Annotated in this window: 48 protein-coding genes (2 of these 48 only partly in view); 20 read left to right on the top strand and 28 right to left on the bottom strand. The window is 47.6% G+C overall.

Going from position 1 to position 57,671, the window contains the following annotated elements; all coding sequences use genetic code 11:
• From ACJJIP_RS03515 to ACJJIP_RS03505, 3 genes are all read right to left on the bottom strand, one after another.
• On the bottom strand, positions 1-317 hold the 5' portion of the coding sequence (locus ACJJIP_RS03515) for a hypothetical protein (protein WP_425411205.1). Its footprint begins 106 nt before the window's first position; the window shows 317 of its 423 coding nt (coding positions 1-317); the start codon lies at positions 315-317; its stop codon lies beyond the left edge, outside the window.
• 149 nt (positions 318-466) lie between these two features.
• Positions 467-1,249 carry a YdcF family protein gene (locus ACJJIP_RS03510; protein ID WP_245556671.1) on the bottom strand — a complete coding sequence of 261 codons (783 nt, stop codon included), beginning with the start codon at positions 1,247-1,249 and terminating at the stop codon, positions 467-469.
• Positions 1,246-1,695 (bottom strand): zinc ribbon-containing protein, encoded by a 450-nt coding sequence (locus ACJJIP_RS03505; protein ID WP_020412510.1) that lies wholly within the window; start codon positions 1,693-1,695, stop codon positions 1,246-1,248. The genes ACJJIP_RS03510 and ACJJIP_RS03505 overlap by 4 nt, the downstream gene beginning before the upstream one ends.
• Before the next feature lie 163 nt (positions 1,696-1,858).
• Here ACJJIP_RS03505 and leuS point away from each other — a divergent pair, with 163 nt between their 5' ends.
• From leuS to holA, 3 genes are all read left to right on the top strand, one after another.
• Positions 1,859-4,456, top strand: coding sequence for a leucine--tRNA ligase (leuS, locus tag ACJJIP_RS03500; protein WP_020412509.1), 2,598 nt, complete (start codon positions 1,859-1,861; stop codon positions 4,454-4,456).
• A gap of 86 nt (positions 4,457-4,542) precedes the next feature.
• Positions 4,543-5,067 carry an LPS-assembly lipoprotein LptE gene (locus ACJJIP_RS03495; RefSeq protein ID WP_282952582.1) on the top strand — a complete coding sequence of 175 codons (525 nt, stop codon included), beginning with the start codon at positions 4,543-4,545 and terminating at the stop codon, positions 5,065-5,067.
• Positions 5,068-5,081: 14 nt separating this feature from the next.
• Positions 5,082-6,089: a DNA polymerase III subunit delta gene (gene holA, locus ACJJIP_RS03490; RefSeq protein WP_444946233.1), complete on the top strand. Its 1,008-nt coding sequence runs from the start codon at positions 5,082-5,084 to the stop codon at positions 6,087-6,089.
• Between the two features lie 93 nt (positions 6,090-6,182).
• Here holA and ACJJIP_RS03485 read toward each other — a convergent pair whose 3' ends face one another.
• The 6 genes from ACJJIP_RS03485 to ACJJIP_RS03460 all read right to left on the bottom strand — a co-directional run bounded on the left by ACJJIP_RS03485 (position 6,183) and on the right by ACJJIP_RS03460 (position 10,667).
• The gene (locus ACJJIP_RS03485) at positions 6,183-7,361 is read right to left on the bottom strand and encodes a hypothetical protein (protein WP_444946232.1); all 1,179 of its coding nucleotides are present in this window, start codon (positions 7,359-7,361) and stop codon (positions 6,183-6,185) included.
• Positions 7,362-7,416: 55 nt separating this feature from the next.
• Entirely contained in the window at positions 7,417-7,896 is a 480-nt protein-coding gene (locus tag ACJJIP_RS03480; RefSeq protein ID WP_020412505.1) for a hypothetical protein, read from the bottom strand.
• 341 nt (positions 7,897-8,237) lie between these two features.
• A complete protein-coding gene (locus ACJJIP_RS03475) occupies positions 8,238-9,086 on the bottom strand; it encodes a CsgG/HfaB family protein (RefSeq protein ID WP_020412504.1) in 849 nt (282 codons plus the stop codon).
• Positions 9,087-9,137: 51 nt separating this feature from the next.
• The gene (locus tag ACJJIP_RS03470) at positions 9,138-9,548 is read right to left on the bottom strand and encodes a curli assembly protein CsgF (RefSeq protein ID WP_020412503.1); all 411 of its coding nucleotides are present in this window, start codon (positions 9,546-9,548) and stop codon (positions 9,138-9,140) included.
• Positions 9,548-9,982 carry a CsgE family curli-type amyloid fiber assembly protein gene (locus tag ACJJIP_RS03465; protein WP_282952577.1) on the bottom strand — a complete coding sequence of 145 codons (435 nt, stop codon included), beginning with the start codon at positions 9,980-9,982 and terminating at the stop codon, positions 9,548-9,550. Before ACJJIP_RS03465 ends, ACJJIP_RS03470 begins: the two co-directional genes overlap by 1 nt.
• A gap of 1 nt (position 9,983) precedes the next feature.
• Positions 9,984-10,667, bottom strand: coding sequence for a helix-turn-helix transcriptional regulator (locus ACJJIP_RS03460; RefSeq protein ID WP_020412501.1), 684 nt, complete (start codon positions 10,665-10,667; stop codon positions 9,984-9,986).
• Positions 10,668-11,360: 693 nt separating this feature from the next.
• Here ACJJIP_RS03460 and ACJJIP_RS03455 point away from each other — a divergent pair.
• Complete coding sequence (locus ACJJIP_RS03455; RefSeq protein WP_444946231.1) at positions 11,361-13,019, top strand: acyl-CoA dehydrogenase family protein; 1,659 nt, start codon at positions 11,361-11,363, stop codon at positions 13,017-13,019.
• 74 nt (positions 13,020-13,093) lie between these two features.
• On the opposite strand, the gene ACJJIP_RS03450 is transcribed toward ACJJIP_RS03455, so the two are convergent.
• The gene (locus tag ACJJIP_RS03450; protein ID WP_444946230.1) at positions 13,094-15,679 is read right to left on the bottom strand and encodes a TonB-dependent receptor; all 2,586 of its coding nucleotides are present in this window, start codon (positions 15,677-15,679) and stop codon (positions 13,094-13,096) included.
• A 253-nt stretch (positions 15,680-15,932) separates the two neighbouring features.
• On the opposite strand from ACJJIP_RS03450, the gene ACJJIP_RS03445 reads away from it, so the two are divergent.
• From ACJJIP_RS03445 to ACJJIP_RS03420, 6 genes are all read left to right on the top strand, one after another.
• On the top strand, positions 15,933-17,276 hold the full coding sequence (locus tag ACJJIP_RS03445; RefSeq protein WP_444946229.1) for a DUF5690 family protein: 1,344 nt from the start codon (positions 15,933-15,935) through the stop codon (positions 17,274-17,276).
• Positions 17,277-17,295: 19 nt separating this feature from the next.
• Complete coding sequence (locus ACJJIP_RS03440) at positions 17,296-18,480, top strand: TIGR03364 family FAD-dependent oxidoreductase (protein WP_444946228.1); 1,185 nt, start codon at positions 17,296-17,298, stop codon at positions 18,478-18,480.
• Complete coding sequence (locus ACJJIP_RS03435) at positions 18,470-19,024, top strand: HD domain-containing protein (protein WP_020412496.1); 555 nt, start codon at positions 18,470-18,472, stop codon at positions 19,022-19,024. The genes ACJJIP_RS03440 and ACJJIP_RS03435 overlap by 11 nt, the downstream gene beginning before the upstream one ends.
• Before the next feature lie 49 nt (positions 19,025-19,073).
• Positions 19,074-19,883, top strand: coding sequence for a phosphonoacetaldehyde hydrolase (phnX, locus tag ACJJIP_RS03430; RefSeq protein WP_020412495.1), 810 nt, complete (start codon positions 19,074-19,076; stop codon positions 19,881-19,883).
• Between the two features lie 80 nt (positions 19,884-19,963).
• Complete coding sequence (locus ACJJIP_RS03425; RefSeq protein WP_353375990.1) at positions 19,964-20,665, top strand: UTRA domain-containing protein; 702 nt, start codon at positions 19,964-19,966, stop codon at positions 20,663-20,665.
• Between the two features lie 200 nt (positions 20,666-20,865).
• Complete coding sequence (locus ACJJIP_RS03420) at positions 20,866-22,626, top strand: hemopexin repeat-containing protein (RefSeq protein WP_444946227.1); 1,761 nt, start codon at positions 20,866-20,868, stop codon at positions 22,624-22,626.
• A 4-nt stretch (positions 22,627-22,630) separates the two neighbouring features.
• On the opposite strand, the gene ACJJIP_RS03415 is transcribed toward ACJJIP_RS03420, so the two are convergent.
• From ACJJIP_RS03415 to ACJJIP_RS03395, 5 genes are all read right to left on the bottom strand, one after another.
• Complete coding sequence (locus ACJJIP_RS03415) at positions 22,631-23,371, bottom strand: SDR family NAD(P)-dependent oxidoreductase (RefSeq protein ID WP_444946226.1); 741 nt, start codon at positions 23,369-23,371, stop codon at positions 22,631-22,633.
• A gap of 32 nt (positions 23,372-23,403) precedes the next feature.
• A complete protein-coding gene (locus ACJJIP_RS03410) occupies positions 23,404-25,461 on the bottom strand; it encodes an aminotransferase class I/II-fold pyridoxal phosphate-dependent enzyme (protein WP_444946225.1) in 2,058 nt (685 codons plus the stop codon).
• Between the two features lie 234 nt (positions 25,462-25,695).
• Entirely contained in the window at positions 25,696-26,100 is a 405-nt protein-coding gene (locus ACJJIP_RS03405; RefSeq protein WP_020412490.1) for an NUDIX hydrolase, read from the bottom strand.
• A gap of 28 nt (positions 26,101-26,128) precedes the next feature.
• Positions 26,129-27,232 carry a phospholipase A gene (locus tag ACJJIP_RS03400; RefSeq protein WP_353375985.1) on the bottom strand — a complete coding sequence of 368 codons (1,104 nt, stop codon included), beginning with the start codon at positions 27,230-27,232 and terminating at the stop codon, positions 26,129-26,131.
• Positions 27,233-27,541: 309 nt separating this feature from the next.
• Entirely contained in the window at positions 27,542-28,267 is a 726-nt protein-coding gene (locus ACJJIP_RS03395; protein WP_020412488.1) for a hypothetical protein, read from the bottom strand.
• Between the two features lie 619 nt (positions 28,268-28,886).
• On the opposite strand from ACJJIP_RS03395, the gene ACJJIP_RS03390 reads away from it, so the two are divergent.
• Positions 28,887-29,825 carry a hypothetical protein gene (locus ACJJIP_RS03390; protein ID WP_444946224.1) on the top strand — a complete coding sequence of 313 codons (939 nt, stop codon included), beginning with the start codon at positions 28,887-28,889 and terminating at the stop codon, positions 29,823-29,825.
• 104 nt (positions 29,826-29,929) lie between these two features.
• Here the strand turns inward: ACJJIP_RS03390 and ACJJIP_RS03385 are convergent, their stop codons facing one another.
• Genes ACJJIP_RS03385 through ACJJIP_RS03370 form a run of 4 tightly spaced genes read right to left on the bottom strand, consistent with a single transcriptional unit; the run spans position 29,930 to position 35,943 of the window.
• A complete protein-coding gene (locus ACJJIP_RS03385; RefSeq protein ID WP_282952562.1) occupies positions 29,930-31,243 on the bottom strand; it encodes a lysine N(6)-hydroxylase/L-ornithine N(5)-oxygenase family protein in 1,314 nt (437 codons plus the stop codon).
• A gap of 2 nt (positions 31,244-31,245) precedes the next feature.
• The gene (locus tag ACJJIP_RS03380) at positions 31,246-33,066 is read right to left on the bottom strand and encodes an IucA/IucC family protein (protein ID WP_444946223.1); all 1,821 of its coding nucleotides are present in this window, start codon (positions 33,064-33,066) and stop codon (positions 31,246-31,248) included.
• Positions 33,063-34,043 (bottom strand): GNAT family N-acetyltransferase, encoded by a 981-nt coding sequence (locus ACJJIP_RS03375; protein WP_444946222.1) that lies wholly within the window; start codon positions 34,041-34,043, stop codon positions 33,063-33,065. Before ACJJIP_RS03375 ends, ACJJIP_RS03380 begins: the two co-directional genes overlap by 4 nt.
• A 34-nt stretch (positions 34,044-34,077) precedes the next feature.
• Positions 34,078-35,943, bottom strand: a complete 1,866-nt coding sequence (locus ACJJIP_RS03370) for an IucA/IucC family protein (RefSeq protein ID WP_020412483.1) — start codon at positions 35,941-35,943, stop codon at positions 34,078-34,080.
• Positions 35,944-36,116: 173 nt separating this feature from the next.
• Here ACJJIP_RS03370 and ACJJIP_RS03365 point away from each other — a divergent pair, with 173 nt between their 5' ends.
• Positions 36,117-37,316 carry an MFS transporter gene (locus tag ACJJIP_RS03365; RefSeq protein ID WP_282952557.1) on the top strand — a complete coding sequence of 400 codons (1,200 nt, stop codon included), beginning with the start codon at positions 36,117-36,119 and terminating at the stop codon, positions 37,314-37,316.
• Positions 37,317-37,425: 109 nt separating this feature from the next.
• On the opposite strand, the gene ACJJIP_RS03360 is transcribed toward ACJJIP_RS03365, so the two are convergent.
• Positions 37,426-37,935, bottom strand: coding sequence for a GNAT family N-acetyltransferase (locus ACJJIP_RS03360; RefSeq protein WP_020412481.1), 510 nt, complete (start codon positions 37,933-37,935; stop codon positions 37,426-37,428).
• Positions 37,936-38,119: 184 nt separating this feature from the next.
• Positions 38,120-38,335: a hypothetical protein gene (locus ACJJIP_RS03355; protein ID WP_353375979.1), complete on the bottom strand. Its 216-nt coding sequence runs from the start codon at positions 38,333-38,335 to the stop codon at positions 38,120-38,122.
• 158 nt (positions 38,336-38,493) lie between these two features.
• Between ACJJIP_RS03355 and can the strand changes: the two genes are divergently transcribed.
• From can to ACJJIP_RS03335, 4 genes are all read left to right on the top strand, one after another.
• Complete coding sequence (gene can, locus ACJJIP_RS03350; protein WP_020412479.1) at positions 38,494-39,150, top strand: carbonate dehydratase; 657 nt, start codon at positions 38,494-38,496, stop codon at positions 39,148-39,150.
• 99 nt (positions 39,151-39,249) lie between these two features.
• Positions 39,250-40,872, top strand: coding sequence for an FAD-dependent oxidoreductase (locus tag ACJJIP_RS03345; RefSeq protein ID WP_444946221.1), 1,623 nt, complete (start codon positions 39,250-39,252; stop codon positions 40,870-40,872).
• Positions 40,873-40,971: 99 nt separating this feature from the next.
• The gene (locus tag ACJJIP_RS03340) at positions 40,972-41,484 is read left to right on the top strand and encodes a flavin reductase family protein (RefSeq protein WP_020412477.1); all 513 of its coding nucleotides are present in this window, start codon (positions 40,972-40,974) and stop codon (positions 41,482-41,484) included.
• A 192-nt stretch (positions 41,485-41,676) separates the two neighbouring features.
• Entirely contained in the window at positions 41,677-42,408 is a 732-nt protein-coding gene (locus ACJJIP_RS03335; protein ID WP_020412476.1) for a glycerophosphodiester phosphodiesterase, read from the top strand.
• A gap of 139 nt (positions 42,409-42,547) precedes the next feature.
• On the opposite strand, the gene ACJJIP_RS03330 is transcribed toward ACJJIP_RS03335, so the two are convergent.
• Positions 42,548-45,169 (bottom strand): TonB-dependent receptor plug domain-containing protein, encoded by a 2,622-nt coding sequence (locus ACJJIP_RS03330; RefSeq protein WP_444946220.1) that lies wholly within the window; start codon positions 45,167-45,169, stop codon positions 42,548-42,550.
• A 382-nt stretch (positions 45,170-45,551) separates the two neighbouring features.
• A complete protein-coding gene (locus tag ACJJIP_RS03325) occupies positions 45,552-47,114 on the bottom strand; it encodes a M28 family peptidase (protein ID WP_444901044.1) in 1,563 nt (520 codons plus the stop codon).
• 915 nt (positions 47,115-48,029) lie between these two features.
• Here ACJJIP_RS03325 and ACJJIP_RS03320 point away from each other — a divergent pair.
• On the top strand, positions 48,030-48,653 hold the full coding sequence (locus tag ACJJIP_RS03320; RefSeq protein WP_444946219.1) for a DUF2799 domain-containing protein: 624 nt from the start codon (positions 48,030-48,032) through the stop codon (positions 48,651-48,653).
• A 32-nt stretch (positions 48,654-48,685) separates the two neighbouring features.
• On the opposite strand, the gene ACJJIP_RS03315 is transcribed toward ACJJIP_RS03320, so the two are convergent.
• Together ACJJIP_RS03315 and arfB are read right to left on the bottom strand one after the other, a co-directional pair.
• A complete protein-coding gene (locus ACJJIP_RS03315) occupies positions 48,686-49,294 on the bottom strand; it encodes an HD domain-containing protein (protein WP_444946218.1) in 609 nt (202 codons plus the stop codon).
• A 115-nt stretch (positions 49,295-49,409) separates the two neighbouring features.
• A complete protein-coding gene (gene arfB / locus ACJJIP_RS03310; RefSeq protein ID WP_020412471.1) occupies positions 49,410-49,823 on the bottom strand; it encodes an alternative ribosome rescue aminoacyl-tRNA hydrolase ArfB in 414 nt (137 codons plus the stop codon).
• Positions 49,824-50,271: 448 nt separating this feature from the next.
• Between arfB and ACJJIP_RS03305 the strand changes: the two genes are divergently transcribed.
• From ACJJIP_RS03305 to ACJJIP_RS03295, 3 genes are all read left to right on the top strand, one after another.
• The gene (locus ACJJIP_RS03305) at positions 50,272-52,611 is read left to right on the top strand and encodes an autotransporter outer membrane beta-barrel domain-containing protein (RefSeq protein ID WP_282952550.1); all 2,340 of its coding nucleotides are present in this window, start codon (positions 50,272-50,274) and stop codon (positions 52,609-52,611) included.
• Positions 52,612-52,763: 152 nt separating this feature from the next.
• Entirely contained in the window at positions 52,764-53,291 is a 528-nt protein-coding gene (locus ACJJIP_RS03300) for a GNAT family N-acetyltransferase (protein WP_444946217.1), read from the top strand.
• Positions 53,292-53,469: 178 nt separating this feature from the next.
• The gene (locus tag ACJJIP_RS03295; RefSeq protein ID WP_020412468.1) at positions 53,470-53,760 is read left to right on the top strand and encodes a DUF1540 domain-containing protein; all 291 of its coding nucleotides are present in this window, start codon (positions 53,470-53,472) and stop codon (positions 53,758-53,760) included.
• 102 nt (positions 53,761-53,862) lie between these two features.
• Here ACJJIP_RS03295 and ACJJIP_RS03290 read toward each other — a convergent pair whose 3' ends face one another.
• The 3 genes from ACJJIP_RS03290 to lipB all read right to left on the bottom strand — a co-directional run.
• On the bottom strand, positions 53,863-55,578 hold the full coding sequence (locus ACJJIP_RS03290; RefSeq protein WP_353375977.1) for an AMP-binding protein: 1,716 nt from the start codon (positions 55,576-55,578) through the stop codon (positions 53,863-53,865).
• An 867-nt stretch (positions 55,579-56,445) separates the two neighbouring features.
• Positions 56,446-57,429 (bottom strand): lipoyl synthase, encoded by a 984-nt coding sequence (gene lipA / locus ACJJIP_RS03285; RefSeq protein WP_020412466.1) that lies wholly within the window; start codon positions 57,427-57,429, stop codon positions 56,446-56,448.
• A protein-coding gene (lipB, locus tag ACJJIP_RS03280) for a lipoyl(octanoyl) transferase LipB (protein ID WP_353375976.1) crosses the window boundary here: on the bottom strand, positions 57,422-57,671 show its 3' end. It continues 455 nt past the right edge of the window; only the last 250 of its 705 coding nucleotides appear in the window; its start codon lies off the right edge, out of view; it ends in the stop codon at positions 57,422-57,424. Before lipB ends, lipA begins: the two co-directional genes overlap by 8 nt.

Genomic DNA, 57,671 nt, shown 5'->3' with positions numbered 1-57,671 from the left:
TGGGCGTGCCATCGATACCACTGGGATTCACCGGCTCTCTCGCGCAGCTCGATAAACTCCACCTCTGATGGGTTAAAGCGGTACTCGCGGACAATTTGCCCGGCGAAGGTTTCAAAATTCTTGCTGAGCTGAGCGCCACTCTCCGCGCCGGCACTAAGAAATAATAGAGTTCGCCCATCCTGTTCTACGCGCTTGAAGCCAACCCAAACCGCTCGATTCAAGCGGTTGTGTAATTGGATGGGAGTAAAAGAAACCGGGATGCCCTTCATCTTAAGGTTATCTCGTTTATTGTTATGTTTGTAATCCACAGTCGCCATTCCATGTTAAAAAATAATCAGTGGGTTAGTCCTGTGGCGCCAGTCATCCTAAATCCGGTGCAACTAGCATTCAAGAGTACTTTCTCTTGCTCGACGCCTGTTACCTCTTATCCTGTAGGCCTCTGAAATTCCTTTGATATAAAAGTTCCTCAACATTTCCTGGTTGGCGGCAATGGCCTAATGCTGTACCACGCCTGCCCCAGTAATTCCCGCCAGTAAGTCTGTGTTTGCAACAGGGCTGCCGCACTGGGAACCCAGCGTAGCAAACCCTCCTGTGCCCGCGGCAACAATTCTTCAGCGCTGCCAACAGGAAGCGGCTGTACTTCTAAGCCGGCTTTATTGAACACAGCTGCTGCACGGGGCATATGCCACCAGTGGGTGACCAGGACAATACGTTTCACACCCGCTGCACGCAATATCTCAGCGCTGTTTACTGCATTCTCTGCGGTAGTACGACTGCAATCATCACGCCAACTCACAGAGCGAGCCAATTTTCCCTCCAGTAGGGACTCCATCATTTGAGACTCAGCCGCTCGCTCATTTCGATAGACACGCCCTCCGGAAACCAAAATTGGCACCCCCCCTGGCGCCTGTTCAGCAGCCCACAGAACACGCTCCAGGCTAGCGGCCGACAGACGTTCACTGCCCGATTCCCCGTTTCTATAGCGCCCACCACCCAGGATTATGACTGCCTCAGGAGAAAAACCGGCAAGGTCCGGTGCAGCCCCCAGGCGCTTTCCCAGCCAATTCGAAAAAGCCGGAGTGGCACTCATCCAGAGCACAACAAATGAAACCAGTGCCAGCGGTAGGGAAACTTTCCCCAGCAGGGATCCTTCAGGCAGAAATCGTAGTAAAAACGCCAGTACTAACCCCAACATAGGTGCCAAAGGTGGCATTAGCAGGTTGGTCATAAACGTATGAAATTCAATCAATATTCAAGACCGCCCTCTATTTGTCGAAAGCAACCATAGCCACAGCGGTGGCACGGTGTGATCTGTGTATTCTCTGGTGGGAGAGCGCGGTAGCCACACCCCAAGCACTGCAGCTCCTCATCAGCACCCACATATTCGCCAGCCAGGGCCCAGGGTTTTCCCTCACGAATACAGCGCATCAGGTTGGGCCAGGCCGTTTCCGTCGGGTCTGCCGCATTCAGCAGCCAATCGCCACTGCGCTCTTCCAATGTACGCAACTCGCCGCCAAGGCCTTGGAGATAATCAGAAGCACGATGAAGGTCATCCTTTAACCAGGCACGCAGGAAGGCGACTTTATTCGCGGTTAGGTCTTCAACTGCCAGCTCACCCTCAACCAGATTCTCCAGATCCTCGCGAAACTCATCGGCTAGATCATCCTTCGGCGGCAACTTTGGTTCCTTCGTCACGGTATCCCTCCTATAATCTCGCGTTTACGCATCCTAATGGATGCCCTGGAGACAGCAATTGATCGCGATCAATCCTATGGATTGCAGATCATAAGCAGTCCCATCCAATATATGTAACGGTTTCCCCGCAAATTTTTGATCACAGAGTATAGGTCCCCAATCGATGGAAGAGCAGTACAACCCCTCCGCAGTCGAAGCTTCTGCCCAGGAATTCTGGGAGGCAGAGAAAAGCTTCGAGGTTAAGGAAGACACCGGCAGGGAAAAATTCTACTGCCTGTCCATGTTCCCCTACCCTAGCGGCAAGCTGCACATGGGCCATGTGCGAAATTACACCATCACTGACGTAATCACCCGCTACCAACGAATGCAGGGTAAGAACGTATTGCACCCTATGGGCTGGGATGCTTTTGGTCTGCCTGCAGAAAATGCAGCGATCCAGAATAAGACTGCACCGGCCAAATGGACCTATGCCAATATCGATTACATGAAGGGCCAGTTGAAAGCACTTGGCTTTGGCTTTGACTGGTCCCGTGAACTAGCTACTTGTCAGCCTTCCTATTACCGCTGGGAACAATGGTTCTTCACCCGCCTGTATGAAAAAGGCCTGGTCTACAAGAAAAACTCCGCAGTGAACTGGTGCCCCCATGACCAGACGGTACTTGCCAATGAGCAAGTGGAAGATGGGGCCTGCTGGCGTTGTGGCACTACCGTAGAACGCCGCGAGCTAGCCCAGTGGTTTATCAAGATTACCGACTATGCGGAAGAACTGCTCGAGGATCTCGACAAATTGCCCGATTGGCCCGAGCAGGTGCGCACTATGCAGCGCAACTGGATCGGCAAGAGCCGAGGTGTGGAGCTGAGCTTCGCCCTGCCTGCAACTGTAGCCGGCATGGATCACTTCGACGTCTATACCACCCGCCCGGACACCTTAATGGGAGTTACTTATGTATCTCTCGCTGCCGAGCATCCTATCGCCCTGGAGATGGCGGAAAGTAATCCGAAACTGAGAGAGTTTATTGCTGAGTGCAAAAGACAATCCCTGTCCGAAGCCGACATGGCCACAATGGACAAGAAAGGAATGGATACCGGGCTGAAAGCGATTCACCCCATCACTGGTGAAGAAGTCTCCGTCTGGGTCGCCAACTATGTATTGATGGATTACGGTTCTGGAGCCGTAATGGCAGTTCCGGCACACGACCAGCGCGACTGGGAATTTGCCCATAAGTACCAACTACCAATGGTACAGGTAATTGAAGCTTCCGATAGCCAGCCTATTGACCTGGATAAAGAAGCCTATACAGAAAAAGGCAAGCTGGTGAACTCCGGTAGCTTTGATGGACTGGATTTCGAGAGTGCTTTTACCGCAATCTCCGAAGCACTCGTCGCTACCGGCAAAGGCCGGGTCACCACTAACTATCGTCTGCGCGATTGGGGCGTCTCCCGCCAACGCTACTGGGGTGCACCTATTCCCATGTTCAATTTAGCTGACGGAGGGGAAATTCCGGTTCCTGCGGACAAACTGCCGATTCTATTACCGGAAGATGTGGAGCTAGATGGTGTTCAATCACCCATTAAAGCTGACCCAGAGTGGCGCAAGGACGAGTTCAACGGCACTGCCGTAGAACGAGAAACCGATACCTTCGACACCTTCATGGAATCCAGCTGGTACTACGCGCGGTATACCTGCCCAGATTTTGAAGAGGGCATGTTGGATCCGGACCGCGCCAACTACTGGCTGCCTGTCGACCAGTATGTAGGCGGCATTGAGCACGCTATCCTGCACCTCCTCTACGCACGCTTCTTCCACAAGCTAATGCGCGATGAGGGGCTGGTAAACAGCGATGAACCTTTCAAGCAGTTGCTGTGTCAAGGTATGGTTTTAGCTGAGTCTTTTTATAAAGAGAAACACGGTCATAAAACCTGGATTAATCCAGCCGATGTGGATGTCGAGCGGGATGACAAGGGGAAACCCATCAAAGCCATTGAGCGTGCGACCGGCGAAGAGATTATTGCTGGTGGAGTAGTGAAAATGTCTAAGTCTAAGAACAATGGCATAGACCCGCACGCAGCAGTCGAGCAGTATGGCGCTGATACCGTACGTCTATTCACTATGTTCGCCGCTCCCCCTGAGCAGACCCTGGAATGGCATGACGCTGGAGTGGAGGGCGCCAGCCGCTTCCTGCGCAAGCTCTGGAAAACTGTTCACAGTCATGTCGCAGCGGGTTCAAGCGATGTAGAGATCGATCAACAATCTCTGAGTGACCAACAGCAGCAACTGCGCCGCAAGGCCCATGAAACCATCCAGAAAGTGGGTGATGACTACGGGCGCCGCCAAACTTTTAATACGGCTGTTGCCGCAGTTATGGAGCTGCTCAATGAAGTGGGTAAGTTAGCAGAACGGGATAATGAGCAGGGCCTCGCTGTAGAGCGGGAAGCACTACAAGCTGCCGTCTTACTGCTCGCACCAATTACCCCGCACATATGTCACCAATTGTGGCAAGTGCTGGGTAATTCCAGTGCATTGATTGATACGGCTTGGCCACAAGCGGATGAAAAGGCTCTTGTACGTTCAACCATTACACTGGTAGTCCAGGTCAATGGCAAAGTCCGTGCAAAACTGGATGCTCCGGCTGATGCGGATAAAGAGGGCTTGGAAAAAATGGCTCTGGAAAATGAAAACGTACAGAAGTTTATTGGTGATGCCACAGTACGCAAGGTCATTGTCGTACCAGGCAAACTGGTAAATATTGTTGCGAAATAGACTCGCAGCCCGAATGCCGGGAGCTATAAGCTCCCGGCTCACTCAGGCCTCACATACAGTTCAGGCCCGATTAAGCCAGGTAGTTTATGAAAAAAATCGCAAGACGAGTTATCTCCTTAATTGCCATTCTTGCCATTGCCAGTTGTGGCTGGCATTTACGCGGCACACCAAAGAACTTCCCTCCAGGCAGCACTATTTATATTTCCAGCGAAAACCCACGCAGTGATATTGCTGATGAACTCAGTCGCCTGCTCCACAACGGTGGTATTCCCGTTGCTGCAACTCCCATGGAAGCAGATTACGTAATGGTTATTAACAGGGAAATCGAACGCAAACTCACAGTTGCCGTAGACTCGGAGGGGCGCGCATCAGAATACGAACTGATCACCAGCGCTATCTATAGTGTTCGTACCGGTAGCGGTGAAGTCTTGCTAAACAAAGCCCAGGCAGATGTTTACCGTTCTCTTGAATGGGATGTATCTGAGATTGTGAGTAAGGGCGAAGAGGAACGCTTACTGCGTGCTGAAATGCGTCGCGAACTTATCAGCCGGATGATTGACCGACTGCGTCGAATTGATGTCAATGCCCCGCTGGAGGATAAAAGCTACTAAGTAGCTGTACAGTAATGCGTATCAACCCCCAGCAACTACTACAGAGTCTCAAAAAGGGGCTGGCCCCGGTTTATATTATTTCCGGAGATGAACCCCTGCTGGTCCAGGAGTGTTGTGACCAGGTTCGTAAGGCGGCGAAGAAGGTTGGCTTTGATGAGCGTGAGCTTCTCCATGCCGAGCACAACTTTGATTGGGGGCTTCTACTCGCCTCTGCTGGCAATATGTCGCTTTTTGCCGAGAAAAAGTTGATCGAAGTACGCGCACCTGGTGGAAAACCGGGGGACAAGGGCAGTAAGGCCCTTCAGGAATTCGCAGCCCTCGCCAGCCAGGACTTGGTTCTGCTTTTAATTCTACCCAAACTGGAAAGATCACAGCTCAACAGCAAGTGGGTAAAAGCACTGGAACAAGAAGGCGTACTAGTCCAGATCTGGCCAGTGCCTGCCCAGGAAATGCCACGTTGGATCAATCAGCGGCTTAGCGCTGCAGGACTGACTGCCGAACCCGAAGCAGTAAAAATTCTGGCAGAACGCGTGGAGGGCAACCTACTTGCCGCTAGCCAGGAGATAGAAAAGCTCAAGCTATTAAATAAGAGCGACACCACAATTACCGTCAGCTTACTGGAACATAGTGTTACCAGCTCCGCTCGCTATAGTGTATTTGACCTAATAGATAGAGCCTTGGCCAGTGAAGCCGATAAAGCAATAACAACTTTACAGGGATTACGCAGTGAAGGCATTGAAGCACCGGTAGTGCTTTGGGCCCTGGCACGGGAAATTCGCTCATTGCTGGAAATTGGGGAAAAGCTCAATCAGGGCCAACCACTGGCTCGCCTGGTGCGTATTCAAAAACGTCAGCCACTAATTCAATCCGCTCTTTCCCGGCTGGCGCCTCGCCAGCTTGAAACTCTGCTTTTACGCGCTCGCGCTATCGATACCGCCATCAAGGGTGGCACTGGACACCAATCACCCTGGACGGGCCTACTGGAGCTCACTTTAAACCTGAGTGGCCAGCGCAGCGTCTAGCTCTCGGTTTACCCTCACCTAACTACCAATCTATTTAATAAACAACCCCTGCCCCTAAAGGGGAGGGGTTGTTTAGGCGAACTAAAATCAGGGTTAGTTCTGAGTAATCGTAGCCATGTTGCTATCACCAATCTGATGAACACTGGCCATATTGAACTCGCTAGATTGAGTAACAAAAGTGGCGTTATTGTTACCAGACTGTCCCAAGTGGGCGCCATGCTCAAAGCCAGATTGAGACAGAACAATCATGTTGTCCCCGCCCATATCCTGGTGAACTTCTGCCAAGTTAAGCTCGCCAACCTGGTCAATATCAACCATGTTAGCTACGCCTTCACTGTAGCCGAAGGTAGAGTTAGCGCTACCAGACTGATCAATAGTCACCTGGTTCAAATCACCGGTCTGAGAAAACTCACTCCAGTTCATGTCACCATTTTGAACCAGGGCAGCAGTATTGCTGTTGCCGTATTGATACATGTCACCAATATTATTAGTGTCGTTCTGAGCGATAGTGGTTACGTTGTCATCGCCATACTGAGCTGCAACACTGGAGTTACCGATTCCATCCTGGGCAATGGTCGTAACGTTGTTAATACCCGCTTGGGACATATCCAGGTAGTTGTAATCTCCAGTTTGCACCAGATTTGCGGTATTTTCAGCACCGCTCTGGTAAGCGAAGCCCACGTTACCCTCACCAACTTGACCGCCCAGGAAGCCATCCGCCGATGGATACCAGGTGCTGCCCCAAACACTGTTTGAGTCGCCAACCTGGGTGCTCATAAACAGGTTGCCATCACCTTCCTGCTGCAAGAAAGCAGTATTGTCATTACCATCCTGTAAAGCATCCATGGTGTTATCATGGGAATTAGAGTACTGGTCCAGGTGCATTACGTTTTCACTGCCCATCTGGGTAGCAAATGCTGTGTTTCTGGCACCATCCCATTGGTGAATAACACCCTGGTTACCCTCTCCCTGCTGGAAAGTGTAGGCTTGTGAACCATCCTGGTTATTCTGGCTGGTAGTCGCATAGTTGCGATTTCCAACTTGGGTCTGGTCAATAAAGTTACTATCAGCAAATGACTGCTCGGTAGAAGCGAGATTGTCATTACCTTCCTGCCATTGATAAGCGGCATTATTGGTAGACTCGACTACCTGATAAATGTCAGCGGCATTATCGTTGCCAGCCTGCAGTTGATCACCGTAGTTACCATCAGCCATGGCCTGTCCAGCACCTACAAGCATTGCAATCGCGGCAGCAAGTGAAAGCTTTTTCATTTATGTTTCTCCCTCGGACTAAATAAACAAATACAAACAAAAAGAAAGCAGCGAGCTAGTCATACTGGACTACCTCCACCGCATGGTTGTCACCGAACTGCGCGACAAATCCAAATAGCCCATCACCGTTTTGAATGATGTTGGCTGAATTTCCATAACCAACTTGATTTATAAGGGCAATATTATCTATACCGTTCTGTATAGCAGTTGCTTGGTTGTAAGCCCCAGACTGTGAAATAGCCGCATAGTTATAGTCACCACTTTGGTGAACTACTGATTCATTGGACGAACCATCCTGAACCAGGAATACCTGGTTGTACTGACCTGTCTGTACTACTTCAGCTACGTTGTAGTCTCCTAACTGCGTTACTTCAGCCAGCTGTCCATTAATTGAATCATCCCGCTGAAGAAGTAGATCAAGTGCACCTTGCCCAGATAACAGTTCATCGTGACTATCGAGATCTCCAGCCCAGGACAATGTAATGGGCATTAAAACTAGAATCAGATAGAAAACAGCCGCCCTAATAGCAGTCACTCAGATTTCCTCAGTCAAATTAAATAAACTATATAAAGCTCATCTACTAAGGAAACTATAGGAATAATAAGAACAGGAATAAATCAGAAGAAAGCGTATTTTTCTATACAAAAATAAGCAGAAACGTAAAACTTTTGTATGATTAAGGAAAGATAAAAGCTATGAAACAGATAAAAATCTGCGAGAGCAACCAGGAGTCCCGTAAATTACACCAACTTACAGAAAAGTTCAACTCGCAAAAAAGCTGGCCACCTAACCACTTTTAATTCAGATAGATATTGCCAGCTTTTTGAATAATTAAATTATTATTAATCAACAATAATTACATTGTTTTCATGAGATCAGAGAATTTTCACCGGACTTTCAGAGTATTCATCCAAGATCGATGCAGGAAACTCACTACTATCCTGCAAAGCCCATAAATTTCCAGTAACCCCATTAGCAATAAGGTGAATCACGGCAGACTCGATAGCCGAAAGTACACAAAGCTGAGCAGGATCATTGGTCGTCATCCCAGCCTCAACCTCTAATAAACGTTTATATTCTACAAATGTGTAAATATCTCCTTGCACCTGCCGGGACAAAATCTTTTTACTGGTAAGCACGCTACTTAGTACACGACCCGTTCTTACATCGACAGCGCGCAAGTTTACTGTCACTTCATCAACACGGTACTGTGAAGAAAGGCCAATTCCAAAATACCTTGCCCCTGCTCCACCAGTTTTGATATTGGTGTCATAAGCGACAATCCCTCCTTCCAACATAATATTTGCTGACATCAAGGAGGGTAAATCAAAAGGAGGAACTGTATCTTCCTCTTTCAGTGCAGCACGAATTATCTTTCTCTCTGTCAGCAGGTTTTGCAGTCCTTCCCGCTCTAAAGTAACAAACCATCCTGATTCATTTAAGACCTGCACCAACATAGAAGCAGCGCCCTGAGTCACTGCAGTTGAAAACGAGCTTGATGGGGCCGGCCTGTACTGCCCTGTCTGGTCACTAAAACCATAAACTGCTACAACAATTTTCCCCCTGGGAGAGGGCAAATTGATCAAGTCGGCATAGGTGCTCATTCGATCTGTTAAAGTGGCCTTCTCATATCCTGGACCAAATAGAGCCTCACGGGTTTTCTGAAAAAAACTACAACCACTTATGAAAATAATAAATACTACAAGAAATATTCTAGGCAACATCACCACCACCCCTGAAATCCTCAAAAATGCCATCCAATGGCAGTATGGCTGTTAATTTCCCGGATCTAATCCTACTACGACAATCTCAGAAATTTCGCCGGTGACAGCATCTGTAATAGTTATTGTTAAAGTTCCATCCACATCAATTATATTTACAATAAAGTCATCGGTTACCAGAGTACCATCATTTCCATTACCTACATCGGTCAAGAGTTGAGACAACAATCTGGATTCCAAAGTATCAGTGAATCTATCTAGAGAGGAAGATTCTGAATAAGGTGACTTACCTGCTTTTGGATCTTTCTTACTATTCTGGGCACTCGCATTATTCAGTAGATAGTTACCATTTAATGGGTTGCCACCGAACGAGGGGTTAACCGGTGTGTAAATCAACTCAGTAGCATACCCTGCAAAAGGAATCATTAATATAAGCGTAAAGAGAGTAACTAAAAATCTTTTCATTAAATTTCATCCCCTGCCAAATCCAAATTTTGAGAGAACAACTCTTGCAGCCTCTGCTGTCGAATATTGTTATTTATTTGAGTTGCTGCTTGAGCAACAATCTCTCCAAAACGCCTTCGCCCAGGGTAGATCACAGTTCTAAAAACCTGTTTATTTTCATAGGTAACCCACACCACGCTACCCCACCTTGCTGAAGGTCGCTCATGAACGGTTAGGTTATAATCGAATTCCGTGAGGTTACTGGTGATATAAATAGAAAGAGAACGGGCAAATTCGTGACCAATACCGCTCACAGTACTGTCGATAACCAGCCCGGTAAGAAGGGAGTCCTCACCCTCTATTGACTCGAGCTCTTGCGACTGGACAAGTGGGGAGATTGAGATAAGCAGAATTAGGAGAGAAACTCTCTTAAAGCAGTAAAAATAGATACTCATTTTATAAGTTCTGGCTAGCCCAACTACTTGCTTCTAAGCGATTTTTACAGCCAATCTTTCTGTATATCTTATAAAGATGACTCTTAACCGTGTGCTCACTAACACATAAAACTTCTGCAATATTTGCATTGGTATGACACTCACATATCAACTGCAATATTTGCGTCTCACGCTGAGTGAGATTCGACGCTTTTTCCCGCCACTTTTTTGGCTTCCGGTGCTGACGTAAAAAATTATGCAGTACATCCCTGGGAAACCAGTATTCACCAGAAAAAATCCTGCCCAATCTTTCCATGATCACTTTGGGCTCACATTCCGAAGGCATCAAGCCAAGAACCTTCTCCCAGTGAAGAACAAAATCCAAATCAGTTGTATCCGCTACATTAATCAGAACAATACTGGGTGGATTGGAAATTGTATGAATGTCACGCAGAATCAGGTCCAGATCGGATGATGAGAGATCTGCGCAGTCCAGGAGAAGATATTCAGTGATAATTTCTTCAAGCGAAGAAATTGACAAACGCTGGAATATAGAACACTTAGTCCTAAACTCATCCTCTATACGCCCTGCAAAGATAGAGGATTGAAGATTAATAGAAGCCGTTAAAAAAGCTACTTCCGGCCCTTCGGATTCATGACCCGGAGTCACAACTTCAAGGCGTGCATAATCCTTATGCAAATTCATCTGGGTTCCCCCAACATGCGGTCCTTTTAAGATCTTACTTAATATCTGATTTGCTCTTATTTTCTATTTATTCTATGGCCGTCTTTCGCTGTGAGCTAAATCTATTCGATCAACTCCCTGCCTGCAACAAGAAGTGATCTAGATATCAAAATTTCAATCTTAAGTGTGCCAACATAAATTTAGAATGTCATTTTTACATACAAAGGTATTACATTTACAGCTGTAAACCACCTCATAGAACATCCTTTGGTATAGACTCAGGAGCCCACAAAAAATTCAACGAATATCGAGAAATTTGTACTGGTCCACAAAATTAATAGATTAATTTTGATAAAAAACAAATTTTTCTGATCTGAAGAATGTGAACAGTCACATATAATCCACGAAGCATCTTAAAATATAAATTAAATCGTTTAGTACTATTCAATTGATATTAAATAAAAGTCAAATGAGAAATAGAGCAAACGGTATTACTTTGAATAAAAGTCACAAAAAATATAAGTCTAAAAACACAGCCACAATTTTTTCTGAATTATCCGCAAACAGGTTCCGTATAAATAGTAATCAGTTTGAAGTTGATTTAACCTTAAATACAGACTTCCCAGTGTTAATAAAGCACTTGAAGCTGGGATGAATGTACCGATTAGACCAAGAAATAGGCTATATTCAGCCCAAACTGCATGGAATAAATTCATGAGCACCAGTATCCAACCCTCCGCACATGCATCCACTCATACAATCAATAATCAGGTTCCACCTCTTACGGGCCATAATTTATACGCGGGGGATCAAGCACTTAGAGAAGCAGTACATATCAATGGAGGACACTGGGCCGAGGAAGATTTACAGCGCTATGGAGAAGTATGTGGTCGCCCAGAAATGATTGAACGTGGTTACGCTGCCAATGAATTCAAGCCAATATTCGAAAGCCATGACCGTATCGGCAATCGTATAGATATAGTTCGTTACCATCCTTCATATCATCAATTAATGCAACTGGCACTCTCGGAAGGATTGCACTGTTCACCCTGGACGGATCCACGTCCGGGAGCGAACGTGGTAAGGGCAGCAAAGAACTATTTACAATGTCAGCTTGAAGCTGGTCATGGATGCCCAGTAACTATGACTTTTGCTTCTATACCGTCAATTCAACTCAACCCCATTGTTGCCGCTGAATGGGCCCCCAAAATATTAAGCAGAGGATATGACAACAGTAATCGCCCTTACTTTGAAAAGTCCTCTCTAACTATCGGGATGGGTATGACGGAAAAACAAGGCGGCTCTGATGTACGTGCTAATACCACGACCGCTATCCCTTTAGGGGATAACGTCTATGAGCTGCTCGGGCACAAGTGGTTTATGTCTGCTCCCATGTGCGACGGTTTTCTGATACTAGCCCAGGCACCCGGAGGGCTCTCCTGTTTTCTGGTACCCCGCTGGCGTCCAGATGGTAGTAAAAATCCCCTGGAAATCCAAAGGCTCAAAGTGAAAGCCGGTAATGTCTCCAATGCTTCTTCAGAAGTGGAGATGCGAGGTGCAATGGGTTGGTTGTTAGGAGAGGAAGGCCGAGGCGTAAACGCAATTATTAAGATGGTAGCCATCACTCGCTTCGATTGTATGGTCGGTTCTTCCGGAGGTCAGCGTCAAGCAGTTGTTCAGGCCATTTACCATGCCTCACAACGAAAAGCCTTTGGCCAAAAGTTGATTGACCACCCCCTAATGCGCAATGTGCTGGCGGACCTGCAATTAGAAGTTGAGGGATCCATTGCCTTAACTATGCGTATGGCAAGGGCTATGGATCAGGAGGACCAGGAGCACGAAAAAATGCTACTTCGTCTGGGAGCTGCGGTGGGAAAATACTGGATCTGCAAACGCAGTCCTCACCATGCCTATGAGGCTATGGAATGCCTGGGAGGAAATGGGGTCATCGAGAACTTTATTACTGCCCGCCTATACCGAGATGCTCCAATCAATGCTATCTGGGAAGGCTCTGGCAATATACAGGCTCTGGATGTCCTTCGGGCAATCACAAAAACACCCAGTGTAGTAAATCACTGGTTGGACGAAATGGCAGCCAGCACAGGTAAGAATAATTATTTTGATAAAGCACTAGATTCATTAAAGAAAGAATTGGCAGATTTAGATCAGTTTGAGTACCGAGCTCGCGCTATCGTAGATCAAATGGCAGTTACAATGCAGGCCCATCTACTTATTCAATCTGGTGATAAGGCAGTCAGTAGCGCTTTTATTCTATCAAGGTTGGAGGGCAAAGGCGGCCATAGCACTGGTAGCCTACCCAGGGGAGTCGATATAGAACAATTGCTCACACGCGGGAACCCACTTTCAGTATAAAAAATGAGCTATATATTAACTTAAACTGAAAACCCGGCATAACCGGGTTTTTTCTAATAAAAAATAAAGATCAGCTAAAAAAAACTATAGCGAAAGCCCAGTTGGCCACGAACCCCATAATACTCAACTTGCTTTGGCCTATCTTTATCACCAATATAATAAGTTAAAGGTTCATTCGTAAGGTTTAAGGCCTCAGCAAAAATAACTAAATTGTCCCCAATCGTATAATTTGCACTCATATCCAGGCTTGTGTAAGCACCGTAGTACTGGTCTTCATTTTTATTGCCACCATGCTCTTCAATATACTCTCCCTTATGGTTTTGAGCCAGGCGAATGGAGACAGTACCATCATCATAATAGATAGAGAGATTATGTAATAAATCAGCTTGACGGGAAATCGGCACCGCACCATCACGGCCCGGAATACGCATTTCTGAATCCAGCATAGTTAAATTTGTCGACAACCCGATATTTGAAAGAAATCCGGGAAGGAAATCCATTTTTCGCACCAGATTAAATTCCAATCCCCTCAGCCACGCATCTTCACCATTTTCCGGACTATAAATATCGACTCCTGACACTCCATTATATTCACCTTCTTTCACATCTTTAAAGATTGGATCTGTAATATCTTTATAAAATAAACCAGCAGATAAAATCCCCGAGTCATTAAAATAGTACTCATACATAAAGTCCAGATTCCAAGAGTAAGTAGGATCAAGATCTGGATTACCTCCTATAAACTCATTATCGTGCTCGGCATAGTACCCTCCCGGATTCAGATCACCAAAGTCCGGCCTGGCAAAGGTTCTGGTCAGCGCGAGCCTGATATTGCTATCCTCTGTGAGCGCATATTTTAGATGTGCCGATGGCAAAATGGATAAATACTCTTTATCACCATTAAACGGCACCAAATAGCCTTTATTAGCTTCATCGTTAACAAATACCTGGCTTTCCACCTTCGTTTGTGTCTGAGTGAGTCGTAATCCCATTACAAGAATGGCTCTATCTGAAAGCTCATAATTACCCATGCCATAAGCCGATAGGTGCCTCTCTGTTAGCTCAAAATTTCGCCCAAGAGCCCCTCCATTTTCAACTAGAGCTGATTCTTCGGGAATCAAAATGAATTTATCCCGGTTTTGGTTCCAAAAATTCTCCAATTGAGACATTGAAGCAACCTGAGAGAATTGGGAGTCATAGTTGATATCCAACTCTGATAGGAAATCATTTCTGCCAGGCTGATCAGACAAGGTAAAGTCAGAGAGAACTGGGGCAGGCCCATAGTTTTCCTCATCCCAAATGTAAAATGCATCGGAGAATTCAGACACCCGTTCCTTGTCCCGATATTTCATACCGAACTTTAACTCCAGCTCACTGGAAAACTGGGAAGAAAAGTCAAAAGTGGCTACCACTTTATCCTTTTCGTTGACATACACTTTATATAGTTCAACCCAAGATAGGCTGGACTGGGTTGGGTCCATTACAAAACCATCCGGGAGGTGAGTGGGTATATTTTCTGCTGGGTCAGTACCACCATCGATTTGGTTGTAAGCCAGCCCATCATCATCCAGGCCAACATAACCTACTTCCGTTTGATCAAAACGCATTACAAAATAAGAGCGATCATCTTTATTGGGTGTATTCCCATAGCGGAATTCATTATCATAGCTGGCTAAATTCCAATTCAGCTGCTTATCATCACCAAAAAAGTGCTCTCCACCAACTTCAACACCTTGCATACGAGTTATCAAAGTATTGTGGATATGCTGAAGTTCCATTCTATCTTTATCGAACCGCAACCTGTGCTTGTAATGTGTCTCCTCATCTTCTAATGTCCCATACAAACCACGAGCAAAAATCTTACCTCCTTCTTCCAATCGGTATTCAGTAGCAAGGTTTAACCCCAGGGTATCTCTGGTTCCGGTATAATCCCGCAGTTCCAATCGATATATTCCCTCCCCTTTACGGCGAGGCTCGTAGTTATCTGTTGCCCAATCCCTGCTCCAACCAGTTACATTGGCCAAAAATCCCCATTTACCACCTTCACTTCTATCCCCATAAAGAATGCTCATGGATTTAATATCACCGTCGGCTTTATCCGCATAGCCACCAGATAGGGATATATCCAAAGTGCGTTCTTCAGGGGCTGTACGAGTCACAAAATTAACATTGCCGCCAATAGAGTCACCTTCCTGATCCGCGGTAACAGCCTTAGAGACCTCAATACGTTCAATCAGCTCCGATGGAAAGAAATCAAATGCCGTAGCCCTGCTGGTAGTTTCCTCTTCTGCAGATGGCAAACGATGATCATTAAGGCTAGAAGAACTCCATTGGGACGGGAGGCCACGCACAGCGACAAACCGTCCTTCCCCCTGGTCACGCTCGATAGATACGCCTGCGACTCTTTGAACTGCCTCTGCGGCGTTACGATCCGGTAACTTTCCTATACCATCTGCCGATACCACATTAACAATCCGGTTGGATTCCCTCTGTAACTCCAGGGAACGTAACTCTGTCTCAAACATTCGTCCAAGCACAACAATCTCTTCTATTTCGCTATCATCCTGGACACTCTGCTTACTACTTTCTTGTGCATGAGCGTAATTTACTTGTCCCACCAGCAGAGTAATCGTTGCAGGCAATAATTTGACATAAATCATTTTACTTCCCCTGTATCAATCAAAAAATGATTGGCAAATTTTTATCGACACAAATTAACTTGCTCGATCATCAACATAAATCTGGACTAGACCAGAATCCTAAATTGCCGCTATGACGTTTGTATAACAAGTGTGTGAATATTCCCTGCGAATATATAAATGAAAAATTTTTACCATCTGGAATGGTTATTGAACTTAAAAAAGACTGTCACAAAAACGCAATCATAAGCACCTAAAATCTGGTCTAGACCAAATGGCAACTATCGATAAAATGGAAAAAACCAGTAAAAAACAGGAATCTGATTCCAGTGAAGATTTCAACAGTGAGCTTTTTTTGCTACTCTTTTCCGGAGTTGCTGCATTCTTCACTTATTTTTGTATGTATGCTTTCCGCAAGCCCTTTGCAGCAGCATCTTACGCCAACATTTCCGGCTGGGATTTCACTCTAGACTTTAAAACCGCACTTATAATTTCCCAAGTACTGGGTTATGCGTTTTCAAAAATTATCGGGATTAAGGTTGTCTCAGAGTTACGGCCATTGCAGCGGGGAAGAATACTGGTAATTCTAATTCTTTTCAGTCATCTGGCCTTGATAGCATTCGCATTGATCCCCGCTCCTTATAATGTTGTCATGCTTTTTTTTAATGGTCTCCCACTTGGAATGGTGTGGGGACTAGTATTCAGCTATTTAGAGGGGCGTCGTCTTACTGAAGCACTAGGCGCCATTTTATGTGTTAGCTTAATCGTCTCTTCAGGAGCCGTAAAAGCAGTAGCCGCATATCTAATGCTGGAATGGAAAGTCCCGGAAATCTGGATGCCTGCAACCGTGGGCTTATTATTTCTACCTGCACTGATTCTATCTACATTTACACTCAGTAGAATTCCCCAACCCAACAAAGCAGACATCCGTGCACGAAAACAAAGAGTACCAATGACGAATGAAATGCGTTGGACTTTCGTCAATGAAACGAATCTGGGATTGTTGGCTTTAATCATCGCTTATGTATTCCTAACGGCATTTCGTGACTTCTCTGATAATTTCGCTGCAGAGCTTTGGCAAGCTTTGGGTTATGGTCAAGCACCCCAGATCTTCCTTACCAGCACTCTACCCGTGGCACTGATAGTTTTAGCATCCCTGGCGCTACTTATTTTTGTACGTAACAACTATCGCGCATTGCAGCTAAACCAGCTATTAGTCGCGGCTGGGGGAGCAATCTGCATAACTTCAACTCTCGCATTTGAGTTAGATATTGTATCCGGGGCTGCCTGGATGATTGGGATCAATATCGGGCTCTATATAGGCTATGTTCCATTTAACTGTTTATTATTTGAACGTCTGGTCGCCTGCACCAAGAGCCTAGGTAACGCAGGATTTGTGATTTATCTGGCAGATAGTGCGGGTTATATCGGCAGCATTAGTGTCATGCTCTATAAGACTTTCGCGCAACCAAACCTAAACTGGTTACAGTTTACTCAGCAACTTTCCTATGCTACTGGTATTGCATGTATTTTGTTAATGCTGCTCTCACTTCTTTTCTTTCGCCGCTTGCACCGTAATTCTTCTTCACGGTTGAGGCTTATTACTTCTCCAGTGTAAAAAAGGCTATAGAGCAGTTATGAAATTTGATATTGCCATTGTCGGTGCCGGGATATTAGGCAGTTTTGCTGCTTACCATGCACTAAAATCCGGAAAAAAAGTGCTGTTAATTGAAGCCAGCACTAAGCCTCACGGAGCCACGGTACGCAATTTTGGCCAAGTAGTACCATCTGGTATGAATCTAAAACTATGGCGAAATCTGGGGCGACGATCGCTGGAACTTTATGGCGAGTTGGCGACAATAATGCCGGACGCACTCTGGCAGCATGGCTCTCTCTACGTGGCTTCTTCTTCAGAAGAGGCCAATCTACTAGAGGAAATGCATGAGATTAATCGTGAGACTAACTACGTTTCCAGGCTTCTTACCTCGACGCAGTGTCACAAGCAAATTAATTTACTAAAGCAGAGTTACTGCCATGGTGGCCTCTACTATCCACAGGAAATGAGTGCCGAAAGCTCCCTGCTAATGAAGTATTTTTGGAAACTACTTGAAGACACGAAAAATTTACATTTTAAAAAGGCATCTCCGGTAATAGCCGTAGAGGAAGTCAAAAATGGGGTCCAGCTTCGCTGCTCAACAGGTGAGTCTTTTATTTCAGAACAGGTAATGATTTGTTGTGGCCATCAACTTAGTCATTTATTTCCGCACTTATTACAAACAGAACAACTACGGCTTAGTAAATTGCAGATGTTGCGCACCCAACAAATCAAGGGAGTCAAAATACCAGGGAACCTGCTTACAGGTCTGACAATACGCCGCTATGAAGCATTTAAAAGTTGCCCTAATTATAAAAATCTACCGAAGCCCCATATTGATCCAAGCTATGGAAAATTTGGTATCCACCTTCTGTTTCGACAATCTGCCGATGGCAGCATCATCATTGGCGATTCTCATGAGTACTTTACTGCCCAGGACTCAGGCACTTTGAACTATGAAATATGTCAGGAAATCAACTCACTGATGGTAGCTGAAGCCAAGCGTATTCTTAATCTACCCCATTTAAATGTTGCCAGGATTTGGAATGGCTATTACAGCCAGGAAAGTAGCCAAGGCGTATTCCTAAAATCCGCAACAGAAAATATTCATTTAATAACCGGTATTGGAGGAAAAGGTATGACAACCGGACCAGCATTAATGGAACGGGTAGTGAAGGGTATTTTGGACAAGATCCCTCTAGATGAGTGCTTAATCGATGAGAGCTAATGTTGTCGATAAAATTAAACAGTTATTTTTGCAGTACGGGAATTTAACACTTGGAGAAAAATGCACGCAGCTACAGCATGCTACCCAGTGTGCCACCTTGGCGGAACTCTCTGGTATCTCCGATGAAATGACTGTTGCAGCGTTTCTTCATGATATCGGCCATCTCCACGCTATAAAGGAAAAAATACCCGGTACGGATACTGAAGGCTACAGTGCACATGACCTAATAGGTGCAGATTTACTCGAAAGGTGGGGTTTTTCCAATACAGTCACGAAGCCTATCGCCCTACATGTTCAAGCTAAAAGATTTTTAATGAGTACAGATAACATTTATGAGACACGGCTATCCGCAGCAAGCCACAAAACCCTAAAAAAACAAGGCAAAATAATGACAGATAAAGAAAAAGATAATTTTCTTAATACCCCCTTCGCCGAGGATGCTCTGCGTCTGCGCGAGTGGGATGATTCAGGAAAAGTGCCTGGTTTAGCCGTAGCTCCTTTGGATCACTGGCTAAAGATCTGCTCAAAGGTACTTAGTCGATAGATATTTTGCCGCTCAACTCCCTTATCAATTACCAAAAAGGAGATAATCCATGGAACCACTGCAACTTAAAGCTGCTATCCTCGACTGGGCCGGAACCTTAGTAGATTTTGGCTCCCGCGCCCCTTTACAAGCGTTTATGCAAATTTTTGCTGAGGCTGGAGTTACGGTCAGTGAAGAGCAAACCCGTATTCCAATGGGTACTGAGAAGAAAGAACATATTCGCCAGATGCTACAACAAAATTCCATTCAAACTGCCTGGCAAGTGGTTCATGGGCGCCCATCCCAGGAATCTGATATAGACGGACTATATCGCCGTCTGGCCCCGATACAGATTCAGGAAATCGATAGGCACAGCCAAATAATACCCGGAGCCGACAAACTATTTGTCCGCTTGCGTGAGCGTAATATACGTATTGGTAGCACCACAGGTTACAGTCGTATAATGATTGAGGGCATGCTGGCAAAAGCTCAACAACAAGGCCTAGAGCCCGACTGTGTTATTGCAGCAGATGAAGCTGTGGGCGCAAGACCAGGACCCGCAGCTGCATTAAAGAACGTCATTGAAATGGAAATCCCGTCTGTCAGCCAATGTGTCAAGATTGATGATACCGCCGCAGGCATTTATGAGGGGCGCAATGCCGGCATGTGGACAGTTGCAGTAGTACTTTCAGGAAATGCTTCGGGATTATCCCTGGGAAGTTGGCAAGCACTCTCGGAGGAAGAAAAAAGAAATCACAGTATTGGCGCTTATCAAAAACTTGAGAATTGCGGCGCTCATTATTTGATAGACGATATCAATAAGCTTGAACCCGTACTGGTCGATATCAATCGCCGACTGGCTCTTGGACAACGCCCCTGATAGGCTATCAAACTTCAGGAATACCAGTTTGGTAGCCCAGGCCTGAGACCGAGTTTTAGATCAAACCCAAGAGAAATACTGTGTCCTCCAGTTACGTAGAAATTAAATCACATATCCAACTGTTGATCGGTAATGGTCGCCTGGCCGCCAATCACAAGCTGCCCGCTGAGCGCGAGCTGGCGGAGCAGCTGCAAGTCACACGTATTACTTTACGAGATGGTTTAAACCGTCTTGAAGGTGAGGGACTGGTGTACCGACAAAATCGCAGAGGTTGGTTTGTTGCACCAGATCGATTTGTGATGAACCCGACACAAAAGGTAAATTTCAACTCCATGGCCCGACAACAGGGTTTTAGAGCAACCACCAAAGTACTTGGGGTCCGTAAGCTGACCGTAAGACACGATATTTATTCCGCCTTTAACGCCACTAAAAGTACCAGGTACTTTGAAATCCGAAGAGTCCGCTACCTGGACCAAAGGCCAGTCATGGTAGAAGAGAGTTATCTCTCATCAGAGTGTTTTCCTGAATTATCTGACTTCGATTTATCTGGATCTATTACCGAAATATTGCAAGATAATTATAGGGTAAATATCACTCACGAGCGTTGTAATATTCAGGTTGCGAACCTGGAGTTGCAATATGCAGAGCCATTGGGTATACCCGCTGGTGCTCCAGGCCTGAGAATCTTAAGACTTCGCTATGATTCTGCTGAATATCTGATTGATTATAATATTGAATACTGGCTACCCCACGCCATAGAAATGGAAGTAGCCACTAGATAGTACTTATTTTTTACCGCACCTAAAAAATTCCTTGCTCTTTAATTTTAATGAGGGAGATTGGTTAGTTGTTAGCTTTTAAATAGCTGTCTTTTCTTTGCAGTATCGCTGTAAAAATCCCTTCATTGGGATTTAATAGCTATCGTCTATTCTATCACAACTGGTCTAGACCAGAAAATCATTGAAAATACGGAATATTCGATATGAAGACACTTATCTCCTGCCTGTTGTTAATTTCGTTTGTTTCCAGTAACCAATTCGTTTTTGCCCAGAATAATAAAAAGGTACTTCTAATTGGCGTTGATGGGCTGCAGTACGAAAAGCTCAAGGATATAGACACCCCCAATTATGATCGATTAATTCTACACAAGGCTTATACCGGTGGTATCAGTGGCTCTCAAAGTCAACAGGACACTAAAAGTGGCCCCGGCTGGTCCACTATCCTTACAGGAGTTTGGGTTGACAAGCACCAAGTCACGTCCAATGACTCAGGCCTGGCAAATGCAGAATTCCCCAGTTTGTTCAAACGGATAAAGGAGGCTGATAATAGCCTTTGGGTGGGCAGCATATCCCATTGGAGCCCTATAAATACCAACTTTTTTACTACCGACCTGGCACAGGCTAACCTGGTTTTAAGTGGCCTCTCCGATGCGGATGTCACCACACGCGGCGTGCAGGAAATATCCTCAGGTCATGTGGATTTCCTTTTCCTGCACCTGGATGACCCCGATGGTGCCGGCCACAGCTCCTGTTTTGGCAATCACTATAACGAAAGCATTCGCACAAGTGACACTCAGCTGGGCGCTCTGTTAGATGCCGTAGATACACGTATTGCAAAAGGTGAAGAATGGTTAGTGCTTGTAACTACAGACCACGGCCGTGATTCTCGCGGCTGCGGGCATGGGGCACAAACTGCCAGCGAGAAAACAATTTTTATTGGCAGTAATTTGCCGTTAAATGCTGAGCACAGCGAGTTTATTGGAGATATCCACAATGGAGATTTCAAGGGAATTTATGGCCATGCTGCCCAAACCTCCATTGCACCAACGGTGTTGCGTTTTATGGATATTGAGCTGCAAACGAATTGGAAGCTGGATGGTAACCCACTGATTGGCAGCCCTGGAATACGTAAAATGATGGCTGCTGACAATAAGACAATTAAATGGTATTCCACAGATGGCGGACCCGTGGAGATTCACCAGAATGACCAGTTCATTGATGTCGTCGACGCTAGCGCACAAAGCTGGACCGACTATACAGAAGCACAGGGAGTCCTGGACTATGTATTCGTACATAAAGATACCCCAGTTGCTTTGCGTAAATCGGCCCTGGAAATTACTGCTGGTCTGGACTGGAGCAGTGCACGTGCTTACTATTTTCGCGGTGACGATCAATATGTACGCTACAATAAAACCCTGGACAAAGCCTCTAGCGGTTATCCGCGCACGACCAATAACAGTACATGGCCTGGCTTGGGCGACTATGCCCACCTGATTGTTGCTGCATTTAAAGCCAACAGTGACAAAGGCTATTTCTTCTTAAATGACGGGCGTTACCTGCGCTATGACCTCAATGAAGATCGGGTCGATTCCGGCTATCCCAAATTGGTGGACAACAATACTTGGCCTGGTTTGGCTACCTACGCGACAAAAATTCGCGCTGTCCTGAAATGGCCTAATAGCAAAGTTTATTTCTTTCTCAAAGACGGGAATTATTTACGCTATGACCTGGAAGAAGACCAACTTGACAGCGGCTACCCCCAACCTATCAATGACAGCAATTGGCCAGGACTCGGTCCTTATGCTACGGAGATTACCGCAGCCCACCAATGGAACACATTTCGTGCATATTTTTTCCTCAAAAACCAGCGCTATATACGCTACTCCATCACATCTGATCAAGCATACAGTGGGTATCCGAGAACAACAGATAATGAAACCTGGCCAGGCTTGATGACCCCCTGATTCACTACCAGGGCAAACGGCTACCATCCCAAAAAAACAGATTACCACTATCGGCGGGCGCCAGTTGTTGTAGTACATCCACAATACGCCCGGCACTCAGTGCCGGGCTGTATAATTTTCCCGGCGCCAGATTACCCTGGAAGGGTTTGGAAAGTGCTGTATCCGTAGTGCCCGGATGAATGGCCACCACACAACTGTTTTCCAATCGGCGCCCCCATTCAATAGACAGGTTTTTTACCAACATATTGAGTGACGCCTTGCCGATACGATAGCTATACCAGCCCCCCAACTCATTATCGCCGATACTACCCACCTTGGCAGACAGGGATACCCACAGCAGCGGCCGCTTGCGTTGTAATTTTCTATCCAGCGCCTGGGCCAGGTGCATATGAGTGAGGAGATTGATACGCATAGACTGTATCAACCAATCATCCTCACATTGCGCTAGAGATTTTTCCGGGCCATGAAATTCATCGTGCAACGATCCACAACAGTTAATTACCCAGTCAGGCGGAGAGGAAAATTCAGAAAGGAAGGTCTCGACAGCCCTGGTAGAGTGCTCGTCCGCGAGAGAGACTGTCAGGTGACGACGCTCGCCGGCGTGTCCAGGTACCCGATCTACTGTACCACGGCTCAAAGTCACCAAAGTAATATCGGGATAGCGCCGAACAATTTCGGCGCCGATCGCGCGAGCCAAACCGCCCGAGGCACCCGCCAGTAATACCATCCTTGGTTGATCAAACATACCGGCCTCCATGCCGGATAGCTCGTGTGGCTTTATTTTGCCTTTTTGCCGCCGGACTTTTTGTCTTTGTTTTCTGATTTCTCAGCGACTTCCTTGACTACACGCAGCATAGGTTCATCTGAGCGGAAAATCAGACCGTGAATCTCCGTAGTATTCTGCCCCTGCAACAACTGCTGCAAGTACTGCACTATCTGCTCAGAAATCTCCTGGCCAGGTACCAGAACAGGGATGCCCGGCGGATAAGGCACTATCTCATCGGCGCTGGTGCGACCGATAAGATTCTGTGTAGCCTCCACCCCATTGTCCATCAACGGCAACTCTTCCGTATCGGCAAAGTAGGCATCCGCCGGCAGACAGGTGAAGCGGGTAAACTCAGGCAGGCGGCGCGGAGTACCGACATGAATACGCTTGTGAGTATTCCCCGCCAGCTGCTTCAGTGCATGAATCAAGCGCAACAATTTACTCTCAGTACTGCCCAGAGTTACCAGTACTGTGATGGTATTGTAGGTGGTCTTTTCCACTTGAATACCGTATTGATCAAACAGCTTGATCTGCATCTCATTGCCCGAATAGCCGCTGCGGGAAATATCGATGGTTACCTTGGTGGGGTCCAGGCCGATATTGTCACCTGCTAGAGGCTCAGCAATCAGGTCATCGCGGGTGAGGGCTCGGAATACTCCGGTTTCATTGACTGCACGGCGAAGGGTTTCCACCATCTGCAGGCACTGCTTGAGACGCCCATATCCCTCCATCGCCATCTGCTTACGGGCAACATCGAGGCTGGCAATCATGGCGTATTGCGGGCTGGTAGACGCATGCATGTTCAGGTTTTCGCGGAAGCGGAATTCGTCGAAGTCCGGGTCCTGCACATGAATCATGCTGGCCTGGGAGAAAGCCGACAACATCTTATGGGTACTCTGGGTCACATAGTCGGCGCCACACTCAAGCGCGGTCGGGCGCAGCTCTGGGTGGAAGAAACCGTGGGCAAACCAGGCCTCATCGACCAGCACCTTGACACCGCGCTCATGGGCGTAATCGATAATAGGTTTCAAATCGTAGCGCAGACCATCGTAGGTACAGGAAGTGATAACCAATAAGCGCGCATCGCTATGTTCATCAAGCGCCGCCTCGATATCCGAGCGCTTCACCGGGCCATAAATGCCGAATTCAGGGTGCAGTACCGACTTCAGATAAACCGGCTCACAGCGATTCATCACTATCGCATGGTGAACCGATTTGTGGCAGGCCTGGTCGACAATAATCTTGCCGCCGCCACCGAGTATCTGCTGAATCACGACCTTGTTGGCAGTGGAGGTGCCATTGGTCAGGAAAAAGGTATGGCGCGAACCAAACGCCTGGGCGGCAAGATCCTGTGCTTCCTGAATTACCGAGTGCGGTTCCAGCAGGCTGTCGAGTATCTGTACGGAAACAGACAAATCCGTATTGAATACATGCTCGCCCATAAAGCGGTAAAAGTCCCCAACCCAGGGGCTGTTGCGCAGGCTGTCACCACCGGAGTGACCAGGAGTATGCCAAGCGTCACGTGCGGAGAATACATATTCCTTCAGGGTATCGGCAAAAGGCGTGGAGGCGCGGCGGGCAATAAACGCCTGTACCAGGCGGAACATATGGTTGAAATTGCCCTCTCGGCGATCAAACAGCTCGTCAAAGCGGCGACGCAGGTTGGCGAGGGATTCTGCCCCCGCCTCACCAATTGGCGAGGTAGCACCGGCAACATCACTGTGGGCCACCAGGAAGATATTGAGTTGAGAGCGCAGAGCATGGATGCGGTCGGCCAACTGGTCGGCCTCTTGCAGGCCTTTAGCATCATTGCCACCATCCACTATAACCGCTTGTAAGCGATCTTCATCGCGCCCCAGGCGCTCTACATCTGCGGGGGCTACCGCTTCAAAGTGCAGTCCGAAAGGATTTTCATGGCGAGCGGCGGTGCTGTTCAGGGCACTGATCCAGTCCCCCGCCAATTTGCTGTCTGCACTCACCAGAGCGATATGACATTCCAGCTTCTGCGCGCTGTCATTCAGGTTGCCCAATTCAGGCATTTTCAATTCCAAGCCCATATTCTTATCCATCAGCATAGCCCGCAACTTGTTGCAGGCTGCCGCCTTAATTATTTAACTATTTGATTTTATTAACTTTTCTTAAGTCCTCCAGCTATGGCGGAGGATCTGGAATTTCGCGGCTAAAAAGCCAGGGGGCAAATATTAATGGAGCAGGCGCGGGATTTCCGCGACAGGGAAGCATTTGGCGAAATTCGCCAAATGCATGGTGACCGACCAGATCTATTGCCAAGGAAAAGTGGAAAGTTAGAACTTTGCGCTGCGCACACTGCCATCGAACTCCAGGCAGTCCCTGACTCTCTGCCGCTGTACCTCGGAAAGCTGATCCAGAGGGAAATACGCCATTTCAGAGTGCTCGTTTGACAGGGTGATATGCCTCCTGTCGGTAAAGCGGGCCCGAAAGATAAAAACGTGGGAGTTATAGACCTTGTGGTAATAAATACCACTCAGATAATCAATATCTACATCCCGCCCCAACTCCTCGCGACACTCCCGTCGCAGGGCTTCGTGGACTGTTTCACCTGGGTCCAGAGCCCCACCGGGCAGCCCCCAGCTACGATTGGCGTAGGTTGCCAGCAGCTGCAGGACTTCGCCCACTTCATTGGTAATCACCGCATGCGCACTGAGGCGGTAGCTGTCTTCGAACCCCATCGATCCCGTCCCTGGCCGTTAGAGGCTGTTAGAACCCCTGAGCCAGAGTGAAACCAAAGCCCAGGGTCTGTACAGACTCATCGTAGTCGATCAGGCTCTCACCATAGCCATTGAAATAACGGATATAACCATCCACCCGCTTTCCCAGTGGGAATCCCCAGGTCAGCTCAACAGCGCCACGATTATCTGAGCGCAAATTGTTGCGCACCATAATCGCGATAGAGTGGTCACCATCCCGATAGCGCCCACCCAATTCAAAATGACCGAGGTAGTGCTCAATATCCGGATTGTCATCATCCTCTCGCGCCTCCGGAATCCTATACCAGGGCTTAAGACCTATAGAAAAGTTATCCCGCTCAAAGATAAAGTTGGCATAAATTCGATTCCAACTGCGTGAGTAGGGCTCACTGCGTCCATTTGATTGATGATTAAAGGCAATCTGATTGGCGACGTTATGCCAGCCGAACAGGCTCCAGTCGTTGAGCCAGGTCAGGATTAACTCTGGCTCATGATTGGTCTCTCGGAATGGCGCCGAATCATCCGAGTTATAAGCCTGCCAAAAGCTGCGATTGGTGTAAGCCACACTCATGAAAGAGGCACTACCGAGAAAGCCACGCCAAACCGGTACCTGCACCGAGAGCTGGAACTGTACCTCGATATTATCCAGGTCGCGGTCCTCGTAATCGGTCACCCCCCCTGTCTCCGGGGAGGGATTGTAGGTGAAAGGCAAAATATAATTTGCCTTATGGGAGGCCAGGGTGAAAGGGTTACTGGCTGCATCTCGAATTGCCTGGGCCCGCCCTCCCAGCAGTACCTGATCGGTGGGAAGCTCCTCTGCATATTCCTCAACTACCGGATCTACCTCAAAGTAATCTTCCTCAATGCCCAACTGGGCACGCACTCTCTCGGCACAGAGTAGGCGTATTTCCCGTAGGGTGGTATCGGCAGAAGAGATAAGTAGCTGTTCTTGCAGGCACTGTTCATGCTCATGCTGCTGATCCAGCTCCTTAATCTCTACTTGGCGCTCCTCACCAATACTGGCCATGGCGGTATTCAATGGAAACTGGGCAACCACAAGCAGAGAGGCAAAAAATCTAACTCTATTGCGAGTGACGAATCTTAAAAAGGACAAAAGGCGCTCCCCCATTGGCACGCAGTAAAAGTGACGCAAGCTTACACTGGAGAACTGAAAAAATCCTGCCGCATTAGTTCCCGGATGCAAGTATAAAATCAGTATATTTTCCGATTTATTAATAACGGAAAGGAAATGTTAAGTCAGAAAATACCGGTAAAATAAGGAGTTGGGAGATGAATCAATATTAAGCACAGAAATAGGGCAAAAAGTTTACTCGGATACTTTATATGGATAGTCGCTATTCAAGCGACTGATAAAGCCATTCCATTCACCGCATGTTTCCGCAAACTCAGTCGGCGAAATTGCTCAACAAACCAGACTGGTCAGACATGGAGACCACTCGAGGTCTCTTAGGCGAACCTGCCATAGGCGACCCGTACTGGATGGCCAGTCGTAACCGACCAATAGACTGCGACTATCAACGTAGCAGTGCGCATCCCGCTCGGCTTCATCGCCCTGATAAATATAACCGCAAATATCTGGCCCCATATCCTGTGCACGCTGGCTGGCCAGATCTCCGGCCATAGTCCTAGCGCTGCGATGGCTGACCCTCGGTGACAGTAATTTCCCCCGCTGGGAAGGATCAACAATATCCGGAGAAACCACTTCCAAACCATCCTTGTGTTGTACAAGTGTCTTTAAGAGGGGCCCCATAAACACGCGCATCAGAGGAAATAACAGCCGAGACTCGCCCAGCAATTGGGCCTGCTGGGGGCCGTTAGGACCCTCCCAGGAAGCTTCAATCTCATCCCCTAAGCGAGGCGCATACCCCTGAGGACTGCTTAGACGATAATGAGCACTTACCTCATCCACCTCGTCGCGCCAGTGGACATGGCACTCACTTACCAGGCCGGCACAAAGTAGCGCTGAAACCTCTATTCCATAGCCCTGTTCACCTACCAGGCGTCGACTCACCAGGGTACGACGCCCCTCTGAATCGTGGCCCAATTGCCAGCTGTCCCGCACAGGCATTTCACGCCCGTCACAGCTGTAGTGATATCGACCTTGCGCAAGAGTAGAGTTCAAACGCATTGCAGATTTCCTCCCTGCTTACTGCAAGCACCAGACTGATAGTTCAGTACCCAAAAAGTATTGCACATGGAAGATTGACCACGAAGATTTTAGCGCCTGCTTGTGAGGGTTTCATCCTCTATAAAATAATAGCCCAGCGACCAAATATAAATTGGGCGACGTAATAACAAATAGTGAAACACCCACCTATAGGCTCCATAAGACAGTAAAACTGTATTCACAAGTGAAAACCGCAATTAATTTTAAGGGTAAAATTCACAACTCATGAATATCTTCAGGTTAACTGTGCATTACTATCACCTCTTTCTAACCCCCTTAAAAAACGAATAAGTATTCTGCATATAATTACAAAGCCTGAATAAGTAACTCCCTCCCTTTTCACTTCTTGTCCAATTCCGATTAATACAGGCCATTACAAACTGATCTCAATCGAATATTTGCAATGTAAATGTATTATTATGCTTTCATCGTTCCAAGAGAGCAGTCAAATAATATTTGGCATATCTAAATGCAACGCCAGAATTAATTGACGAAGTAGAAAGCAAAAAAAGTTAGCTTAACTCTCAGCAATGTTATTAGAAATAAGACAAATTGTTTTGATTATAAGTGGGTTACTTCTATGCCAACTTTCGCCTATCAATCCATTAACTCAAACGCGAGTACCAATCATGGGGTCAGTGCCTCCAACAGCCAGCATTTCACCCGTATGACTCACAACCATCAAGCCGCCAACCAGGATCGCTGGCACCTAATTATGCCAACGGCTGACGGTTTGGACCCTCATGTTCCAATTCACGGCCCAGCTCAGCTGGTCGCACAAGCACCACTCGGCTATATGGCTAAAGGCCAGCACAACAATGCACAATTTCTCAGTATGATTGAAGGTAAAGCTCGTCAGACTCACCAGCACCTGTATCGCTCACTGGGTCAGACCTGTGATCTTTTAGTGTATGGAGAAATGGACGGAGCCAATAGCGAATGGAGTTCCATGCAGCAACATGCTGGGGGGTTGGTGGGGTCGAGTTCTACAGGAAAGGCCTGTAACAGCTTCAGTGTTCACGCAGCCAATACCACTCAACATCAGATTCTCGGCTCTGGCATGGGCTGGATTGCAATCAGAAGCGGGAATGTGAATGCCGTGTTCGTGCATGTACCTAACAGTATTGCCAAGAAGGAAAGCGAATCAGTCATTTTCTATCGCAATATTAATAACCTTCTAATTCAGCAGGGTTATGGCGCTATTGACCTTGTTATGGGCGACACTAACCAGGGAAATGACAGTTTCACCCCCTGCGCACTTAGTGTGGCAACAGGCACACTATTTCGCGATGCACATACAGAGGACGAAGTAAATCCTTTTGATTCCTACCAGCGTAGTTTTACTGGTACCAACAGCACGGCCAGTAAAAAATATGACGTTGCCGCATACAATACCAAGACCATTCGAGTAATCAAGGTGGACTATATCTCACAGAGCACCCCGGTTAGCGTCAACGGTTCCGACATGGCAGCCGCGGTAACCGATCATATGGGAATTTTTATTGACGTTGCCAAGTGATAGTCAGAATAGATACCACAACGGGGAAAGAAAACTAAAACCAGGCTTATGATCGAATCTACCCTGCATTAAAAGATAGATTCGATCAAAAAAAACTCTATAAATTAAGCAACCGCAATCTGCTGGGCTTCAGGGGTAATCCACTTCATCAAATTGCCTGCTTGCTGATTGTCATACACCGCTTTGCCATGTAAGTCATTAACTACTTGTGCAGCTCGCCAGGCGGAAAGACTTAATTGCGGTTCCGCAATACCATGACTGGTACGGCCAGTGCCGAGGAAGTATAGGCGACGCTCACTATCATCCCCATTAAGCTTTGTTGCAAATGCATCATCAAGCAACAGGCGCCCTTCTGCATCCCTAGGAATACGCTCCTGTAGAGGAGCTAAACAGGCCGGAAGAGCCTCTCGTAAACCTGTGCACAAAATAACGATATCCGCATTTATCCACTCATTACCATCTGCATCACCCAGTAAGTGATTCTGTAATTGTAACTGGTAATCACCGCGACAGGACATATTCACTAATTCGCGATTGGGCATCAATGTCACTCGTTCGGAATCCTTCTCCAGATGCACGAGACGATAAAACAACTGATATAGCTCTTTGAGCGTGTCTGGAGAAATCCCATCGGATGCCAGTTTCTGTTCGGCAACAACCTCTTCACGGCGATGAGGGCTCAGCTGGCGGAATACCTCAACATATTCTGGGGTAAACCAATCATTTGTAAACGGTGTTTCATCCAGGGGCAGATAATTGCTGCGACGGGATACCCAAGTTACCTGCTGCGGGCGCCCCCAGTGTTTGCCAAGAAGATTTATTACCACTTCAGCACCAGTCTGACCACCACCAATCACGGCAACACGCTTGCCACTTACATCGGGGTTGCGCAAAGCTATTTCCAACGCATGGAAACAATTTTCAGAAAGGAATGGTCGGCTACACTCCGGGATATTTGGCTTTTTACCAGCCGCAACGCACAGATTCTTAGCAAGTATCTGTTCACGACCATTGGGCCCATGTACGTCCAGCTCAAAATAATCACCATTATCCACCACACTCTGAACACGGCTACTCATTTGGATACAATCCAGACGACGTGCAGCCCAAGCCAGGTAATCGGCAAATTCCCGGCGCATCACGGTACGTTGTTCTGCATGGAGAAAATCATAAAAGCGCTTGTTTTCCACTAAATATGCCAAAAAACTATAGGGGTTTGTAGGGTCAACCGGTGTTACCAGATCTTTTAAATAGGAAGTCTGCATCATGGCGCCCGGTAACATCAAACCCGGGTGCCAGGAAAATTCCGCTTTAGCGTCGAAGAAACGATGGCTCAGGAATTTATCCTGCATTAAAGCGGCAACGGCCAGGTTAAAAGGACCGGCCCCGATACCGGCAAGATCTAGGAAATTACTCATGATTAGGCCTCTAAAGCGGAAGCGGTTTCTGTTTGTGATTTGGGTTGTTGGGACTCTTGCTCAGCGAGCCAAAGAGGGTTGTGCAGGTCACCACCGACGATGGGGACCGGGCGCTCAGCGCTGTCATCATAGCCCTGCCGCAAGCGCACACGATTAATACAAACACGCTCGATGTGAGGGCGGAATAAATTAAACAGCTGGAAACGTTTCGCCATGTGAGCACTGTGCTGTTGCGCAGATTCCTGATAACGGCGCAGTACCCGAGCCAAAATTGCGTAGAATTCCAGCTCTTCCAATCCGACCTCTATCATTAATTGAGCGGACAGGTATCGCAATACTGTTACGAAGTGACCAGTGAACAGATCGTGAATAATGTAATTGGGTGGTAGCTGGTCGAGTGCTTGCACCGCTGCTTCCGGTAAATCTGCACGCTCAGGAAACTCCCCTTCGGCGAGACGCAGATCCCCTTGAAAATCCTTCAAGAGGACACGCACCACTTTATTATTACGCAACACCAACGTCAGGTTTTGCGAATGAGCCACCAAGCCTATGCCATAGCAACTCAGTAAATGATAAAGAGGCACTACCGTCGCCTCGAACAAATGCTCAAGCCATGCATGAGCAGAGAGACCGGAAGCTTTTATCAGAGCCACAGCTACAGATTTACCGCTGGCATCTTTCTGCAGTAAGGCAGCCATTAAAAGATGGCGCTCTCCCTCTGCACATAGTCCAGCTGGACTCTGCCGCCAGGTGGCCCCGAGCAACTCCTTGTAGCGATAAGGAGTTCCATCAATTAACTCATGATGAAAGTGCGGTACGTGCAACCCCGCCACTTCCTGTAAAACTCCTGTGCCACGAGATTGTAATTCGCCATCGCGTTCACAAAGCTGCTGCATCCATTCGGATAGCCCTGGACCGCAGCGCATAAATTTACCCGGAATTCCGCGGTAACAAGAAGTATTTAAAACCGTCAGTGGTAACTTTACATGCAGGGCTCGAGGGCGATCCAGATTCGACAGGGTACGCAGTGATACTTGTGGCAAGTACTGGTCACCAAATTCTCCAAGTAATACTAAATCGCCACGAAAAATCTGTTGTGCATAGTGTTGGCGAATATGATGTTGCCACTGCCAAGGGTGCACTGGTAGTGGCAAAAATGCTTGCCAATCGATACCTTGCTTGCGGCACACTTCAGACAGCTGCTTCAGTTGTATTTCATTAAGGCTCTCTGCCAATAAATCTGGCCAGTCCCAGGAATCATTATTTCCACTAACAACCAGCTCCCGCCGGACCGCAAGCCATAATAATCGAACACCCTGGGAAGCCTCTGTACCATAAGCATTAAACTCTTGTGCCCCCCAACCGATACGCCCTTTATTCACCATCGCTTTAGGATGACCATCCAGCAGGCATTGCAACTGTTCATCAGGCAATTTTGCCAGAGCTTGGGCATTTAATTTTTCGCGTTTTTGTAATAGAGCAACATCGGCAACCAGAGTATTGGCAAGTTCTTGTAATAGATTACCCAGAGTACTGGACGAGGCCTCCAAATCCTGAGCGGCATCAATAAAAAATTGTGCCGCATCATCGGCGGGCTTCACTTCTGTATCCCGTACACGTTCAATGTCACATGGATCTATTAATAGCCAATCCCAGATGGTCAACTTGCCCTTGAAGCGATAAACAACCCCTGAGGAGAGGTGTACAGAATATCGACCATCTGTTTCTACTACAGCACTGAGCGCCTGCTCATAGCAAAGCTCAGCCAGTGACTTTACCAATAGAGCTGTATTTGCCAGCTTCCAGTGTTTGTCCCCGCTCATACTCCCCCCATGCTCCGAAAAAAATCTTTCCGCTTACACATCACCAACGTGGCGCGTTTGTGCGGAAAATCAAACTCTTTAATTTTTTTCCAGCTAAAAGTTCCGTTGATATATTTAAGCAACGCCCGGTTATCCGCCCGTGGTTCTCCAACCAAATTTTCAGTCCGTGTATCATCAAGGAACATAAAATGGGAAATACCATTAAACCAGGCATAGGCAAAACGCTTGCCTAAATAACGCAGGTCACCAACCAGCATATGTGAACCACGATCGAATGGCTGGCAATCGTAGTAGGGCGCAATACGATCTTCGAGGGCCCAATAAACTTCAAAATAGGCGAAGGGTTCATCGTCAAAACAAGCGATCAAAGGGTATTTATGAGGATCCTCAATAACAGTATCGATAAACTGCCGCTGCTTGTCTGCATCACCCTCCTCTTCCCAAAATTGGGCTACACGTCTCTGGTTCATCCAGCCGGTAAAGCGCTCCAAATCTTTCTGAGGGTCTAAGTGGCGCAAGCTAAAATCCATTCCCAGGGAGTGGAAATAACGTCGATAGACTTCCCCTTTTGGTGGTACCGCACGGAGTGGATGGCGAACTCCCTGCTCATTCTTCACCCACTGCAGAGGAAATTTTCCAGCGTTATTTCCACAATACCAAAGCTCCGCACGCTGATAAAAACCACTGCGGGAAACCCGGCTTGCCACTGTATCTGTTTCAACGATATCTATGTTTTGTAACGCCGGGTTCAGTGCAAAGAGCCAATCAAACCATAGGTCTAATTCCACGAGCTGCGCATTACCGTGTGTTAAAATAATTCGTGCGCAATCCCGCCCTGGAATGTATTCAATTTGGAAGTAATCTTTCCCATTAAATTGACAACAATATCCACCAGGAGCAATTTGCCAAGAGCGTCCATCAGGAAGCTGACCATGCTCCTCCAGGGACTGTTCAGGCACAGCTGTTAAACTGGTCATAAATCTATCCTTGCAGTTTTTTTACACATATTAATCAGGCTTCTTCAGCTGTAAGCTCTACTGCCGATATCAGGGGATTCGCCATCTTGTGATAGATAGAAAGCGGGTCTTCGGTCGTGGTCTCATTCATCCCGATAACCGCACATTGGAAATTGCCCTTGGCCCAGATCTCAGGTGAATTGAGCAGGTACTCCAGGCAACTACTATCTCTTCGCTGACCTTCATGTAGCAATAGAAGGCGTTGACGCAACTGACGCAATAATTCCCGCTCAGTGATTAAGCCCGCAGCGGAAAGGGCGCAAATCAAACCGAAACAACTATTGACGATGAGATAGTAAACAAACAGTCGATTCGCCATTTGCTCATCAATTACATTTTCACTACCCTGCGCCAAATTGGGCAGATAAGGTTTAAGAAGTTGCTCCCCCAAACGGCTATAACCACTGCCCTGGCAATCTCTGAAATAACCAGCAACAGGCAGGGGACCTTCAAACGACAGGATCAAGTTTTGCTGGTGGGCACCAAACAAAATTCCGAAATCGGCCTGGGCAATCAATAAAGGTTCTATTACTGCATCGAGGAAGGCGTTAAACCAGCGTTTAGTGGCTGCCTCAATAGAAATACTCTCCTCATCGGCAAGACACTGAACTAATTGCGCGGCTCTGCAAGGAGATCCGTCTGGGTGATCCTGTGTCAAAGTAGCCAACAAGCAAGTATTTTCTGCTGATTCACCAAGGAAAGGATTTTCCCGGAACATAACCAGGCTTTCTATAATTTGCTTACCATCAATGTCGGCAAGCATCAGGTAGGCTGGCTCTGCCAATACCTGAAATCTCGGATAGCGGTTGGCAAATTCCTGTCCTACCGGTGTACCCCTTACCTTCAGCACTTCAAGTCCGCGAACCATTTCTTTCGGCTGCAGGGTGCGCACGGAGTTGGTTAACCGCAAACTGAGAGAGAATTTAAGCATATATGGGCTATTGCCACTGTAAATTGCGCGCAGAGAGGAAGTTGCTCGCCAGGATTCACTACCCTCACCCAGCTCTACAATTTTTCCAGCCTCAAGTAATTCCACAACACTCTGGACTTCACACAATTTTCGCCACTGCCAAGGATGTGCGGGAAAAGCGACAAACCCTTCGGGCGCTACGGGGCCACCATCTACTCCACGCACCAAGTCGGCGAACTGTACTTCACTAATTTCAGCGCCACTGGCCCCCTGCAAAAATTGAGGATCAACCCCCAGCCATACCAGGGCAAAGCGATTATTAAATTCCGGTGCGTAGCACTCGGCATCTTTATCGGTAAATGGGTCTCGGCTTTTCGGGGTTGGATGTATGGAGTGGCCACATAAAAGCGCCTGTTCTGCCTCGGCAAAACTGAGGGGTAAGGAAAATAACTTTTCTGTATCGGCACTACGTGCAACCAGTGCCTGGGTCATATTTTTTACACTGGACGCAACTCGGCGAGTAAATTGGGTTCGGGATTCCACAGTGGCGCCAGGAAAAAATGAGAAGTCCTGGGCGACCAACTCTGCAGCCTCGGCCATCTCAATCACCTTGCTGCTCCCATCATTCGCTCGCCATACCATGGGCAGAGCGAACTGGTGCCTACCACACTCACTGTGATAGGAAATGTTCAACCAAAGCTCGGCGCTAGATGCCGGCAGGGGAATACTTACTGCTGGAAGACCGATTCCATCCGGAAGTTGTTCACCCTCCTGCATGTGCCATGTGCCGCAACCCGTTTCTCTCAACAGCGCATTAAAGAAACAATTGGCTGACATTCGTTCAGCAAATGCATTGACCGGGCTGTATTGATCAGTCATAAATATCTCTTGAGTACCAACCATGCCAACAGTGCGGTCATACTGAACCGAACCGGGTTGGGGATCGTTCATAAATGGGGTTCTTAACTGAGAAAATACTAAATGCGAATGATTTGTATTTAGAAAATCATGCAGGTAAAATTTCCGTTATTCAAGCTTTTTCTTGAAAAAATGATTCGGATGAGAATTTCTGCACAGAAGCGGGCGTCCGTTTAGCTGTTTTCATTTAATCCGCGGAGTACCCAATGCGGCGATCCCCTCACCAGAAAAAAATCCACTGGATAGTAGCCAGCCAGGGAGCAGCTCAGGTCGTGCTGCTTACCCAAATCCCACTGATCGTTGAGCGTTGCGGCTTAAGTTTGGCCAGTATCGGTGGCCTTGTGGCACTGGGTACTCTGTGCCTGATGGTGGCCGGGCCACTATGGGGGGAACTCGGGGATAGGATTGGTCGCAAGCCCGTATTGCTCGCGGGACTGACTGGCGCCCTATTCGCTCAGTGCCTCTTTGTGGCACTGCTAATTGCACTGGCACAGGGGCTTATCAGCGAAGGTAGCGCATTGTTTGCTCTGGCGATTAGCCGGATCATTTACGGGTTAAATGCCGCCGCTATTTACCCATGCTGCCAAGCCTGGGCCGTTGAATTGGGGGAACCAGAAAAACGTTTGTCGATACTCTCAGGTTTAAGTGCGGCAGCGAACCTGGGGCGAGGGCTTGGGCCGCTACTGGCCTTACCCGCGCTGCTGGCAGGCGACTTGTGGCCCATGGCTTGGCTTGTTCTGCTACCTCTCACAGCTCTGTATTTGACCCTGAGCCTACCCCCCACCACAAATAAATCCCAACCTAGTTCCGGTGAGAAAGCAGCCTTGCCGCCGGGATCGCTGGCTTTATTTGCCACAGCATTACTCGGCACAGTCAGCGTCGGCCAGCTTCAGGTAATAATGGGGCCCGCGCTTAAAGATTTATACGGCCTGAGCGCCTTGGGAGCCTCCTCTGCTACCGCTGTGTTGTTGGCTACTGTGGCAATCTGCGGTTTTCTGGTTCAAGTGGGGTTAGTGCGCAGGCTCAAAGCACCACAGTTGAGCTTTATGCTGGGGGTCACATCGCTGTGCACTGGTAGTATTTTTCTCTCCTCCACCCTGGGGAGCCTTCTCGCAGTTTTTGGGTTACTTGCCTTTGTTGTCGGTATTGCTTTCCTGGTGCCGGGTTACAGCGCACTATTAAGTCAATCCCGGCAACGTGGAGGCAGGCTCTTTGGACTTTTAGCTCTAATGCACACCGGTGGATATACCATTGGGTTCGCGCTGGGAGGCTGGCTATATGAGGAGCACCCCCAACAACCTCTTTTAGGGATGCTCCTCAGTGTGGGGCTGATTGCTATGTGCGCGTTATTCGCACTTTTTCGTGCTAAAAAAGGAAAAGAAAAGCAAGCGAGTTTGGGTGTCTAGCCCATGATTTATCTTCAATAACACAACCAGCGCAAAATCAGTTCGGGCCTTATTGCCGCAGAGGCCTGAAAAGGAGGTAGGGGTTGATAGTAATACCAGCCCCAAAATGCTACAGGTATCTTTGCCAGAACTCTGCCTGACCGAACTCCTCATCTAACGTATAAGGTTTAAACCCCACCTTACGGTAGGCATTCTTGGCCGCAAGGTTTTTCTCTAGAACTTCCATTGTTAGCTTGCAGCATCCTCTTTTTTTTGCCTCTCTCACTACAAACTCCATCATAGCGGCACACACTCCGTAACCTCGAGCCTGCTCGCTGACGATAACATCGTGAATATTGATTAGGGGCTGGCAAGAAAAAGTGGAAAAACCAGTAAAGCAATTAATCAGGCCTAACGCTTTTTCATTGCTGTAGGCCAATACTGTAAAAGCTCCTGGAAACTCCGCCAGCTTGGGCAGCAGTTGATTGCGGCACTGTTCAGGCAGGGGTTCTCCTCCCCCAAAGGGGTGGCGGGAATACTCATCCATCAAAGCGAGAATATCTGCACCGTTGCGACTGTCTCTATAATCCGCCATCGCAACTCGCACGGATGCCTTTTCCTCAGATTTTACAAACTCCATTAATACTACTCTTTCAGCTCTCTGCGCAAAATTACACTTTACGCCATACCTTTAATATTCCCATAATAAAAACAGATTTTTAATAGTTTGGCGACTTGGTAAGTTTTCCACGGCTATTGACCAGCTCAAGTTCTGATGGCACTTGATAACACCTATAGCTTAAAAATGCGTTATCAAACTTCTTCTAGCAAGACTCCTCCTCAATCTCCTTAATACTGAAGCCCTCAGGAACAGGTTCCCGCTCGATCTCACCTCCATCAGTATGGCGGGATAAGGCGTTGCGTAGGCGGGCACGTCTAGCCTGTAACTGGCGCATTCTCAATCGGTGGCGATCCATAAATCCGGAACGCAGCGAGGAACCTCTCCGCCTGCCGGGTCCAGAACTTTTTTTTCTTGCCATTATTTATTCTCCCTTTTTCGACCTGGATCTAGAACACTTAGACCAAGCTCAAGATATTGGTCATAATCTAGGTTAGACCAACACCCCTTGGCCCGCGCGAACAAAGCCGCTATCCTGCAACCATAATGTCCACCTGGTCACATTAGGATACAACTGCATTGCACCCGCTTAATCATCTACTGAAAAATAACCAGCAATGGTCCGAGGCTACCCGTGAGGAAAATCCGGACTTCTTTCTCAAGCTATCGAAACAACAAACCCCAGAATATTTATGGATAGGCTGTGCTGACAGCCGCGTACCCGCAAATGAAATTGTGGGTTTATTACCTGGGGAGTTGTTTGTACATCGTAATGTCGCCAACGTGGTGGTGCATACAGACCTCAACTGCCTGTCAGTGTTGCAGTACGCGGTAGAAATCTTAAAGGTGAAGCATATTATTGTGTGCGGTCACTATGGCTGCGGTGGAGTCCAAGCCGCACTGCACAATGAGCAACTCGGCCTGATCGACAATTGGCTGCGCCATATCCAGGATGTACGCGACAAGCATCACACCCTGATTGACCTTTTCCAGCAGCAACAGCGCACAGACCTATTGTGTGAGCTCAATGTACTGGAGCAGGTAATCCATATCTGCCAGACCACCATAGTGAGAGATGCTTGGCGCGTAGGGCAGCAACTCTCCGTTAACGGGTGGGTTTATGGCCTGGAAGACGGCCTGGTACACGATCTCGGCGTCTCTATCAGCCACCCGGGGGAAATTGCCGACACCTACCAAAACGCCCTAGCCAAAATAGCCAAACGCAATAACGAATAGCAGCACTCCCTGCCGAACTCCCTTATATTTGCTCCTATAAAAAATTTCAGCCCCGGTGTCCTTCCATAGCCGGGGCCCAGGCTCGAGCAGGGAAGCGTTATGTCTGAATATCGCGTATGGGAATGCCAAAACTGTGGCTGGATCTATGATGAAGCTAAGGGCTGGCCCGAGGACAACATAGCGCCAGGCACACGCTGGGAGGAGATACCTGAAGACTGGTGCTGCCCGGAATGCGGTGCCAGCAAAAGCCAGTTTGCAATGCGCGAAGTCTCTACAGGTATCACCCGCCCTAGTAACATTTCACCATCAACATCTACAGCCACCTACCGTATCTGGGAGTGCATGGTATGTGGCTGGGTATACGATGAATCCAAGGGTTGTCCTGAAGAGGGAATCACCACCGGTACCCGCTGGGAGGATATTCCTGAAGACTGGAGCTGCCCCCAATGCGGGGTCAGTAAAGAAGAATTTGACATGGTGTTGGTCTCCTCTGTATCAGTGGAGACCAGCTCAGCAAAACCAATCACGAATACGGGAGAGCCTCTGGTAATCCTCGGCACAGGGCTTGCCGGATATAATTTGGCGCGGGAATTTCGCAAGCTGGACAACCACACTCCCATGCTGATGATTACTGCAGATGATGGCGCCTTCTACTCCAAGCCCCTTCTATCTGCCTCCCTATCTCACGGCAAAACCGCCCAGCAACTGAGCCAAATAAGCGCTGAGGAGATGGCCAGAGAACTAGATGCGGAAATTCTTGTGCACACCCGGGTTTCCGAAATCAACCCAAAAGACAAAACACTTACTCTCCACCAGGAGACTGGCGAGCATATATCAGAAATACACTATGACCGGCTGGTATTAGCCACCGGTGCCTGCTGCCCTCCTATTCCCCACATCGAAGGTGACGCCCAATCACACTTGTTCCGTATCAATAACCTGGGAGATTATCATCGTTTCCGCACAGCCTTGGTGGGCCATAGGCGGGTGATTCTTATCGGTGCTGGGCTAATCGGATGCGAATTTGCTAACGACTTGGTGCAGGCTGGCTTTGCCGTAGAGGTAGTAGAACCACTTAACTGGCCTCTTGGGAGACTGCTGCCGGAACAAGCTGGACGTGACCTGCAGAGGGCATTGGAAAAGCACGGGGTACGCTTCCACTTTGGCTCATCTGTTCAAGCCCTCAAGCGTACTTCCGGGGGGCTGGAAGCTCAACTCGTTAACGGCGAAACAATTCAGGGGGATATCGCCCTGGCGGCACTGGGCTTGAAGGCAAATATAAGATTGGCAGAAACCGCTGGACTCGCGGTCGAGCGCGGTATTAGCGTCAGTCGACACCTTCAGACCAGTAATAAATATATCTTTGCACTCGGTGATTGTGCCGAGGTGGACGGCCACCAACTTTTTTTTGTGGCACCTCTCATAGCCTGTGCCCGCGCCTTGGCAAAAACCTTGAGCGGCGAAGCGACTCCCGTGAACTACGGCGCCATTCCGGTTGCAGTAAAAACCACCTTGCACCCCACCACTGTGTGCCCTCCCCAACCCAATACTGAAGGCCGCTGGCAAGTTTTCGAAGACTCTGAAGGTGTGCGTGCCGAGTATCGTGATCCGTCAGGCAAGCTACGTGGTTTTGCTCTGACCGGCTCCTCAATCTCAGCGCGTGACCGCCTCTGTGAAGAATGCGTGCCAATCATGGACGGCCCTCCACACACAAACCATTAACCGAGCTTCTTTCGCTAGTATTGGAGGCAAAGCGCGCAATAAGTACGCTTTTGCCGTAAAATGGTCGGCTAGCACAGATTTTGTACAAGCAAGCTCCGTATGACGACAGAAAGAAGCCCCATCATCACCCCATCTACCCAACAAAGCCGCCTTTTGCGCGATACCTTGGGTCAATTCGCCACAGGTGTCACCGTCATCACTACCCAGGATATTAACGGCCAACCTGCTGGAATGACCGCAAACAGCTTTAATTCTGTCTCCCTGGATCCAGCGTTGGTACTCTGGAGCATTGACAAGCAATCTCTTGGCTATGAAGCATTTACCACTCGCGAACACTTTGCAGTGCATGTTTTACGTGCAGACCAGCAGCATGTCTCCAACCTGTTTGCTGGCCGCGGGGCCGACAAGTTCGGCCAGGTACACTGGTATGAAGGACCAAATGGCATTCCCCGTCTGGACGAGTGCGCAGCTTACTTCCACTGCCGCCGTGTGCAGTGTATCGAAGGTGGCGATCACACCATCCTTTTGGGCGAAGTTTTGGAGTTTTCCGCCCCCGGCGGCGAACCATTGGTTTTTCATCGCGGCCGCTATCGCGCCTTGGCTGGCGATTAATTATCTGTTTGCTTTTAGTTATCAAGGCACTTTCCGGAGAGCTACTTTGGCCTCTTTTCATACCTTGGCGCTATAAAAAATTTTTTTTTATACTTACAGGTCAATAGACTCGATAAACTTTGGTGGCGGCATAACCCCCTCGTAATAATTTAGTGGCAGGCTCTCAAAATTTACTGATTGGACTCAAAGGTAATGACTCCAGGCACTCTCTTCTGCTTTGCACACCGCGGTTACCAGCGGCGAGCCAGCGAGAATACCTTGCAGGCTATTGGCCACGCACTGGAAATGGCAGTCGGGGGTATTGAAATTGATATCTGGAATGTGGGTGGCCAACTTCTAGTAAAGCACGATCGGCGCCTGGGACGCCTAATCCCGGGCAGTGAGCTAATTACTGAGATGCGCCCAGAGGATTTGAGAGAAAGACCCCTCCCTTGTGGCAATACTATTCCATCACTTCAGGAAGTACTGGAACTGGTCGGCGGCAGCGCACAGTTAAATATTGAAATTAAAGGCCCCAATTGCGCTTCCTTACTGGCAAAGGAAATACGGCGTTTTGTCACTGAAAAAGGCACTACATTCGATCAATATATTATTTCCTCATTTGATCACAGACAGCTGTATGAATGCCTGCGCCTATTACCCGAAGTACGCCGTGGGGTGTTAATTAGTGGTGTACCCCTTGATTTAGCTGCCTGTACCGCGCCATTACAAGCATATTCGCTACACACCAACCTGGATTTTATTAGTGCAGATTTACTGGCTGATGCCGGACAGCGGGGACTCAAAAACTATGTCTTTACTGTTAATAACCCTAATGACCTGGCAATGCTGGCCGCACTAGGTGTAGACGGGGTTTTCACCGATGAACCGCAGATAGTACTGGATTTCAACACACGAGTTCTCGCCAGCAGCGCACTTTGCTAACAGAATATTTGGTATGCCGTTCATGTAATACCATACAAATAAACCCGGCAAAAGTGCCGGGTTTATTTCTTTCAATGGCCTCTTACGACGTATAGCTCTTAACAAAATAAAGTAGCCAAAGACTATTTACTTCCACTGTTTAGAACTCTGCACTAGCACGTAAATACCAGAAGCCGCCGTTGAAACCAAAAGGCGAGGTCAATGCCTGGTCTACGCCCAGAAACTGCAGGGTTCCATCCTGTTCGTCATCAGGCTGTACATCAAAGATATTCTCACCACCGATGGCAATTTTGTAATTCTCATAGAGCGTGAAGGTTGCCTCCAGGTCCACCAGTATCTCGCTGCCATAGCTATAGGTATCCGAAGCATCACCCGGCCCAAACAGCCCCCCTGTTGACTCCCAGCTGCTATAACGATTCAGACGTAAATAACCGCTGAATATATCTCCGGTATCAAAATCCAACGTTAGTGTGGTGCGATCACTGGGCACCTGGTTTTCCAGGTCAAGAACCCTGGAGGCATTGATGGTGTTTTCTGCAACATTACTCACTTCCTGCTGGTTATGATTATGGCGTAAATCTACCACTAACAAATTGCCAGCCACCTCAAAGTCACTGGTAACTGCCAAGTCGATACCCGAAATTTCAGAGTCATAAGCGTTGACAAAATAGTTCGCATTACTACCACTCAGAAGTGCCGCATTTTCAACTCCCGCACTCTGAAGGAGTTCAACTTCCGCATCACCAATCGCATTGTTGCGCAAGGCCAGCCGATCCTCGATATCGATGTTGTAGTAATCGACAGTAACGCTGGTGTTATCGAACGGTGAAAAAACCGCCCCCAAGGTAAAGCTGGTGGATTCCTCTGGACTTAACTCTGCAGCGCCCAATGCCATAGCAACCGGGTGACTCACCGGGTATGTTCCATTCGGAATCAGATTACCGCTGGAATCAGCAGTTGTCGTGACATTCAGGGTGTTTACCTGTCCGGGAGTAGGCGCGCGGAAACCAGTATTTACAGTACCCCTTAGGGCGAAACGCTCATTGATGTCATAGCGGGCTGAGATCTTCCAGTCAGAGGTAGACCCAAACTCATCATATTCTTCAAGGCGTAGTGCCGTACCTAGCGTCAGTGCATCAGTTACGTCCGCTTCAAGGTCAATATAAGCGGCAATACTCTCACTACTGTAACTGCCGACAGCCTCAGTGGGGAAACCCTGAAATCCATCCGAGCCGACGCCAAAATGGGCCGCAGTCGGGCCCACTTCAGTGGAAGCAGAATCACCTGCGCCAATTGAATAGGTTTCCTCTCTCCACTCAGCACCAAAGGCCACGTTAAGCGGCGAATCTAAAAAAGCCAAATCCACAGGTTTCACAAAATCCACATTAAGGCTGGACTCTTCCTGGGTAAGAGTGCCCGGCTTGAAACTGGTGGGCGACAATAAACCGAGGCTAGGGTTTATAGAATCTTTCAGTACATATTCCACCTCATTCTCCGCAACCCGCGCGCGCAGGTCCCAGGTCAGTCCATTTTGCATTTCGCCTCGAGCACCTACCACGGCGGAAATATCATGAATTTCTGCACCGAACTGGGGGTTATAGCCGCCAGGGAACTGGGTGTAGATGGGGTTGCGCAACACATATCCACTGGGGCTGGAATTATCGGCTACCAAATAATCGGATGGGTTTAACCCCTGGCCGATAATGTAATCAATCAACGACTGTGGTGCCGGATCTGGCAAATAGTCGACACTTCCAGGGTCATTAGGATCACTGGGCATATCCACCTGTAAAGTACCGCGAGCGGTAAATTGATGTTCCGGGTCAAGTACTGGGCCACGATAGAAGAAGTCTGAAATAGTTTCGTTGGTTGAGTAACCAAAATTTCCGTACAGCTCGACATCATCATTAATATCCAGGCCGCTGTTTACAAAAAATTTCAATGTCTCCACATCTGGATCACCCCAGCGCTGGCCAAGCCCGTCGAGCGGCACCAGGTCCTCTCCAACCACAGATCCGACAAACTCGGCATCAGGACGAGCGACGCCGCGCCAGGTTTTATCGGCCTTGGAATATTCCACAGTGCCATTGACAAAGCCCTTATCCCAGAGATTAAAGCCTGCATTGGCCGCCAAGCTGTTACGAGCCCCATCTCCTTCAAAATACTCACCAGTTTGTGCAGAAAAGCCGAAACCTTCTGCATCATCCTTTAAGATAATATTCACTACTCCGGCAATAGCGTCAGAGCCATATTGGGCCGAGGCGCCATCACGCAGTACTTCTATCCTTTCTATGGCCATAGATGGCAGCGTAGAAAAATCCACAGCCTGAGCACCTTGGTTAACCGTTCCCAGCGGAGCAAGTTGTAAGTTTACAAGGGCTGAACGGTGTCTACGTGTACCGTTAACCAGCACCAGTGTCTGGTCCGGAGATAAGTTGCGCAGGGTCACCGGACGAATAAATGCTGTTCCATCCGCAATTGGGAAACGCTGGGTATTAAAGGAAGGGGCAATTTTTGCCAGAGACTCTGTCAGATCGAAACTGGCCTGATCAGCCAGTTTATCACCACCGACCACATCGACTGGGGACAGAGTTTCTGTGGGAGAGACACCCTCCTTGCGTGTACCTGTAGTAATCACCTCTTCCATCGCCCGGTCATCGACAGCCGGGGGCTGCTCGCTTTGCTCCTGGGCTAAGACGCCTGGAGCCGTAAGTACGACAGCGATTGCCAGCGACAAAGGTCTTAGCAAATAGGTTTGCATGTTGCCCGTCCTCTCTTTTCATTATTAATTTGGACAGCACACCACTGGATAACCTTGAATAGTGATGAGCAGTATTATTCTTGCGCGCACTGAGACCTACAGAGCACTTTTTTGCTATGGGAATATATCAGCCTACCCTTATCTCTGAAAATTTTCGCGTCAGTGCTAAAAGTCTCTCAATTTTTGACATTTTCCCTCGCCTGATTAGACAACAGTTACTCTGGAAACCAAAACTCATGGCGTTTAAATTTATTTATGTTAATAGTTGACACACCTGACTAATGGTCATTGCTGCCAGGTGTGTCAAATTTTCAATTTTCCAGTAAATATTATTGATAGGATTCACATACCCAGAGAAGAAACACTCCCAGGCCACTCGCCATTATTGCGGGGTATGGGTTACATTCAATTCAAAACTGGACGTTTGACGACTATAGCCTCGAACCATGATGTAAGCTTCGCTATCACCATTTGGCACCTGTAAAGTACAATTCTCATCAGAGCCATTTTCGTAGGGCCTGCAATCGTAATAACGCCAGGTGGGTGCAGCCCCAAAACGCACATATAAATCGGCATCATTTGTTCCCGTCATATCCGCAACAAAATTTGTGCCAGGCGTCACACTGAATGCCCCGTAGTGCTCCTCACCACCTCGCGACACGTTGCCCGAGAAGCTTTGGGTCTGCTCTTGGCCTGGATCGGGGTCGGGGTCAGGATCTGGATCGGGGTCAGGGCCAGGATCATTGCCAATGTACCCCTTGGCCAGTTCCGCCACATAGGCTGCCGCCAGTTTGCCAAATTTCACGGCATGATTGGCATCTCCACCACTATTAGCAAGAGTGTCATTTACAGTGTGGATATATGGGTTAGAACCATTAAAAGTCGCCTCAAAAGGGAAGGAAACCGCATACCCCTGATCGTGCCAGGAAGCGTGATCAGAACAAGCATAACCACAGTTAGTAGTGCCGACACTGAGGCCACCCTGATAGGTTTGCACCAGATCTTTAAGGAATGTGTTCTGGGCACCATTGGTGTAATCACCGATAATATAAATATCGCTATTCGAACCATAGTAATTGGTCATATCCAGCTGTAGCACACCAATCACGTTCTTATTCTGGTTCTTGTAATCTGTAGCTATATCATCGGAACCACGCAGCCCAACTTCTTCAGCCGCATACCCCATAAATGCCAGAGTTTTTGCCGGCTTATAGTCCGAAACTACTATTGCATTAATCACATCGGTCAAAGTTGCAATACCCGAAGCATCATCATCGGCACCCGGTGCTCGTGTACCCTCCCCGGTGCCAAACCCTACTGTTGAATCCAGGTGGGCCCCCAAAACCACTATCTCATCGGGATCTGTCTGTCCCTGAATAGTGAGAATAACTGAGGGCTGGGCCCAGCTGTGATTGTAAAGTTGCGCTGAAGCATCACTTCTTGAGCTGGTTAGATCCTGCCACTTATCCCGAATCCATTCGGCAGCATCCACCCCGGTTGTCGTTGTGTAATAGCGGTTGGTAAAGCTCGACAGGGTTTCAATAGTCGAGCGAATATTTGCCTCTGAGATTTTTCCTTGTAATGCACTGACCACATCCGCATTATCAATCGTATAACTGGCAACACTCTCTACCGTACTCACTAGCGGTGAAAGCTGCGCAGCCTGCGCCTCCTCCAGTGATTCATGTACCATAAAGCCACCACAGCGATTGTGGCTATTATGCATAATGGTAGAAATATCGGATAAATTACCCTCATCTACCTTTAATATCGTTATATCATTGTGCTCTCCTTGTGCAACCAGCGGCTGTTTTGACATTAATGCACTATTTTTTTTCAGGGTTTGATAGCCATCACTACCAATGGTTATCCACAACTCCTGCGCCAAGGCTATACCAGGCACTGCCAGGAACCCTATTAGCGATGTACGAATCATTTTTTTCATTATCTTCTCCACATTGATTTAGCCCCCTGCGCAAATCGGCAAAACCCAAGAAAACACAGACGGGCACCGTACACCCATGCAAAAATCTTGCACAAACAGCAATGCCGAAAACCAACAACATTCAAATAACATACAAATTATTGAATTTGGAGACGCAACCTGACTTAAAAGGAAATACTACAGGTCATCCAGATTTATTTTTATTATTCAAATTTTGAAAACGCGGAGGAGCCAAGTAAAACCAACTCGAATAGCTGGCAACTAAAACCGTAACACATACAAACAAATACTGAAATAATTTAGCAGTAATCACCAAAAAATAAATCATAAATTTTAAGAAAGATAAAAGATAAAAGATAAAAAAAATAAGAATATAAAAAATCCACTAATAGCAATTTGAACTAGGCATATCTCATAAAAAATATCATGAAATCTTTGCTGTAAAAAAATATACTCAATAAGCGAAAAGTAAAACTTCTTCGAATATAACGAGATTGGCAAGATAAAATGGGGACTTATTGTGACCTACTACTTTGAGACGAGGCATTCAATAGAGAGAAGTAAATTTAACGACTATTGAAATTGCATAAGCAACTCTTCTGCTACATTCCATTACCTGACAGTGAAGATGCACTCAAAGCATATTGACACTTATTAATTCCAGGACAATCGGCAACACCAATACGGACAATGGACTAACTCCGTAACAACCAACTTGAATAAACCCCTGACGCTACATCTCCGCTTGAAACCTGGAAGAACGATATAGGCGAGCTACCGCTCTACCCCACTCTTCTACTGAGACCACCAAGCCCACCCTTAAAATAATCTGCCAGAGGTTTTCTTCATATCTTCAGCCTACAGTCAGGTTCCAGTCAGTAAGCTCTATTAACAACCAGACAACAGGAAGCAACTGTGCAGTTAAGATATGGAATCCTTCTCGCCTCCCTCTCACTTCTGATTACGGGCTGCGCCACAATGAGTAAAGATGAGTGCCAAATGGCGGATTGGCAAGCAGTAGGCTTTGAGGACGGTGCAGCGGGCAAGGATTTAGGGTATATGGGCCGGCGTCGTGAAGCCTGCGCGAAACATGGTGTACAGCTTAATACCGGTGCCTATCGCAGTGGTCGCGATGAGGGGTTAGGGCTATTTTGCACAGAGCTGCGCGGCTTTGCCGAGGGGCGCTCTGGAGAAAACTACAATGGGGTATGCCCAGCCGACTTGGAAGGCTTGTTCCTGCGCGGTTACGAGGCCGGCCAGGATATATTCGTAGCGCACAACGCAGTAAAAGAGCTCGAAGCAACAATTCACGACCTGGAATTGGAGCGTGAGCACATCCTTGATGACATTACGGAGATGAGCGCTCTTATTGTGCTTGATGAAACCAGTCGGGATGAAAGGGTTATCTTGTTAGCAGATATTGCCCGACTAAAAATACGCCACACTGAGCTGGGGATTGAAATTAATGACCTGCTTTTTGCCTTAGGCCAGCGTCAAGCCGAGTACCAGGATGTTCTTGCAAGCTCATCTTACCACTAATAACTTGGTAATTTTCATTAGTGAAAGGCGTCTTATTTTAGGAAGCCTTTCTCTACTGCACTGTCTAGTTTCCCCTTTATTACTCCCCATAGCTCTTTACTACCCGCACCAATTCGGCTATTTAGGGAAAATACCTGGCTTTTACTTATTTCATATTCCTTCCACGTGTGCCCCTCATTATGGCAGTTTTGCAATAGTGGTGGCACCCTATCAATCGCCCGAGCAAACCGGGACTCTGCTGTTTCACCAGCCTCAAATTCTTGCCACAAATGCAGACACTCTGCCTTTAGGCCATCTGGCAACTTAGCCAATAAGCGTTCGATCCCCTGTTTCTCATTGGCTTTTTGCTTATCAGTCTCAGCAAAATAAATAATCTTATCGTCAGCATCTATTTCGCCCAGGTCATGAATCAGTAACATTTTGATAACTCGATCTATATCAACCTCCTCATTGGCATAGTCTTTTAACGCCAGCGCAGCTAGACAAACATGCCAGCTATGTTCAGCTGAATTTTCACGACGATTGATTCCGACCGGCCGAGTTTGACGCAAAACACTTTTCAATTTTTCCACCTCTATCAAGAAATCAAGAATCTGCTCAATCTCTCCCATAAAATTCCTTTGTTTATATTTCTTATTCAAATGGCTATTTAGCGAAAAAACAGGTATTAAATTCAATTCAAAATAATCAATTCTATAGCCATGCAGTATTAATTTTGCACACAATCAACGATGAAAAAAACTTTGACAAGTGAACTTATTCTTTGATCTTTCCTCGCATCGCCTTTACCTGAGAGCGTCGATTTTTGCTTTGCAGCCTTCTCTCTTTTGCTCCGCGACTGGGCTTGGTAGGAATACGCCGCTTTGGAACTTCAGCAGCCTGCTCAATTAGCTGTTGCAACCGAGAGAGGGCATCCTCTCGGTTTTTTTCCTGGGTACGGAAAGTCTGGGCCTTGATTACTACAATGCCATCAGAGGAGATCCGCCTATCTCTTATTTGCAGAAGCCGCTGTTTAATATTCTCTGGCAGCGAGGATTCATAGATATTAAAGCGCAAATGAATAGCACTGGATACCTTGTTAACATTTTGACCTCCCGCGCCCTGTGAACGCACAGCACTCAATTGAATTTCATCCTGAGGTATCTGGATTCGTCGCCGGGTGCCCAACATTTCACCTTTAAGTTCAATTCAAACACATCAGCAAGTGATAAGTCCTTGCATACCTGTGCATTTTAAGCTAACTCCTGGCGATAGAAAAAATACAAGTACAATACAAGTGTACCTATTTACCTCCTTAGGACTCTTCACGCAAATAAAGTGCAATGTGGAGAACGAGGTGAGTAATTTTAAAGTTAGGATGTATTTACCAAAAAAAAATCATCCAGTACTATTGCGCCACTTTTGTAGAGTGTCTCTCAAGGCCACTTCATCCCTAAAGTGACCAAGCAGCCAGCCTCTTTGCCCGTGACTTATTTTATTGTCTGGGTCAAATCCGCTAGTATTGCCACGCTTCCTTGAGGTACAGGAACAAAAAAAATAAAGACGCACACCGTTGTTTCCTCTGGATTCCTCCCGATGTTTCCTCTGGGTGTGCGATTACCGCGACTAGGAGAAAACCATGCCCAACGTCAAGCGCAGCCTCGCGGCCGCTATTGCACTTGCGACCATGACCAGCGCCTCTGCTTTTGCAGAGGAATCAGCTTTCAGCCAGGTTATTGCCTTTGGTGACAGTCTGACCGACGTAGGCAACTACGACGTATTTACCAATGGTGGTGATGCCAACGATATTGCCATCAACATCCTCTCTCAAAATCTGGGGCTGGGCCCTGTGACTGCTTCCTGCTCTGGAATGCAATCTCCTTTCTGCCTACCAGCTGTTGATCCAACATTGAGCCCTGCGGAACTTGAAGACTCAGTTTCAATGCAAGTTACCAGCGGTGCGCTTAATGCCGGTAGTGTTTGGGCTGTAGGTGGCCACAAAGCTGCTGATGTATTAATGAATGTGATTGGCACCGAGAACTATTTAGCTTTCCTTGAAGCCAATGGATTGCAAGATAGCCCAGCCCGACACAACGTCCTCAGTGCGCTGATGCCTCATGTCGGAGCTGATGGCCGTCCAGCCTACCCAGATTCTGAGCTTTTGGGCCTACTGCTTCTAAAGCAGGAAGAAGCTAAGCAACTGGCAATTAAAGCGAAAACTGCACAATTACAAGGTGATTTGGCCGCTGCAGTTGATCTTGGAAAGCAAGCGGAAGCAGCCAAAAATGAAGCCGGGCAGGCATTACAAGCGATTGTTGCCTCCACCGGTACCTCTGGAAACCCACACCCATTAGGCCGTGGTTACCTGGAAACCACCTCTGGAACAGCTGATGCCAATGCCCTCTACTGGGTCAATGGCGGCGGCAATGATCTGCTTAGTGGTTTTAGTAGTTTCGCTGCCGGTGAGATGAGCATTGAAGAAGCTACCGCTGAAATCGGTATAGCTTCCGCCATGCTGGCAACTGCAGCCGGAGCCCTGTCTGGTGCAGGCGCCAACTATATTCTGGTATCCAATGTACCCGATATCAGTAAGACACCTGCTGTTTATGCAAAGATTACCGCTGATTTAAATACTGCTGTAGAAGCAGGCCTCATGACTCAGGAACAGGCTGATGCAAAGCTGGAATCTTCTTTACAGCAAGCCAGCGCAGCCTCCGAAGCCTTTAACGCCAGCCTGCTAGCACAAGCCAAAGATATTGATGGCGTGCTGATGGTCGATCAGGCCGGCTTGCTCAAGGTGGCACTGGAAAACGCCGGCCAGCTGGGCCTTTCCGCTGAGTTCGACCAAAGCCAGTACTGTTACGACGGTAGCGGTGGTGAATGTATTGAGCACCCGGTTTACGGAATCAGCCAGGATACTGCTGACGCCTCCAAACTGATATTCAACGATACAGTACACCCGACGCAAGTTGGTCAGCAGGTACTCGCCGACTACTACACCGCTATCGTTAACGCGGCCCAGGTTGCCGGTCAGTTGCCTGATATCGGTGCCCAGGCGGCCCGCACTCACACCAACAGCCTGGATGAAAACCTGGCCGGTGTTCGTTATAGCCAAGCCCAAACTGGCGTGTTTGTGGGCAGCGTCTTCGGTGACATTGATTACGATAACGGTTTTGCCGCAGATATGAGCGGAGATAGCAATGCTAACCTGATCGGAATGACCTACGCCCTGCGCGACAATCTCGAACTAGGTTTGGCAGTGAGCCGCTCCGATATTGATGTGGACAACGCCCGCTCCGATATCGAGTCCACTTCCACTAACTACAGCCTGTTCGGCCGCTTCCACCACGATATCTTCTTCGTAGAAGGTAGCGCCACCCTGACGGACGTGGACTTCGACCAGGTGAACCGCGCCCTGGCTCTTGGCAATAGCTTCTCCTCAGAACTGGAAGGAGATACTTCCGGAGAAAACACCACCCTGAGTTTAACTGCAGGTGCCAATCTGTTCAGTTACTCCAGCTTCCAGTTCGGCCCCTTTGTTGGTTTAACTCGTGCAACTATGGAAGTGGATGGCTATACCGAAGACGCGATTGAGGGCTTCACCTATAGCGACTTGAATGGCAACGAGTTTGACCCGCTGGGTATGAACTATGGAGACCAGGAACGTCGTTACACCACCATGCGTTTTGGCGCCTTTGCCAATAAGAGCTGGAATACCGTTAACGCCTACGCCCAGCTCTGGTATGAAGATACTCGTGGTACCGACGAAGACACTCTGGAAGTTGGTGTTAAGTCCATGGCGGGCAATATGAATGCCATGCCCAGCTACTCTAGCGTAGATCAGGGCCTGTTCGACGACGGTATGGGCCTGATCGCCGGTATTCGCTGGCAAGCCGCTGAGTCTATTGCACTGAGCGCGAATGTGACTTCTCGCCCAACGGCAGAGTCGGCTTCCGTCAACGTAACCTACCGCTTCTAGTCCTGCGATAGCCTTTATGTTTATGTGCCTCCCAACTGGGAGGCACACTCTTCTCTCCACGCCCTTCTTCGAAACAGCCAGACTCAACTCTCGCCAACTGCTGACTGCCAAGGCAAAATAAGCGTTCAACTCAATATAACTGTGCGCCCTGAATGTTCCAAATTAAAACGCCCAATCTGGTTTTACTCGAGCTAGGAAATGATGATGCAGAGCTGATGCTCAACCTGCTCAACGACTCCGACTTTTTACAGAATATTGGTGATCGAGGTGTGCATAACCTTGAGCAGGCTCGCCAATATATCGAGAACGGCCCCGTGTCTATGTACCGACAGCATGGTTTTGGCCTTTATAAAGTGGAGCTCAAGGATGGAACTGCAATTGGCATCTGTGGCCTGATCAGGCGTAATGGTCTAGATGATGTGGATATCGGCTTCGCTTTCCTGCCGCAGTACCGGGGCAAAGGCTATGCCCTGGAGGCCTCACAGGCCATAATGCTCCACGGCCAAAAAGCCTTAGGCCTGTTGCGTATTGTCGCAATCACTCGACCAGATAATACGCCCTCAATAAAGCTTCTGGAAAAAATCGGACTCAAAACTGAAAAGAGGGTCACATTGCCCGGAGAGACAGAGGAACTACTGCTAATGGCCTGGGAGGCTGAGAATAACTGCTCTAAGGCATAGCAACAGATTGTTTCATACAAGAAGGTTATTGACTGTTATTGTCAGGCCCGCTTCCTGGAAGAGTTTCTCTCTTACAGAAAAGAGTGCCCCTCTCTATTACCTTACAATATCTAAGGTTTCTCGTTGACATACCCGAAAGCTGGGCTAGTCTCCTTTTACCAACCAGGAGAAGACAGCCATGATTATCGCGACAGATATGCCTGAAGTCAGCAGGTGTGCCGCCACTCAATGTGCCTACAATGCTGACGATGGCTGCCATGCCAGAGCTATCACTATTGGCCACGGGACAGATCCCGATTGCGATACATTCTTTACCAACTCGAAACATACTAGCAGCTCTCGCACTGCCGGCGTTGGCGCATGCAAAATGGAAGACTGTAAGTTCAATGACGATTTTGAATGCTCCGCTGAAAGTATTGAAGTTGGCCACACTGGCAACACAAACAACTGCCTGAGTTACACTCATTAAATTGATCATCGAAAGTCATTCGTAAAAAAAGCCCGACAATAATAGATTGCCGGGCTTTTTTGCATATATATGTTGGCTTCTAAGTTTATGTCTTAGCCAAATTCAATTCACCGCCTGCAAATCAGCCTTTGTTTTCTGAGTGCTATCACTATCTCGTGTCTCCCACACAATACCTTCCACATCTGCAAACTGCTTAAATAGATACTGGTAGTGGGCATCCAATACTTTACGTTTAATCTTCAAGGTGGGAGTTAAGAACTCATTTAGTGGAGTCCACTCCTCTTTGCAGATAAATATAGTCTTGATGCGTTCGTGATGAGGCAAGCGTTCATTTACTGTCTCCAATATTCTTTGGAGCTGTTCATTGACTTCGGTACGAGGCATTTTTTCTGCAGTTTCAGATAGTGTTGCCAACATTACCGGCTGATCCATTCCATGACCAAGCACACAAAGTTGCGCCAGAAGTGTCTCATTCCCAAAGTGCCCCTCTAGGCGACTGGGCTGAATAAATTTTCCTTTACTGGTTTTAAAAGTCTCAGAAATTCGGCCGGTAATATGTAACAGCCCATCCCCATCAATATAGCCCGAGTCTCCGGTATGGTAATAGCCGTCACGGATAACTTCCGCTGTTTTCTCAGGCTCCAGGTAGTAGCCTTTCATGAGGGAGCCACTCTTGAATAATATTTCTCCCTCATCAGAAATCTTCAACTCACAGCCATGGTATGTTTTGCCTACCGTACCCGGTACTGGCTCCTCCCCCGGCAACACAAAGCAACCATAGATAAAGTTTTCTGTCATGCCATAGCCATCGGCAATCTGCATTCCCATACGCTCATACCAGCGCAACAACTCAATAGAAATAGGCGAGGCTCCTGTTACCAGCATTCTCGCCTGGTCCAGACCAAGACCTGTACGCACCTTATTTTTTAGCCAGCTGCTCAATCCTGGTATGCGCAGTAAAACATTTTGTAATGCTGGTGGAATTTTTTCATCTATACCCTCTTTAAACTTGGTCCATAGTCTGGGGACTGAAAAGAACATCGTGGGTCGAGTACGCTGCAAATCCTCAAGGAACGTATCCAGGGACTCAGGAAAATGCACCGGGGTACCCGAGTAGAGGCAGTGAAATTCTACCAGGATACGCTCTGCAGCATGGGCCAGTGGTAAATAAGAGAGAACACGATCAGCCTCATTAAACCCGTAACCCCGAATCATATTTGGTACAACAAAAATTACTGAAGACCAGGTGTGCATAACCCCCTTCGGATTACCGGTGGTTCCAGAGGTATACATAATGGTAAAGAGATCGTCTTCATCGAATACCGGGCTTTCCTCGTAACGTGCACTGGCGTTTATAACCGCTTCGAGTTCCTGATCACAATGAATCTCACAACGCTGAATCGCTACACTCGGTAGAGAGTCTGCAACTTCCTGCAATGCAGCATTGTTATCCGTGGCACCACAGAAAAGTAGTTTTGACTCAGAGTGCTGCAAGACGTAGGACATGGAAGACGCAGACTGCCCAGGGTATAGGGGCACGCTCACCATCCCCGCCAGCATGATACCTACATCCACGATAATCCAGTCTGCACAGTTTTTGGCATGGATCGCGATACGATCCCCAGGCTCAAATTGGCTAAGCAGGTAACCCGCAATCCTTCGGGCTTTGTCCATCACCTCATACCATGTGTATTCTCTCCATTGACGCCGCTGCATCTGGCGGAGAAATACTGTTTCTGGCTCTTCGGCCTCTCTCTTATAGAGGAGCTCCAGAGGCTGGAGGCCTTTCACCTTTTCGTATCGTTCTTCCGGGGTCATCGCTTTCCTCACTCATTATTGTGTTTATTGTGATCTGATGTGTTATTACTGCACCTAAGTACCATATCAGTGCAGTATGTTGCGCCCAGAGTATTTACCCTAGTTACCGTTTAGAACTAAATTACCACTATCGTCAGCCCTGGCTAAGACCAGAACTAAGGTATGGCAGTCGCAACACATAAGAAAGGCAGAATCTTCTTATCCTTATTATTCATCCAAAGTTACTGAAGATATGCGGTTAGTGCAATTCCTTGTGCCACCCTAAAAACAGTTATTTTTTATTAGATAAAATTAGACTGATCAGTCTGTGAGGTAGGTAGGAAAGTTCGCCAAATTGAAGTCTCAATAACTTTGTTGAAATAATCTGTGACTTGTCGACTTAGGCAACTGTACGATTAGCAACGGCAGCACTGAAGTTAAGGAAACCGAGCCACTAGTTAATAAGGCAATCAACATGTTTTTAAACATTAAACTTCAGATTTTAGAGCACCCCTAATTGGTGTAAATATTTGCAGCCTGCCGCCATACAAATGTTAAATTTTTTCCCAGGATAGAAACCTGTACAAATTGATAAACAATTTAAAACAGAGAGACAAACCTATACACAACTTTAAAAGACATTAGTATCAAATTTCTTACTATTGTTACCCCAAATAAAACGCCCATTGATATAGCTTATAAAACCTTAGAAAACGAAGAGGCGAAAAAACAGAAGAAAGCATGTGAAGGAGTGAACTACAAACTCTAACAGTTTACAGATGCTGTCCGGAATTTTAAGTAAGAAAAGAAGAGAAACAGCTTTAGAGGTATTCAGTCAAAAGATTTACCAGGGGCAAATGAAAAATTTTCACTTGCCCCTGGTCTGCACTAGCCTACCTTCTCCCCGTGTGCCTGCTTATCCGCATGGTAAGAAGAGCGCACCAACGGGCCACAAGCTGCGTGCTTGAAACCGATTTGTTCTGCATAGCGGCGATATTCTTCAAACTCATCCGGGTGGACATAGCGCTGTACAGGCAAGTGCTCCTTGCTCGGCTGTAAATACTGGCCGATGGTGAGCATATCGATATCGTGCTCACGCATATCATCCATTACCTGGAAGATTTCTTCCTTTTCCTCACCCAGGCCCACCATCAAACCAGACTTGGTTAGTACATCCGGGCGGCGTTTTTTATATTCCTGTAGCAACTTCAGGGACCATTTGTAATTAGCTCCAGGACGGGATTCCCGATATAAACGGGGCACAGTCTCCAGGTTGTGGTTAAATACGTCCGGTGCCTCCTTCTCTAGAATATCCAGCGCAACATCCATGCGGCCACGAAAATCCGGAGTCAGGATTTCCACCTGCAGATCTGGTGACAGCTGGCGAGATTCACGGATGCATTCCGCAAAATGCTCAGCACCGCCATCGCGCAAATCATCACGATCCACCGAGGTGATCACTACATAGCGCAGGCTCATGGCGGCAATGGCTTCAGCCAGATTTTTGGGTTCTTCCGGATCGAGGGGATTGGGTTTACCGTGGCCCACATCGCAGAATGGGCAGCGGCGCGTACAAATCTCCCCCATGATCATAAAGGTCGCTGTACCACCACTGAAGCACTCCCCAAGATTTGGGCAGCTTGCCTCTTCACACACTGTGGAGAGCTTTTGCGAGCGCAATATGTTCTTGATACGGTCCACCTCTTTGGAGGCTGGGACTTTTACACGAATCCAATCCGGCTTACGCAAAACGGTATCACTGGCAATTACCTTGACTGGGATACGCTCGACCTTATCACCGTCGCGTAATTTTTCCCCCTGCTGGAGGCGGCGGGTGCGCTTTACCGGCACCAGATCGGGTTTTTCAGCCATTACTTAATTCCTGCTGTTCCGCGCTCAGTTGCGCCAAAGTGTGTTCGTCTAGTGGCTGCCACTCTGCTGAAGGCAGCTCGAGCGTGCGCAACAATTCGCACACAAAAATTTCTGCCACTTGCTTCCAAGTAGGTGTCTCTTGCAGTAACTCGGCCATTTGCACCATTTCCATACCTGCGTATCCACAAGGATTAATCCGGTGGAAGGGGGCCAAGTCCATATCGATGTTGATGGCAATACCG

The organism is Microbulbifer variabilis, from assembly GCF_052467165.1.
The sequence above is the reverse complement of the archived record's forward strand: the minus strand, read 5'-3'. Positions and strand labels throughout refer to the sequence as shown.

Bases quoted from the DNA above. Each gene is read 5' to 3' on its own strand.
- phnX (WP_020412495.1), top strand. From the start codon at position 19,074: ATGGAACCACTGCAACTTAAAGCTGCTATCCTCGACTGGGCCGGAACC.
- ACJJIP_RS03385 (WP_282952562.1), bottom strand. From the start codon at position 31,243: ATGAGTAATTTCCTAGATCTTGCCGGTATCGGGGCCGGTCCTTTTAAC.
- ACJJIP_RS03340 (WP_020412477.1), top strand. From the start codon at position 40,972: ATGACGACAGAAAGAAGCCCCATCATCACCCCATCTACCCAACAAAGC.
- ACJJIP_RS03375 (WP_444946222.1), bottom strand. From the start codon at position 34,043: ATGACCAGTTTAACAGCTGTGCCTGAACAGTCCCTGGAGGAGCATGGT.
- ACJJIP_RS03465 (WP_282952577.1), bottom strand. From the start codon at position 9,982: ATGAGTATCTATTTTTACTGCTTTAAGAGAGTTTCTCTCCTAATTCTG.
- ACJJIP_RS03325 (WP_444901044.1), bottom strand. From the start codon at position 47,114: ATGAAAAAAATGATTCGTACATCGCTAATAGGGTTCCTGGCAGTGCCT.
- ACJJIP_RS03305 (WP_282952550.1), top strand. From the start codon at position 50,272: ATGCCCAACGTCAAGCGCAGCCTCGCGGCCGCTATTGCACTTGCGACC.
- ACJJIP_RS03460 (WP_020412501.1), bottom strand. From the start codon at position 10,667: ATGAATTTGCATAAGGATTATGCACGCCTTGAAGTTGTGACTCCGGGT.
- ACJJIP_RS03475 (WP_020412504.1), bottom strand. From the start codon at position 9,086: ATGTTGCCTAGAATATTTCTTGTAGTATTTATTATTTTCATAAGTGGT.
- ACJJIP_RS03295 (WP_020412468.1), top strand. From the start codon at position 53,470: ATGATTATCGCGACAGATATGCCTGAAGTCAGCAGGTGTGCCGCCACT.
- ACJJIP_RS03330 (WP_444946220.1), bottom strand. From the start codon at position 45,169: ATGCAAACCTATTTGCTAAGACCTTTGTCGCTGGCAATCGCTGTCGTA.
- ACJJIP_RS03390 (WP_444946224.1), top strand. From the start codon at position 28,887: ATGCCAACTTTCGCCTATCAATCCATTAACTCAAACGCGAGTACCAAT.
- leuS (WP_020412509.1), top strand. From the start codon at position 1,859: ATGGAAGAGCAGTACAACCCCTCCGCAGTCGAAGCTTCTGCCCAGGAA.
- ACJJIP_RS03355 (WP_353375979.1), bottom strand. From the start codon at position 38,335: ATGGCAAGAAAAAAAAGTTCTGGACCCGGCAGGCGGAGAGGTTCCTCG.
- ACJJIP_RS03410 (WP_444946225.1), bottom strand. From the start codon at position 25,461: ATGGATAAGAATATGGGCTTGGAATTGAAAATGCCTGAATTGGGCAAC.
- ACJJIP_RS03435 (WP_020412496.1), top strand. From the start codon at position 18,470: ATGAGAGCTAATGTTGTCGATAAAATTAAACAGTTATTTTTGCAGTAC.
- ACJJIP_RS03380 (WP_444946223.1), bottom strand. From the start codon at position 33,066: ATGAGCGGGGACAAACACTGGAAGCTGGCAAATACAGCTCTATTGGTA.
- ACJJIP_RS03455 (WP_444946231.1), top strand. From the start codon at position 11,361: ATGAGCACCAGTATCCAACCCTCCGCACATGCATCCACTCATACAATC.
- ACJJIP_RS03335 (WP_020412476.1), top strand. From the start codon at position 41,677: ATGACTCCAGGCACTCTCTTCTGCTTTGCACACCGCGGTTACCAGCGG.
- ACJJIP_RS03395 (WP_020412488.1), bottom strand. From the start codon at position 28,267: ATGCGTTTGAACTCTACTCTTGCGCAAGGTCGATATCACTACAGCTGT.
- ACJJIP_RS03415 (WP_444946226.1), bottom strand. From the start codon at position 23,371: ATGTTTGATCAACCAAGGATGGTATTACTGGCGGGTGCCTCGGGCGGT.
- ACJJIP_RS03440 (WP_444946228.1), top strand. From the start codon at position 17,296: ATGAAATTTGATATTGCCATTGTCGGTGCCGGGATATTAGGCAGTTTT.
- ACJJIP_RS03485 (WP_444946232.1), bottom strand. From the start codon at position 7,361: ATGAAAAAGCTTTCACTTGCTGCCGCGATTGCAATGCTTGTAGGTGCT.
- lipA (WP_020412466.1), bottom strand. From the start codon at position 57,429: ATGGCTGAAAAACCCGATCTGGTGCCGGTAAAGCGCACCCGCCGCCTC.
- arfB (WP_020412471.1), bottom strand. From the start codon at position 49,823: ATGTTGGGCACCCGGCGACGAATCCAGATACCTCAGGATGAAATTCAA.
- ACJJIP_RS03365 (WP_282952557.1), top strand. From the start codon at position 36,117: ATGCGGCGATCCCCTCACCAGAAAAAAATCCACTGGATAGTAGCCAGC.
- holA (WP_444946233.1), top strand. From the start codon at position 5,082: ATGCGTATCAACCCCCAGCAACTACTACAGAGTCTCAAAAAGGGGCTG.
- ACJJIP_RS03495 (WP_282952582.1), top strand. From the start codon at position 4,543: ATGAAAAAAATCGCAAGACGAGTTATCTCCTTAATTGCCATTCTTGCC.
- ACJJIP_RS03345 (WP_444946221.1), top strand. From the start codon at position 39,250: ATGTCTGAATATCGCGTATGGGAATGCCAAAACTGTGGCTGGATCTAT.
- ACJJIP_RS03370 (WP_020412483.1), bottom strand. From the start codon at position 35,943: ATGAACGATCCCCAACCCGGTTCGGTTCAGTATGACCGCACTGTTGGC.
- ACJJIP_RS03420 (WP_444946227.1), top strand. From the start codon at position 20,866: ATGAAGACACTTATCTCCTGCCTGTTGTTAATTTCGTTTGTTTCCAGT.
- ACJJIP_RS03445 (WP_444946229.1), top strand. From the start codon at position 15,933: ATGGCAACTATCGATAAAATGGAAAAAACCAGTAAAAAACAGGAATCT.
- ACJJIP_RS03470 (WP_020412503.1), bottom strand. From the start codon at position 9,548: ATGAAAAGATTTTTAGTTACTCTCTTTACGCTTATATTAATGATTCCT.
- ACJJIP_RS03360 (WP_020412481.1), bottom strand. From the start codon at position 37,935: ATGGAGTTTGTAAAATCTGAGGAAAAGGCATCCGTGCGAGTTGCGATG.
- ACJJIP_RS03405 (WP_020412490.1), bottom strand. From the start codon at position 26,100: ATGGGGTTCGAAGACAGCTACCGCCTCAGTGCGCATGCGGTGATTACC.
- ACJJIP_RS03290 (WP_353375977.1), bottom strand. From the start codon at position 55,578: ATGACCCCGGAAGAACGATACGAAAAGGTGAAAGGCCTCCAGCCTCTG.
- ACJJIP_RS03300 (WP_444946217.1), top strand. From the start codon at position 52,764: ATGTTCCAAATTAAAACGCCCAATCTGGTTTTACTCGAGCTAGGAAAT.
- ACJJIP_RS03450 (WP_444946230.1), bottom strand. From the start codon at position 15,679: ATGATTTATGTCAAATTATTGCCTGCAACGATTACTCTGCTGGTGGGA.